At 33.6% G+C, this 57,671-nt stretch carries 37 protein-coding genes and 15 pseudogenes (1 of these 52 running past the window's edge); 24 read left to right on the top strand and 28 right to left on the bottom strand.

The features are described from left to right. From ACQ9BO_RS01130 to uvrC, 11 genes and pseudogenes are all read right to left on the bottom strand, one after another. Positions 1 to 194: the 5' portion of a hypothetical protein gene (locus ACQ9BO_RS01130; RefSeq protein ID WP_431243320.1), read on the bottom strand. 13 nt of this gene lie to the left of the window's left edge; 194 of the gene's 207 nt are visible here — the first part of the coding sequence; it begins with the start codon at positions 192 to 194; its stop codon lies beyond the left edge, outside the window. A 41-nt stretch (positions 195 to 235) separates the two neighbouring features. After that, positions 236 to 643: a hypothetical protein gene (locus ACQ9BO_RS01125; protein ID WP_431243319.1), complete on the bottom strand. Its 408-nt coding sequence runs from the start codon at positions 641 to 643 to the stop codon at positions 236 to 238. Positions 644 to 1,122: 479 nt separating this feature from the next. After that, positions 1,123 to 1,743 (bottom strand): hypothetical protein, encoded by a 621-nt coding sequence (locus ACQ9BO_RS01120; protein WP_431243318.1) that lies wholly within the window; start codon positions 1,741 to 1,743, stop codon positions 1,123 to 1,125. Positions 1,744 to 1,780: 37 nt separating this feature from the next. Then, a pseudogene (locus ACQ9BO_RS01115) lies at positions 1,781 to 3,001 on the bottom strand (peptidoglycan DD-metalloendopeptidase family protein). 34 nt (positions 3,002 to 3,035) lie between these two features. Further along, positions 3,036 to 3,967 (bottom strand): annotated as a pseudogene (locus ACQ9BO_RS01110) (tryptophan 2,3-dioxygenase family protein). Continuing rightward, on the bottom strand, positions 3,967 to 4,737 hold the full coding sequence (locus tag ACQ9BO_RS01105; protein ID WP_431243317.1) for a DUF3108 domain-containing protein: 771 nt from the start codon (positions 4,735 to 4,737) through the stop codon (positions 3,967 to 3,969). The pseudogene ACQ9BO_RS01110 and the gene ACQ9BO_RS01105 overlap by 1 nt, the downstream one beginning before the upstream one ends. A 293-nt stretch (positions 4,738 to 5,030) precedes the next feature. Further along, positions 5,031 to 6,191: a 4-hydroxyphenylpyruvate dioxygenase gene (gene hppD, locus ACQ9BO_RS01100; RefSeq protein WP_431243316.1), complete on the bottom strand. Its 1,161-nt coding sequence runs from the start codon at positions 6,189 to 6,191 to the stop codon at positions 5,031 to 5,033. 93 nt (positions 6,192 to 6,284) lie between these two features. Continuing rightward, positions 6,285 to 6,644, bottom strand: a complete 360-nt coding sequence (locus tag ACQ9BO_RS01095) for a four helix bundle protein (protein ID WP_431243315.1) — start codon at positions 6,642 to 6,644, stop codon at positions 6,285 to 6,287. Positions 6,645 to 6,793: 149 nt separating this feature from the next. Then, positions 6,794 to 7,952, bottom strand: a pseudogene (locus tag ACQ9BO_RS01090) (homogentisate 1,2-dioxygenase). A 316-nt stretch (positions 7,953 to 8,268) separates the two neighbouring features. Beyond that, positions 8,269 to 10,479 (bottom strand): patatin-like phospholipase family protein, encoded by a 2,211-nt coding sequence (locus tag ACQ9BO_RS01085; RefSeq protein ID WP_431243314.1) that lies wholly within the window; start codon positions 10,477 to 10,479, stop codon positions 8,269 to 8,271. Between the two features lie 81 nt (positions 10,480 to 10,560). Beyond that, positions 10,561 to 12,353: pseudogene (uvrC, locus tag ACQ9BO_RS01080) on the bottom strand (excinuclease ABC subunit UvrC). Positions 12,354 to 12,487: 134 nt separating this feature from the next. On the opposite strand from uvrC, the gene ACQ9BO_RS01075 reads away from it, so the two are divergent. Then, entirely contained in the window at positions 12,488 to 13,468 is a 981-nt protein-coding gene (locus ACQ9BO_RS01075; RefSeq protein ID WP_431243313.1) for a succinylglutamate desuccinylase/aspartoacylase family protein, read from the top strand. Further along, a pseudogene (locus tag ACQ9BO_RS01070) lies at positions 13,455 to 14,023 on the top strand (5-formyltetrahydrofolate cyclo-ligase). Before ACQ9BO_RS01075 ends, ACQ9BO_RS01070 begins: the two are co-directional and overlap by 14 nt. Positions 14,024 to 14,361: 338 nt before the next feature. Here the strand turns inward: ACQ9BO_RS01070 and ACQ9BO_RS01065 are convergent. The 9 genes and pseudogenes from ACQ9BO_RS01065 to ACQ9BO_RS01025 form a co-directional block, all read right to left on the bottom strand. Further along, on the bottom strand, positions 14,362 to 15,018 hold the full coding sequence (locus ACQ9BO_RS01065) for a tetratricopeptide repeat protein (RefSeq protein ID WP_431243312.1): 657 nt from the start codon (positions 15,016 to 15,018) through the stop codon (positions 14,362 to 14,364). Positions 15,019 to 15,057: 39 nt separating this feature from the next. After that, a pseudogene (locus tag ACQ9BO_RS01060) lies at positions 15,058 to 16,811 on the bottom strand (BatD family protein). A 126-nt stretch (positions 16,812 to 16,937) separates the two neighbouring features. Then, positions 16,938 to 17,710: pseudogene (locus ACQ9BO_RS01055) on the bottom strand (tetratricopeptide repeat protein). Positions 17,711 to 17,851: 141 nt separating this feature from the next. Next, positions 17,852 to 18,885: pseudogene (locus ACQ9BO_RS01050) on the bottom strand (vWA domain-containing protein). A gap of 51 nt (positions 18,886 to 18,936) precedes the next feature. Further along, entirely contained in the window at positions 18,937 to 19,938 is a 1,002-nt protein-coding gene (locus tag ACQ9BO_RS01045; RefSeq protein WP_431243311.1) for a vWA domain-containing protein, read from the bottom strand. Then, a pseudogene (locus ACQ9BO_RS01040) lies at positions 19,938 to 21,567 on the bottom strand (hypothetical protein). Before ACQ9BO_RS01040 ends, ACQ9BO_RS01045 begins: the two are co-directional and overlap by 1 nt. An 84-nt stretch (positions 21,568 to 21,651) precedes the next feature. Then, positions 21,652 to 22,008, bottom strand: a complete 357-nt coding sequence (locus ACQ9BO_RS01035) for a four helix bundle protein (RefSeq protein ID WP_431243310.1) — start codon at positions 22,006 to 22,008, stop codon at positions 21,652 to 21,654. Between the two features lie 65 nt (positions 22,009 to 22,073). Further along, a pseudogene (locus ACQ9BO_RS01030) lies at positions 22,074 to 22,936 on the bottom strand (DUF58 domain-containing protein). 93 nt (positions 22,937 to 23,029) lie between these two features. After that, positions 23,030 to 24,034, bottom strand: a complete 1,005-nt coding sequence (locus ACQ9BO_RS01025; RefSeq protein WP_431243309.1) for an AAA family ATPase — start codon at positions 24,032 to 24,034, stop codon at positions 23,030 to 23,032. A gap of 224 nt (positions 24,035 to 24,258) precedes the next feature. Here ACQ9BO_RS01025 and ACQ9BO_RS01020 point away from each other — a divergent pair, with 224 nt between their 5' ends. The 3 genes from ACQ9BO_RS01020 (at position 24,259) to ACQ9BO_RS01010 (ending at position 27,295) form a co-directional block, all read left to right on the top strand. Beyond that, positions 24,259 to 25,134 carry an aldo/keto reductase gene (locus ACQ9BO_RS01020; RefSeq protein ID WP_431243308.1) on the top strand — a complete coding sequence of 292 codons (876 nt, stop codon included), beginning with the start codon at positions 24,259 to 24,261 and terminating at the stop codon, positions 25,132 to 25,134. Positions 25,135 to 25,261: 127 nt separating this feature from the next. Next, on the top strand, positions 25,262 to 26,017 hold the full coding sequence (locus tag ACQ9BO_RS01015) for an SDR family NAD(P)-dependent oxidoreductase (RefSeq protein ID WP_431243307.1): 756 nt from the start codon (positions 25,262 to 25,264) through the stop codon (positions 26,015 to 26,017). Positions 26,018 to 26,149: 132 nt separating this feature from the next. Continuing rightward, complete coding sequence (locus ACQ9BO_RS01010) at positions 26,150 to 27,295, top strand: ATP-binding protein (RefSeq protein ID WP_431243306.1); 1,146 nt, start codon at positions 26,150 to 26,152, stop codon at positions 27,293 to 27,295. A gap of 119 nt (positions 27,296 to 27,414) precedes the next feature. Here the strand turns inward: ACQ9BO_RS01010 and ACQ9BO_RS01005 are convergent, their stop codons facing one another. Together ACQ9BO_RS01005 and ACQ9BO_RS01000 are read right to left on the bottom strand one after the other, a co-directional pair. Next, a complete protein-coding gene (locus ACQ9BO_RS01005; protein WP_431245047.1) occupies positions 27,415 to 27,594 on the bottom strand; it encodes an RsiV family protein in 180 nt (59 codons plus the stop codon). Next, the gene (locus ACQ9BO_RS01000) at positions 27,576 to 27,947 is read right to left on the bottom strand and encodes a hypothetical protein (protein ID WP_431245046.1); all 372 of its coding nucleotides are present in this window, start codon (positions 27,945 to 27,947) and stop codon (positions 27,576 to 27,578) included. Before ACQ9BO_RS01000 ends, ACQ9BO_RS01005 begins: the two co-directional genes overlap by 19 nt. A gap of 412 nt (positions 27,948 to 28,359) precedes the next feature. On the opposite strand from ACQ9BO_RS01000, the pseudogene ACQ9BO_RS00995 reads away from it, so the two are divergent. After that, positions 28,360 to 29,503, top strand: a pseudogene (locus ACQ9BO_RS00995) (cystathionine gamma-synthase). Between the two features lie 82 nt (positions 29,504 to 29,585). Here the strand turns inward: ACQ9BO_RS00995 and ACQ9BO_RS00990 are convergent. Then, positions 29,586 to 30,377: a THC0290_0291 family protein gene (locus tag ACQ9BO_RS00990; protein ID WP_431243305.1), complete on the bottom strand. Its 792-nt coding sequence runs from the start codon at positions 30,375 to 30,377 to the stop codon at positions 29,586 to 29,588. A 325-nt stretch (positions 30,378 to 30,702) separates the two neighbouring features. On the opposite strand from ACQ9BO_RS00990, the pseudogene gdhA reads away from it, so the two are divergent. The 6 genes and pseudogenes from gdhA (at position 30,703) to ACQ9BO_RS00960 (ending at position 39,172) form a co-directional block, all read left to right on the top strand. Continuing rightward, positions 30,703 to 32,047 (top strand): annotated as a pseudogene (gene gdhA / locus ACQ9BO_RS00985) (NADP-specific glutamate dehydrogenase). Positions 32,048 to 32,243: 196 nt separating this feature from the next. Then, a complete protein-coding gene (locus ACQ9BO_RS00980; RefSeq protein ID WP_431243304.1) occupies positions 32,244 to 33,458 on the top strand; it encodes a hypothetical protein in 1,215 nt (404 codons plus the stop codon). Beyond that, positions 33,401 to 34,459: a T9SS type A sorting domain-containing protein gene (locus ACQ9BO_RS00975; RefSeq protein ID WP_431243303.1), complete on the top strand. Its 1,059-nt coding sequence runs from the start codon at positions 33,401 to 33,403 to the stop codon at positions 34,457 to 34,459. The genes ACQ9BO_RS00980 and ACQ9BO_RS00975 overlap by 58 nt, the downstream gene beginning before the upstream one ends. A gap of 76 nt (positions 34,460 to 34,535) precedes the next feature. Beyond that, positions 34,536 to 35,249 carry a DNA repair protein RecO gene (gene recO / locus ACQ9BO_RS00970; protein ID WP_431243302.1) on the top strand — a complete coding sequence of 238 codons (714 nt, stop codon included), beginning with the start codon at positions 34,536 to 34,538 and terminating at the stop codon, positions 35,247 to 35,249. Between the two features lie 130 nt (positions 35,250 to 35,379). Further along, the gene (gene ileS / locus ACQ9BO_RS00965; protein WP_431243301.1) at positions 35,380 to 38,781 is read left to right on the top strand and encodes an isoleucine--tRNA ligase; all 3,402 of its coding nucleotides are present in this window, start codon (positions 35,380 to 35,382) and stop codon (positions 38,779 to 38,781) included. Positions 38,782 to 38,791: 10 nt separating this feature from the next. Further along, a complete protein-coding gene (locus tag ACQ9BO_RS00960) occupies positions 38,792 to 39,172 on the top strand; it encodes a TraR/DksA family transcriptional regulator (protein ID WP_012022792.1) in 381 nt (126 codons plus the stop codon). Between the two features lie 249 nt (positions 39,173 to 39,421). On the opposite strand, the pseudogene ACQ9BO_RS00955 reads toward ACQ9BO_RS00960, so the two are convergent. Together ACQ9BO_RS00955 and ACQ9BO_RS00950 are read right to left on the bottom strand one after the other, a co-directional pair. Further along, positions 39,422 to 39,801: pseudogene (locus ACQ9BO_RS00955) on the bottom strand (hypothetical protein). Between the two features lie 34 nt (positions 39,802 to 39,835). Further along, positions 39,836 to 40,192, bottom strand: a complete 357-nt coding sequence (locus tag ACQ9BO_RS00950; protein ID WP_431243300.1) for a roadblock/LC7 domain-containing protein — start codon at positions 40,190 to 40,192, stop codon at positions 39,836 to 39,838. A 178-nt stretch (positions 40,193 to 40,370) separates the two neighbouring features. On the opposite strand from ACQ9BO_RS00950, the gene ACQ9BO_RS00945 reads away from it, so the two are divergent. From ACQ9BO_RS00945 to ACQ9BO_RS00915, 7 genes are all read left to right on the top strand, one after another. Continuing rightward, a complete protein-coding gene (locus ACQ9BO_RS00945) occupies positions 40,371 to 40,538 on the top strand; it encodes a hypothetical protein (RefSeq protein WP_431243299.1) in 168 nt (55 codons plus the stop codon). 153 nt (positions 40,539 to 40,691) lie between these two features. Continuing rightward, a complete protein-coding gene (locus tag ACQ9BO_RS00940; protein WP_431243298.1) occupies positions 40,692 to 41,291 on the top strand; it encodes a lipoprotein signal peptidase in 600 nt (199 codons plus the stop codon). 139 nt (positions 41,292 to 41,430) lie between these two features. Beyond that, entirely contained in the window at positions 41,431 to 44,589 is a 3,159-nt protein-coding gene (locus ACQ9BO_RS00935; RefSeq protein ID WP_431243297.1) for a UvrD-helicase domain-containing protein, read from the top strand. Between the two features lie 79 nt (positions 44,590 to 44,668). Next, on the top strand, positions 44,669 to 45,862 hold the full coding sequence (kbl, locus tag ACQ9BO_RS00930) for a glycine C-acetyltransferase (RefSeq protein ID WP_431243296.1): 1,194 nt from the start codon (positions 44,669 to 44,671) through the stop codon (positions 45,860 to 45,862). A 112-nt stretch (positions 45,863 to 45,974) separates the two neighbouring features. Further along, on the top strand, positions 45,975 to 47,438 hold the full coding sequence (locus ACQ9BO_RS00925; RefSeq protein WP_431243295.1) for an OmpA family protein: 1,464 nt from the start codon (positions 45,975 to 45,977) through the stop codon (positions 47,436 to 47,438). A gap of 63 nt (positions 47,439 to 47,501) precedes the next feature. Continuing rightward, positions 47,502 to 50,267: a PD-(D/E)XK nuclease family protein gene (locus ACQ9BO_RS00920; RefSeq protein WP_431243294.1), complete on the top strand. Its 2,766-nt coding sequence runs from the start codon at positions 47,502 to 47,504 to the stop codon at positions 50,265 to 50,267. Between the two features lie 292 nt (positions 50,268 to 50,559). After that, positions 50,560 to 51,234, top strand: a complete 675-nt coding sequence (locus tag ACQ9BO_RS00915; RefSeq protein WP_431243293.1) for an ATP-binding cassette domain-containing protein — start codon at positions 50,560 to 50,562, stop codon at positions 51,232 to 51,234. Positions 51,235 to 51,792: 558 nt separating this feature from the next. Here the strand turns inward: ACQ9BO_RS00915 and ACQ9BO_RS00910 are convergent. Both ACQ9BO_RS00910 and ACQ9BO_RS00905 read right to left on the bottom strand, forming a co-directional pair. Then, positions 51,793 to 52,567 (bottom strand): annotated as a pseudogene (locus ACQ9BO_RS00910) (alpha/beta fold hydrolase). 168 nt (positions 52,568 to 52,735) lie between these two features. Then, positions 52,736 to 53,538: pseudogene (locus ACQ9BO_RS00905) on the bottom strand (TIGR00266 family protein). A gap of 194 nt (positions 53,539 to 53,732) precedes the next feature. On the opposite strand from ACQ9BO_RS00905, the gene ACQ9BO_RS00900 reads away from it, so the two are divergent. Next, the gene (locus ACQ9BO_RS00900; protein ID WP_431243292.1) at positions 53,733 to 54,071 is read left to right on the top strand and encodes a hypothetical protein; all 339 of its coding nucleotides are present in this window, start codon (positions 53,733 to 53,735) and stop codon (positions 54,069 to 54,071) included. An 89-nt stretch (positions 54,072 to 54,160) separates the two neighbouring features. After that, positions 54,161 to 54,679 (top strand): ferritin, encoded by a 519-nt coding sequence (locus tag ACQ9BO_RS00895; protein ID WP_431243291.1) that lies wholly within the window; start codon positions 54,161 to 54,163, stop codon positions 54,677 to 54,679. 71 nt (positions 54,680 to 54,750) lie between these two features. On the opposite strand, the gene ACQ9BO_RS00890 is transcribed toward ACQ9BO_RS00895, so the two are convergent. After that, positions 54,751 to 56,043, bottom strand: coding sequence for an aminopeptidase P family protein (locus ACQ9BO_RS00890; RefSeq protein WP_431243290.1), 1,293 nt, complete (start codon positions 56,041 to 56,043; stop codon positions 54,751 to 54,753). A 477-nt stretch (positions 56,044 to 56,520) separates the two neighbouring features. On the opposite strand from ACQ9BO_RS00890, the gene ACQ9BO_RS00885 reads away from it, so the two are divergent. The 3 genes from ACQ9BO_RS00885 to ACQ9BO_RS00875 are packed head-to-tail and all read left to right on the top strand — an operon-like array spanning position 56,521 to position 57,625. After that, positions 56,521 to 56,973 (top strand): hypothetical protein, encoded by a 453-nt coding sequence (locus tag ACQ9BO_RS00885; RefSeq protein ID WP_431243289.1) that lies wholly within the window; start codon positions 56,521 to 56,523, stop codon positions 56,971 to 56,973. Continuing rightward, complete coding sequence (locus ACQ9BO_RS00880) at positions 56,970 to 57,149, top strand: hypothetical protein (protein WP_431243288.1); 180 nt, start codon at positions 56,970 to 56,972, stop codon at positions 57,147 to 57,149. The genes ACQ9BO_RS00885 and ACQ9BO_RS00880 overlap by 4 nt, the downstream gene beginning before the upstream one ends. A gap of 26 nt (positions 57,150 to 57,175) precedes the next feature. Continuing rightward, positions 57,176 to 57,625, top strand: a complete 450-nt coding sequence (locus ACQ9BO_RS00875) for a GNAT family N-acetyltransferase (protein ID WP_431243287.1) — start codon at positions 57,176 to 57,178, stop codon at positions 57,623 to 57,625. Positions 57,626 to 57,671: the final 46 nt, after the last annotated feature.

Genomic DNA, 57,671 nt, shown 5'->3' with positions numbered 1-57,671 from the left:
AGAATTTTAATTAAAAGGACTAATGGAAAAATTATTGTTCCAAGAATAAAAATAGTTTTGCCATGTTTTCGGTCCGCTTCATTATAGGAATAAACACGTTCGCCGTTTGGTAACGTTTTTTTAGAAGTCCAAAGTGAATAACCAATAACCATTCCGATTCCACCGCCCAAAAGTGAAAATAAATATCCGGCCATTATCCAAGGTTTTTGATTCTCTTCTGGCTTTGCTAAAATTTTCAGACGTTCTTTTTTAAAGAAGTCAGAATGTCGGGATCTATATTTTTGCCTCGCTCTGTTAAAAGTTTTTGAGCCAGTTTATAATCAAAAACATTCCATTCGTCTGATTTTAAAAGAACATCGTAAAGTTCATCATCTGAAAAACTTAAAAGATAGTAATCTTTGTCAACTTGGTTTAGAAGGTTTTCGGTGTCTTTTTCTAAAATTTCTTGAGCTTTAGCAAAATCAGCTGGATCAATTTTTATTTCGTATTGATTTTGTAAAGTGTTTCCTGAAAATGTAATGTCAACGGGAGCAATATTATCAGCTAAAACTGTTTTGATGTTGTTATTATTTAATAATATTTCAACTTCTTTAGCTTGGATCCGAGTTGGGAAATTCTTAAAAGCAATAAAATTTTCAGTCATTATTTGGGGTTGGTTTTAATGTTTTATTCTATTCTTAAAAGTTTAATTTTCACAGAAACAAAAAATTTTATGTGTAGATTTCTTTCTTGCAATGTCATACCTATCGGTTTTTATAATTTCAAAATCGGTGTTATTGATTTCATTGTAATTTGGGAACCAATTTGGTTTTAGGTCGTCGTATTTTTTTATTTTTTGTTGAAATGAAAATAGAGGAACTTTTATACTGTTCAAGAATAAGGAATCGTAACTCTTATTATTAGAGTACTTGAATTTTACAAAATTGCAAGAGCCAAGGTGAGAACCGCTTATTAGATTGTAAGAATCCGATTTGATGATATTTGGAAACCAAAGCTTTAATCTCAAATTAGTTTCTGTTTTATAATCATTATATGTGTCAAAACTAGTTTCAAACAGTTTGTTTTGACATGAAACAAAAGCAATTAGGAGAAAATATTTTAGAAGTTTTTTCATAAGTCAGATCACCAAATCTTCCACCATGGCTTTTTATTGATTTCTATAATTTTCTTTGTGATATCAACATCAATTCTTTTTGGGGATTCGGTTTTGATTTTAGAATCATCAAAAAATAGTTCGCCATTGACATTCATTCCTAAAGGAGATTTAGTTCTTTCTTTCCATTCTTCGGTTTGTAATTCAGGAATCAATTCGGAATCAATTTTAGAACTGAATTTTCTTCTCGCCTTTTCTGTAATTTCTTCTTCCAGATTTGAAGATGAATTTTTAAAAAGAGTAAGCGAATTGTCTGGAATGTTTAATAGAAAAACCTGAGTTTTACCTCCAATTTTGTAAATGTCCAAAACTTTAAAATAAGCAATTGTATCCAAAAGAAAATGTCCAATTTTTGCCGAATCAGGATTGAATTTCGATAAATCCTTGGGATGAGCGCTTGCAATCAAATATCTGAAATTTCCAGAAAGGCCTCCGCCAATAGAAGTCATATCGGTAAATCCTTTTTCTTGAATGATCTGTCCGATTTTATAATTTGAAATTAAATTCTCCGATAAATTGGTGTCTCTATAAAATAGTTTTAAATCTGAAAAAGTTTCATTGTAAATCGCTTTAAGCCGAGCGTTTTTCATGTTTTCTATTTTTTAGAAAGTGATTTTTTTTGAATTTTTACAAATTCCCAATGCTGTCCAATTCTCTTTTCAAAGGTTCGATTTGTTTTGCAAAACGAGTTTTGTCATTTCCTGTCAAAGATTCTCCGGTAGGTAAATTCAATCGAAGTGCATCAACCTGAACGCCGTTTTTCCAGAAACGATAGCAAACGTGAGGACCAGACGCCAAACCAGTGCTTCCTACTAAGCCAATTGTCTGACCTTGTGTAACGCGCTGTCCACGACGAACCAAGATTTTTGACATGTGTAAATATTGTGTAGAGTAGGTTCCGTTGTGTTTTACTTTTACAAAGTTTCCGTTTCCTGCTGTATATCCAGTTGCTTCAACAACTCCTGATGCGGTTGTAGAAATTGGAGTTCCGGTTGGAGCAAAGATAATCTGTTCCTTTGTGTGCTTTCCAAGTATGTTGCACGGGATGGAAACGATTCATAGTAAATCGTGAAGTAATTCTACTGAATTTTATCGGAGTTTTTAGGAAAAAGTTTTTAAGGGTTCTTCCTTGATCGTCATAATATTCGATTTTTCCTGAAAGCGTGTCTTTTTCAAAAGGAAAAGCATAAACGATTTTTCCTTTATATTCAAAAATGCGGCTTCAAGTTCCTCAACACCATCATATGTTTTTCCGTTGATGAATCTTTCAGTGAAAATTAATCCGTAGCGATCGCCTTTTTTAAGTTTGAAGAAGTCAATTGACCAAGAAAATACTTTTGTGATTCGGCTTGCCAAAGCTGTTTCGACACTTTCGTTTCCTAAAGTTTCAGATAAAGAGCTTTTTAAAACGCCACCAATAATTTTTCTTTTTAAAGTTACAGGTTTTATTTTTTTATATGCTTTTGCAATGCTGTCTCTCAAATCGACAACGTAATAGGTCAGCGCGTCAGGCTGATAAATGAAAACTTCGAGATTGTTGGTTTTGTTTTTTGCGCGAAGCAATGTAAAAGGTTTGCCGTAACGAATGGTTCTAACATTAAAAGAATCTTTGACTTGTTCAACTATGTCGAATACTTTTTTGTCGCCAATATTTTGACTCTGAACAATTGATCCAAAAGAATCTCCTTTTGAAATAGTATCATTTATAACATTAAAGTCTGCGTAATTAAATCCGAATTCTACTTTTTTGGTTTTAGGTTTGGTAATTTTGTTTTCAGCTATTTCCTCTTTTTTATTACATGAGAAAACAGAAAACAAGACTATTAAAATTACGACTACTTTTTTCAAACTTTTTAATTTTTTCTAGGGAACTAAATTTGGTTTATTCATTTCCCCAATTGGACAATTCTTCTTCGGTCCACAATTTAGGAAAAAAGATGCGTCTTTGGTATTTTGGATGCATATATTTTTGCCAATCGCTTCCTCCGGTCGCTTCTCCGTTGCCTTTTCCACTTTCTAGAATGTATTTTCTTGCAGTATTTAGGTGTTGCATTACCCAGGTAATATTTACCGTTTTGTCATAATGGCGCATTGCGGCAATTATATCTGTATTTTGCTGATCTTCAATAGGAAGCTGTGTGAATTTTTGCCAAATATTTTTCGTTTTAAACGATGACATTTGCCTTAAAAACTGCTCTTTGTATTTTTTTCAAATTCGTTTAGCAAGTATGATTTCTCTCCAGTTTGATAATCTTTTCCTGCGACTTGCCAATATAAATGCTCGAAACTGGTTTCCAAATCGGTGTTTTCATCAAAGTTTGCTTTGTATCTTCTGTCAGTTAAATTGATAACATCGGTCGAAGCAAATTCGATCATCCTATATTGTGCGCTTTGAAAGCCGCTTGCGGGAGTCAGCGTATTTCTGAATTTCATATATTGGTCAACATCCATTCCGTTTTCCATAATGCTGAAAGAATTGGTCAACATGTCAAAATAGCGCGTGATTCTTGAAAGTCTTTCGCTAAAAAAATCAACTTGAATATTTTGAGTTTCTGCGATTTGATCAATTTCCCACAAGATCATTTTAAAAATTAATTCGTTGACTTGATGGTACATAATAAATACCATTTCGTCAGGAAGCGTGGTGCGTTGTATTTGTAGGTTTAAAAGTGCATCAGTTTGAATGTAATCCCAGTATGTAATTGGTTTAGACCAAAGTAATCCTTCTAACTGAACTTCAGTTTTTTGATTTATAGCTTGGAATTTTTGATCAATTTCGTTTAAAATTGATTCTGAATGATCAGTAAGGTTCATTATTTTTTTGCTTTAAATGGATTTTTTAATCCTTTATATTCATCAAGATCTGCTTTGAGTGATCCCACGGCAAGATCTGCTTTAATTCTAATAGGAACTTTGTTGTCGTCGTCTGTAATCCAGAGTGTTAAGCTTTCTTCTTCTTTAAAAACTCTTCCTTTCTGTACAGATGGCCTAAAAACCATCGTAGAAACGGTGCCAAATTTAGTCGTAATATCTTGACGGCCTATATATTTTAACTTAAATTTTGTGATTTCATCATCAAAAAACATGTCGATTGTAATGGCCTCTCCTGATTTTAATTTATCAATATTCGGGTGATTTCTTAAGTAGTAAAATGAAGAGACAATATCTTGCACATTATCAGTAGTTATGATCGTTTTTTCAGATTTTCGTTTGTAATCTTTCACCAAAACTCTGTTTTCTGCCTGATTAAAAAAACCTTCCTGATTTTTGGTATAACCACCTTCATCAATTTTTCTCACATAACGATATGGGTTTCCGTTTTCTTTGTCAAAATAACTTTCGTATAAATCTTCGACTTTGAAGAAAAATTTTGACATTCCGGTTGTGTAACCTTTACCCACCGCATGAAATACTTTTTTATTGTTAATTGTTGCGTCTTTGATTTCTAGTGTTGCATATCCGGCGTTTATGATTCCGTAGTGAATTCTGAATTTAAAGAACTCTCCGGTATCGAAAGCATCTTCTTTTTGTGAATCAAAACTAAAGGCTGTGAGGATGAATATAGTGAGGATGAATTTTTTCATAGTGCTGTTTTACAAATATTTATGAGGATAATTGCAAATTCTATTCCAAATGTACCAAAACAAAAAAACTCAGTCAAGGAATGACTGAGTTTTTATGCTATTAACTAACCAAAAAACTATAAATTATGAAATTTATATCAATCCAAAAGGAAACCACCCCTTTTGTTTTGCGAGTGCAAAGATAGATAGAAAGTTCAAAAAAGAAATAGCAAAAGGCAAGTTTAACATAACATTTGCATAAAAATCAACGTTTTACAGAGAATTTTTCTGCATAATGTAAAAATTCAGCGTTTTTATAATGTACCTCTCAATTCTTGCTCTCTTTCAATCGACTCAAAAAGAGCTTTAAAGTTCCCTGCACCGAACCCTTTTGCACCCATTCTTTGAATAATTTCGAAGAAAAGGGTAGGTCTATCTTGAACTGGCTTGGTAAATATTTGTAATAGATAACCATCTTCATCGGCATCAACCATGATGGCTAACTTTTCAATTTCATTAATGTCTTCTTTCATCATATCCATATGAACGCCCAATCTTTCTGGGATTGCTTCATAATATGTATGAGGTGGAGATGACAAAAATTCAACACCACGAGCTCTTAGTTGTGATACTGTTTTGATAATGTCATCTGTGGCAATAGCAATGTGCTGAATTCCAGGTCCTCCGTAGAAATCTAAATATTCTTCAATTTGTGATTTTTTCTTACCTTCAGCTGGTTCGTTGATTGGAAATTTGATTCTTCCATTTCCGTTTGACATTACTTTACTCATCAAAGCGGAATATTCTGTAGTGATTTGTTTGTCATCAAAAGATAAGAAATTCACAAATCCCATAACGTCTTCGTAGAATTTTACCCAAGTATTCATTTCGTTCCAGCCTACATTTCCAACCATGTGATCAATATATTTTAATCCCGTTGGTTCTGGATTGTAGTCTGATTTCCATTCTTTGTAACCTGGAAGGAAAACTCCGTTGTAGTTTTTTCTTTCTACGAAAATGTGAACCGTTTCTCCGTAAGTGTAAATTCCTGAACGAACAACTTGACCGAATTCATCTTCCTCAACAGTTGGTTCCATGAACGAACGTGCACCACGTTTCATAGTTTCTTCGTATGATTTTGTAGCATCTTCAACCCAAAGCGCCGCGACTTTTACTCCGTCGCCGTGTTTTTTCAAATGTTCATTGATTGGAGAATCGGCTGTTAAAGGCGTTGTCAAAACAATTCTGATTTTGTCTTGTTTCAAAACATATGATGCTCTGTCTTTTACTCCAGTTTCTAATCCGGCATAAGCCAATGACTGATATCCGAAAGCAGTTTTATAATAATGTGCAGATTGTTTTGCATTTCCTACATAGAATTCTACATAATCTGTTCCTAATAATGGAAGGAAATCTTGTGCTCCTTCAAATATTTTTTCTAATCCGTATTCTACTGATTTTACTTCTTTTGACATGATATTTTTAATTAGAAAATGAGTCAATTAGAAAATTAGAAAATGTGCGTTGTGATAAAAATTATCTCATTGACACATTGACAAATTATCTAATTATTTCATTTTTGATGTTGATATTATTTTGTTTAAAATTTTTAAAATTTCTGAAAGATCATTTATTAAACGCTTGCAATTTGGATATTCTCTATGAGCATCGCATAAAAACAACCAATATTCTGTTTCGTCTGCTTCTTTAATTGCAATTTTTAATTTATGAATAAAATCTCCTTTACTTTCTGCGTTTTGTGACTCTTTTGAATTTGCTCCAATTGATGTTCCGCTTTTTAATAACTGATTTGCAATTACGAATTTCTTTTGATCTTGAAGTTCGGTTGTATAATCAATTATATTTAGTGCAAAATTGAATGTTTTAATTAAAAGAGCGTTGTCTTTGTATTTTTCGTTGAAAGTCATTTTTTTAATTTGATAATTAGAGAATGGGATAATTAGACAATTAATTTGTAGGTTTAAAGTTACAACTTATATTGAATTATCTAATTTTCAAATTGACACATTTTCTAATTATAGAAATTATCTAATTATCAAATTGGCACATTGACTAATTATTCACACCAAGATTTATAGTACTGACCATCATCCAATCCCATAGCTTCTTCAGTAACCATTAAAGGTCTGAATGTATCAACCATTACGGCTAATTCCTGAGTTTCTTTGTGACCAATACTGCGCTCCATTGCGCCTGGCGCTGGGCCATGCGGAATTCCTTTTGGGTGTAAAGTGATATGACCTTGCTCAATATTATTACGGCTCATAAAATCACCATCAACATAATATAGGACTTCGTCAGAATCTATATTGCTGTGATTGTAAGGTGCCGGAATTGCTTTTGGGTGATAATCGTAAAGTCTTGGGCAGAATGAACAAACGACAAAAGTTGCCGTTTCAAAAGTTTGGTGTACAGGAGGCGGTTGGTGAACACGTCCCGTTATAGGTTCGAAATTGTGAATTGAAAATCCGTATGGGAAATTGTAGCCATCCCAACCCACAACGTCAAAAGGATGTGTCGCATAAACCACTTCGTGCATCATGCCTTCTTTTTTGATTTTAATTAAAAAATCACCTTTTTCGTCGTGTGTTTCCAATTCGTTTGGCAAAATAAAATCACGCTCGCAAAATGGAGAATGTTCTAAATGCTGACCTGATTGATTTTTATAACGTTTTGGAGTATAAAACGGAGAATACGATTCTACATAAAATAGACGATTATCTTCTGTTTCAAAATCAATTTGATAAATGATGCTCGCGCGGAATGATTAAATAATCACCATATTCAAATGGGATATTTCCCAACATGGTTCTTAACTTTCCTTTTCCTCTATGAATGAAAAGCATTTCGTCGGCATCGGCATTTTTGTAGAAATAATTTCGAAGCGATTCTTTCGGCGCGACCAAACCAATAATGCAGTCTTTATTGACTAACATGGCTTTTCGGCTGTCTAAAAAGTCGTTTTCAGGTTTTAATTCAAAGCCTTTAAAAAGTAATGATTTTATATTTTTTCCGATTGCGATTTTTGGCTCAACCGAATAAGAGTTTAAAATTTCTTTAATCTGCGTTGGTCTGTGAACATGGTATGACAAAGACGAATGTCCGTGAAAACCTTCGGTTCCAAATAATTGTTCGTAATAAAAACCGCCGTTAGGTTTTTCGAATTGGGTGTGTCTCTTTTGAGGAAAATCTCCGAGTTTGTGATATAATGGCATGGCCTTTTCAATTAGATAATTTGTAAATTAGATAATTAGAAAATGTGAATTGCAGAGTTAATAATTAGTTCAATCTTTTAATTGACTAATTATTTCAATTCGATAGAGCCATTATTCAGGATTTCTCTTGATTAGGAATTGAAGATACTCTAATAAACCTGTCCAATTTGTTTTCATTATAACAAATGTCGTAATTTTTGCCGAGTAAAATTATAAATTATATTATTTATAACACTAATTATTTTAATTTTTTTGATATAAATTTTTGATAGCAAAAAAATACCGCCATTTTATTGAGAAATTCTTTGCTGAAATGCTAAAATAAAAATCCTATACTAAACCAAGTAAAGCTTTTTGACATTTCTGGCGACCATGATTGTTTGACTTCGATTGGGCCAATGATGGTTTCTAATCCATAACCTACAGCATAACCTGTATATTTTGGCATTGAAATCCAATCTACAGTTGTGAAAATGTCATCGCCTAGATTAGCAAAGTTGGCAGAAAAGTTCACGTGGTTTTTCTTGAAAATCTCGTAATCTAACGTGATGTCGGTTTTGATGTAGCTGTTTCCCGAAATGCTTAGAAAGTCATAACCGTAAAAATAATTGAAATTGTTGATTTTATTATAGCCATAACCTCCTAAAATATAATCGAAAAACGGTACGCTGTCGCTTCCAATATTAAATCCGGCATCGGCGCCAATTTTAAAAGTTGCGCGTCTGAATAATGTTTTGGCAAAAGCAATTTCGGCTTTAGCCATCGAAAACGGTTTGAAAGCATTCGTATAATCAGATGATGCTAAATAAGTTTGCACATCACCGGAGAAATACAATCCTGAACGCGGAAAAGTTTTCTTGTCTAAGGAATCGTATTTCAAATACCCAAAAACGCTGAAGTAATTACTTTTGTCAATTATATTGCCTTCGTTTGCTAGTGTTGGTGTGTCTATTTTTAAATATTTATACTCCAAACCTCCTCCCATGAGGAATTTTTGGACAAATATGGTTTGAAAATAAGCTTGATTGGTGAGATCAAAAAAATCAACATTGATAAGATTGACATCGGGATTTGATTGTTCGAGTCTGCTTATACTCGTCGTTACATTTCGATTAAACTGATTTAGTCTTGAACGGAAACCAAAGCTGATATTGAATCCGTTTTCGATATAATAATTAAAATCGTATCTGAAATTATCTCCTAAAATAATATCTAAGGAGGTAACGTCATTTTTCATGAAGGTCTTTTTGTGCGTTAAGTTTAATAAGATTGCACTTTTATAAAGTCCATCATAATGAAGGCCAAGTTTTAAGTAGGTCTGCGTTGGGTTTTCTTTCAGCACTAGATCTAAATTGTCTTTGTTTTCATCTCCCGGTTGCAGGCAATATGAAATTGTGCTAAAGTTTTGGGTCGCATCCAAATTATTTATTCCAGTTCTTAAATCATCATATGTAATGGTGCTTTCTGGTTTAAAACGCAATTTTCCGTTAATATATTCTTTGGTGTAGTTGTCTAATTTATCAACATTGATTTTTTGAATTTCTAGAGTATCAGTGCTGACTTTTAGTTTTGGTTTTTTATAAAAAGTATCTTCTGTTACTAATGTTTTGATTTTTTCATAAACTGCAAAAGTTGCTTCTTCACCTTTTCTGATGATTTCTTCACCTCGGTCAAATGAAATTACGCCAAAATCTCGAATATCCGGTTTGATATAAATATCGGTTTCTTTCCTTTTGCTTTTCATTTTCTCGATCGATTGCAGATTTGTGATCTGAACCAAAATTCGAGTCGCATTTTTCAAGCCTTTTCTGTTCTGTAAATCATCCTGTACATCGACTCCAATGATAATGTCGGCGCCAAGATTGCGTACTTCTTGAATTGGATAATTGTTTACCACGCCACCGTCAACCAGTAGTTTTCCATCAATTTCAACAGGTGTAAATAATGAAGGAAATGCGGCGCTGGCCATCATGGCTTGAACCAAATTTCCTTTATTGAGCAAGACTTCTTCACCAGTCTCAATATTTGTTGCAATACATAAAAATGGAGTTGGTAAATTATTGAAATCTCGAACATGACGAACATTTCTAGTCAAACTGCTTAAAAGATTGTAATTGTACATTCCTTTTGAAAGCGCTTCAGGAATTCCGATTCTGAAATTACTGAAAGGCAATGTAACCGCGTATAATTCGTCATTTTTTTTGCCATAAAAGTTTTTTGATGAACGCGGAATATAGTCGTTTATCAATTCGTCAAAATTAGTTTTTTTGAAAATGGAATCAATTTGCGTGGCATTATAACCAGTAGCATAAAGTCCGCCAATGACTGCTCCCATGCTAGTTCCTCCAATATAATCGATTTTGATTCCAGCTTCTTCCAAAACTTTCAAAACGCCAATATGTGCAAAACCTTTTGCGCCACCACCACTTAAGACCAAACCGATTTTTGGTCTTTTTATACTGTCTTGTTTTATGTCTTGGGAAAAAGATTTTTCAGGCAGAAGAACCAGCGCAAAAAGTACGACCACTGTGTTCCAGATAAATTTGGAAAGAAATTCTTTTGACCGAACATTTGAAATGAACACTTTTTTAAAGTACATAAAAAACAGCTAGTTGGTTTTGTAAAAGTCGACAATTTTTTTGGCTTTTGAAACTCCAATAACATCCGAAATTTCTTTTTCTGTTGCTAATTTCAATCTTTTAACACTTTTAAAATGTTGAATCAATGTCAGCATTGTTTTTTCGCCAATTCCAGGAATGCTTTCGACAGATGAATTAAGTGCCGCTTTACTTCGTTTGTCACGATGAAATGTAATTCCAAAGCGATGCGCTTCGTTACGCAATTGCTGAATTACCTTTAAAGTTTCAGACTTTTTGTCCAAATATAACGGAATGGAATCGCCTGGATAAAAAAGTTCTTCAAGGCGTTTTGCAATTCCGATGATGGCAATTTTGCCTCTCAAACCAAGTTCGTCAATACTTTTCAATGCCGCCGAAAGTTGTCCTTTTCCACCGTCAATAATGATTAATTGTGGCAAAGGTTCGTTTTCTTCCAATAATCTTTTATAACGTCGGCCCACGATTTCGGTCATCGAAGCAAAATCATCAGGACCTTCAACGGTTTTTACATTAAAATGGCGATAATCTTTTTTGCTTGGTTTTCCGTCTTTAAAAACCACACAAGCCGCCACCGGATTTGTTCCTTGAATATTCGAGTTATCAAAACATTCGATGTGGCGCGGTTCAACAGGCAAACGCAAATCTTTTTGCATTTGTGCCATAATTCGGTTTGTATGCCTGTCCGGATCTACGATTTGCAATTGTTTTAATTGTTCAATTCGGTAAAATTTAGCATTTCGAATTGATAAATCCAAAATCTGTTTTTTGTCTCCAAGTCGCGGAACAGTTGTTTTGATGTTTTCGCCCAAATCAATTTCAAACGGAACAATGATTTCTTTTGATAATAATTCAAAACGTTCACGAAGTTCAATAATAGCAAGTTCCAATAATTCTTCGTCACTTTCGTCCAGCTTTTTCTTCATTTCCAAAGTATGCGAACGAATAATTGATCCGTGAGAAATTTGCAGGAAGTTTACATAAGCGGCGCTTTCGTCGGAAACAATTGAAAAAACATCAACATTGGTAATTTTAGGATTGATGATGGTCGATTTGGATTGATAGTTTTCCAAAACTTCAATCTTTTCTTTGATTTTTTGCGCCTCTTCAAATTGTAGATTCTGCGCATAATTATTCATTATCTTTTTGAAATCCTTTAAACTTTCTTTGAAGTTTCCTTTCAGTATTTCGCGAATCGCATTGACTTGTCTTTGATATTCTTCCAACGGTTCCAAACCTTCGCATGGACCTTTGCAATTGCCAATATGATATTCCAAGCAAACTTTAAATTTGCCAGAATCAATATTGGATTTGCTCAAATCAAAATTGCAAGTGCGAAGCGGATATAATTCTTTAATCAATTCTAAAATCGTGTGAACCGTTTTGAAATTTGTATAAGGGCCAAAATACTCTGACCCATCTTTAACCATTCTTCGTGTTGAAAATATTCTCGAAAAAGGTTCTTTTTTAATACAAATCCAAGGATAGCTTTTGTCATCGCGCAACAATACATTATAACGCGGCTGTAAAGTTTTGATTAGATTGTTTTCCAATAAAAGCGCATCGGTTTCAGTTGGAACGACAATGTGTTTTATCGTTACGATTTTTTTGACCAAAACATTCGTTTTGGCGGTATCGTGAATTTTATTGAAATAGGAGGAAACCCTTTTTTTAAATTTTTGGCTTTCCCAACGTATAAGATCTTACCGTCTTTATCATAATATTGGTATACGCCCGGATTATCAGGCAAAGTAAGAATTTGAAGATCTAAGGACGGTTTTTGCATTCTGTTTTATTTCTGAAGATTGTGAAAAAGCGCTCAAAAATCATTTTAATTTTTGAAAAAAGCTTAACACCGATTTAGAATCAAATTTACGAAATCAAAAGAATAATTTCTATATTTAGCTTTTATAATTCTGCATGAAAAATAGTAAGCCCTTAGTTATTTTCGACGAAGCAATTTTGCCGGGAGAAAGTAGAACAATTAACGTTGAAATTGCAAGATTGCATACCACAACAAAACTTAATATTCCGGTAATTGTGCGCCGTTCAAAAATTGAAGGCCCAGTTGTTTTATTCTCAGCTGGAATTCATGGCGACGAAATAAACGGAGTAGAAATCGTAAGGCAAATTATCAGTAAAAAAATAAACAAACCAGCGAAGGGAACCATTATTTGTATTCCCATTATCAATATGTATGGTTTTGTAAACAAATCACGCGAGTTTCCTGACGGACGTGATTTAAATCGAGTTTTTCCAGGTAGCAAAAAAGGTTCACTCGCAAGCCGTTTTGCTTATCATATTGTCGAAGAAATTTTGCCAATTCTGGATTATGCAGTTGATTTTCATGCCGGAGGCGCCAGCAGATTCAACGCGCCACAAATTAGAATTACTGAGAATAATCCCGAATTAAAAGTTTTGGCTGATGTTTTTAATGCGCCTTTCACTTTGTATTCTAAAAATATAAGTGGCTCTTTTAGGAAAACTTCTGAAAGTGCCAATGTAAAAATGTCGCTTTTTGAAGGTGGAAAATCTTTGGACATCAATAATGATATTGCTAATGAAGGTGTTTTAGGAGTAAAACGACTATTGCATTATTTGGAAATGCTCGACTCAAAACAGCTTGTCGAAGCCGCGCCAATGCCTTCTATTTATATAAAATATTCGTTCTGGCTAAGAGCGAAATGTTCCGGTTTGTCGCATGATTTTAATTTAGTTGGGAAATTTGTGACTAAAGGTACTATCTTGGCCATTATTACTGATCCGTTTGGGAAATTTGAACAAAAAGTAAAAGCGCCTCACGATGGATTTGTAATCAATGCTAATCATTCCCCTATTGTATATGAGGGCGACGCAATTTATCATTTATCTAAAAATAGCCCTATAGATGGCGACGAATAAAAAAGAACTAAGACTACATTATAAAAATCTTCGTAAAACGCTTTCTGAAGAGGAAATTGAAGAAAAAGTTTGGCTATAGCCAATAATTTAATTCAGCTCCCAATCTGGGATAAAACGTATTTCCATGTTTTTCTTCCAATTGTCGAACACAAAGAAGTCGATACCGAATTTATTTTGCATCTGCTTTCTGGAAAAGACAAGGAAATTGTGATTTCGAAAAGTGATTTTGAAACTCGCCAAATGACTCATTTTCTTTTGACCGATAATACTAAAATCAAAAAGAATGAATATAATATTCCAGAACCTGTAAACGGACTTCAAGTTCAGAGTTCAAATATTGATGTGGTTTTTGTGCCGCTTTTGGCTTTTGATAAATATGGAAATCGCGTGGGTTACGGAAAGGGTTTTTATGATAAATTTCTATCCGAATGCCGACCAGAAACTATAAAAATCGGACTTTCATTTTTTGAGGCTGAAAATCAGATTGAAGATGTTTTTGAATCGGATATAAAATTGGATTATTGCGTGACGCCTGAGAAAATATATACATTTTAATTTTACGGAATGTTCTGTTTTAATGCGTCTAACACAATCTTTGTCGACATACTATATGTAGACGCATTGAAATGCGTCTCTACAATACCCGTTGGGAATAATTTTGGTATAAATAAATATTGTAACAGAATATAATTTTAAATTAAATTTTCTTATGTCACTTATGTGGTTTAAAACAAAAAAACAAAAATCCCAAACTTCAATTTTAGAATTGGAATTTGGGGTTTTTTATTTTGAGATTTTAAAAATCTATTTCACTTCTTTGATTGTCGAACCATCAATCCAACCTTCGGTTCCATCAGTTAATTCGATTTTTTTCCATTGGCCCAAAACTTCGGTTACATAAACTTTTGCACCTTCATGTAATAAGAAAATTGCGAAGCACCGCCTTTTTGCGGTTCGCTTCGAACTTCGCTTAATTCGGCAAAAACAATTGCTGGGCGATCATTGTCAAAATGACTTTTTTCAGACATTCCAGCCGAAATGCTTAATCCCAAAACGAGCAAAAGAACAAACATTCCAATGAAATAAATTCTTTTTGTAATCGTAATTTGTGAAAAATAATACCCGATAAAACTCAAAAGAAAAAGAAATGCAATTCCAACAGAGATTTTGGCCCAAGTATTATAATCAAAAATGCCAGTAAAATTCTGAATCAATTTTGCAAAACCAACTTTTGGCACTTCTTTGATTTCGTCTATAGTCAGTTTTTTTGCAAATTTTAAATTGTTAAGCGTTTCAGGATCATGAGGTTTTAAAACCAAAGCTTTTTCATAATTGTAAATTGCTGGCGCCACTTTGTTCAGCTTATAATAACTGTTTGCCAAATTAAAATACAATTCAGCCGATTCTTGTTTGTTTTCTTTTATAACAGCTTCATACGCCTGAATAGCTTCTTGATAATTGCCTCTTTGATACATAGCGTTTCCTTTTTCAAAGCTTTGAGCAAAGAAAACCTGTGTAATTAATAAAAAGAGATATACTATGTTTTTCATTTTGTTTTTTTAAAACCTGTTAGGTTTGTTTTAATAGGTTTAAACAATCTGTTTTTCTAATTCTGAAATGATCAAAACAGCTTTATCAAAATCTTGCTGAATCGAAGCGCTTGATGCTGGAGCATATCTTGCAAATTCGCAGTTTTCAGTCAAATGAATAAAGTTTTGAACTGATTCTGGATTTGCATTTCGAGATAATAATAATTCGCGAATATTGTCTTTGCTCATTTCTGAGGTTTCAATATGCAATTTTGCCTTAAGGAAATTATGCATCGCTTTTTCTAGTGCAATATAAAATGCTTCTTTGTTATTAAGCTGTTTTTTAGCTTCCGATAAATATTTCTTAGCGAGCTTATTGTTCATCTTGATTCGGTTTCCTGCTACATCGCCATCAATTGCTTCTTTTTCTTCTTAGCAATAATGATAATTGGCAAAATGATGAAAGGCGCAAACAATAATGCATAATACAAATCAGAACCATAAAAATCATCTTTAGCAACCGAGACCAAAGTCGTTTTTGATTTGATATACTTAAATTGATCTGTTTTAGAAATTACATTTTTCGCCGCATTTGCGGTACTGTTCGCTTCAGCTTGCATTGGTCCGTCTAAAACATCAATTGCAATTTCTTGCGAAGTGATGGTTTTGTATGAACCTGTGCTTAAATCGAAATAAGAAAACTGCATTGGTTTAATGATGTATTTTCCTTTGTACTGCGGAATAATAGTGTATTTGTCAGATATTCTTCCAGACATTCCAGTTAGCGAAGTCGTAACTTTTTCGTCATGAACAGGATCGTACATTTCTAACGCATTCGGCACAACTGGTTTTGGCAACGTAAACAATTTCATGTTTCCAGTTCCGGAAGCGCTCACAACTAAATCTAAGCCTTCACCACTTTTTACACTTGTTTTAGACGGCGTAACAATAAAATTGAATTTTCCAACTGCTCCGCTGAAATCTGCTGGTTTTCCAGCTTCAGGAAGTGGTCGTACATTTATTGTTTTAGCTCCAGCCGAAACTACTTTATTATCCATTGTTGTGATCATCTGACCAAACATATTTCGGCGATCTGTAGGCAATTCCACCTCAATGTCTAATGAAAGCGGTTCGATTGTTAATTTGCCAGATTTTTGAGGATATAGAATTGTCTTTTTTAGGATCACATAATAGCATCTTTGACCTTGGAAACTTCCTTCTTCGATTGCCAATTGTTTGATTTCGATATTCTGATTCCAGAAATCATTATATTTTGGTTTTGCCAATTCTTTGAATCCATTAACGCCAATATTGTTGAAATACAATTTGTAAACCACTGTAATTGGCTCGTTCAAATATGGGTTTGTTTTTGAAATTTCGGCAACGAGATTTAATGTTTCGCTTCCTTGGCCTCCTTGTTGTTGTCTTTCGCTTGGATCTCTTTCTTGAGCAACAGCATTTGTAACCACAACTTTTATTGGAGATGTTTTGTAAATCTGTCCATTAAACTCGATTGCGGCTTGCTTAATGACAACGTTTCCTTTTTGAGTTGGCTGTAAAATATAAGAATAGATTTTTTGAAAAGAACTACGTCCGTTTATCCAAGATTGGCTTATTTGCTGACTTGGTCCTGCTACAACTTTAAATCCATCAAAATTAGGCTGTTCAAAGTTGTCTCCATCAACATTCATGATGAAGTCAATTCGAATTCGCTCATTAAGCCCGAGCGTATTTTTGCTGACTCTGGCTTCAAATTGAACTTGAGCCAAAAGTCCTTGAAAAGTGAATAGAAATAAAATTAAAAATCTTTTCATTTATTCGTTTAATCGGTTTTTTGTTTGATTGTTTATTTGTTTAACTGTTTAATCGTTTAATCGGCTTTTTGTCTAAAGGATGCTTTCCAAATAAACAAATTAACAATTAAACGATTAAACTTTTATCTACCAGTCTTTTTCTGCTTTTTCGGACTTCCTTTTACTTTTTGCGCGTTTACTTTGTCTTGAATTTTCTTTTCTTCGTTATTAACGGCATCTAATAAATTTTGAACACGTTCTTTTGATATTCCGCCAGGCTGTGGTTTTGGCTGTCCGTTATTGTCAGATTTGTCATCTTTTTTAGGATCGTTTTTACCATCTTTTTTATCCTTGTCTGGATCGCCTTTATCGTCTTTTTTATCTTTGTCTTTGTCCTTGTCCTTATTTTTATCCTTGTCTTTGTCCTTATCTTTATTTTTATCCTTGTCCTTGTCTTTGTCTTTATTTTTGTCTTTGTTGTCGTTTTTAGGAGGATTTTCTTTTAGCTTTTGTTTGGCCAAAGCATAATTGTATCGTGTTTCATCATCGGTTGGATCATTTCGTAATGCTTGTTTGTAGGCTTCTACAGCTTGCGTATAATCTTTCTCTTTCATGAAAACATTCCCTAAATTATGATAAGCTTTATGTTTTTCAGGTCTTGTTTTTGCGTTTTTTATCGCTTTCGCGAAAGCAAATTTGGCTTCTGCAATTTGGTTTTGTCTGTAAATTGTATTTCCTAAATTGTATGAAGCGGTCGCTTTGTTTGGAAATTTTGATTGCGAAATTCTATAGTTCGCTTCAGCATCAACAAATTTATTCTGTTTATATTCTTCATTCCCATCTGGCAATGTTTTGTCTTTTTCTTGAGCAGAGACTGCCAAAGAAAACGTTAGTAAAATATAAAGAAGTAAATTTTTCATTCTAAATTTTTATTTTTTTGGTTGCCACGAATTTCACCAATTATCACTAATTAATCGTTTGCATATTTTTGAATTTCACAAAACAGATTAATTTAAAGTGATTGTTTTCATGTAAATTCGTGTAATTAGTGGCGAACTTTATTATTTCTTTTCGTTAAATAAATTCAACTCTTTTATCCAATTTGTTTTTCTTTCCAAAAGGAAAATATCTAAGAATAGTAATAGAAATGCAAACCCTAGGAACCATTGAAATTGCGATTGAAATTCTGCCATTTGCGTCGCTTCAAATTCTGTTTTCTGAATATTGTTCAGGGCATTTTTGATGTAATCTAAAACTTCTTTTGTGTTGCCGCCGTAAACATAACCTCCTTTTGTCGCTTTTGCAATAGTTTTTAGACCTTCTTGATTCAGTTTTGTGATAACAATTTCTCCGTTTTGATCTCTTTGGTGGTTTCTAACAATACCGTTTTCTTTTAATGGAATTGTGCCTCCTTTTTCAGTTCCGATACCAATTGTGATGATTTTCATTCCAATTTTGTTTGCTTCTTCGGCGTAGCCGGTTGCGCCTTCAGAATGATCTTCTCCATCAGAAATCAAGATAAGCAATTTGCTTGTTTTGCTTTTCTCATCAAAATAAGTCGATGATAAACGGATGGCTTCATCAAGCGAAGTTCCCTGAGATGAAACCATATCCGGGCTCATGCTTTGCAAGAACATTTTTGCAACGCTGTAATCAGAAGTAATTGGTAAAACAGGGAAAGCGCTTCCTGCGTAGGCAACAATTCCAATTCGGTCGCTTCCTAACTGATTTATGATTTGCGAAACAATTTGCTTGCTTTTCTCCAGACGGCTTGGTGCAACATCTTCGGCAAGCATACTTTTAGAAACATCGACCGCAAAAACAATATCAATACCTTCACGTTTTACAGTTTCCATTTTTGTTCCAATCTTCGGATTTACGAGTCCGATGATCAAACAAGTAAGCGCTAAAAGTATAATTGATAATTTTAGAATTGGTTTAAAAACAGAACTTTCAGGGCTCAGTTTTTTGACCATTTCTAAATCACCAAATTCGCGTTGCTTTTTTCTTTTCCAATACACATTGAAAAGAAAAATACATACCACGATTGGCAGTAAAAATAAAAGGTATAAATATTTTTTTCGTCTAATTCCATTTTAAATTTTAGATTTCTGAATTTAGATTTTAGATTTTTTTAAATCTAAAATTAAATGAAGCTTCTGTAAACTGTATTTCTTAAACCAACTTCCAGCAATAATAAAAAGACTGCCAATGCAACGAACATTCTGTATTTTTCGTCATAATCGTAGAATTTTAATTCTTGGATTTCTGTTGTTTCTAATTTATTGATCGAATTGTAAATCTGAGCTAATCGATCATTGCTTGTTGCTCTAAAATATGTTCCATCCGTTTTGCGGGCAATACTTTTCATTAATTGCTCGTCGATTTCTACTTTTTGCATTTTGAATAAGAAACCGCCATTTGGCCCATATGCATAAGGCGACTCAGCCATTCCGTTTGTTCCTAAACCAATTGTGTACACTTTGATTCCGTATTGTTTTGCAATATCGGCCGCAGTTTCAGGCTCAATAAATCCGGCATTGTTTACACCATCTGTCAATAAAATAATAACGCGGCTTTTTGCTTTACTGTCTTTTAGTCGGTTTACGGCAGTTGCCAATCCCATTCCAATTCCAGTTCCATCTTGTAAAGCAGTATCATATTTGATTTCTTTTATTGCTTCTAAAATAATGGCTTTATCGCTCGTAACAGGCGTTTTAGTATAAGCTTCTGATGCATATAAAACTAAACCGATCCTGTCGTTTGGTCTTTCTCCAACAAAATCTGCGACAACTCTTTTTAAAGCTTCCATACGGTTTGGCTTTAAATCTTTTGCCAGCATACTTCCAGAAACGTCAATTGCCATTACAATATCAATTCCTTTTGTTGTTTTGGTCTGATTGCTAATGTCAACTGTTCTTGGTCTTGCCAAAGCAATAATCAAAGAACATAATGCTATAATTCTAAAAACGTATAAACAAGGCTTTAATTTCACCAACAGCGATTCACTGTTTTTGAAACCTTGTGTCGAACTCATTTTTAAAGTCGCCGACTGCTGGTTGCGTTTCCAAAAATACCAAGCAATTACGACTGGAATCAGAAGAAAAAGCCAAAAGAATTCTGGATTTAAAAAAGTGATTTTTCCCATTAGTTGCTTGCTTTTTTAAGTTCAACAGAATTTAAAATTCGGTCAGTAATAGTATTTCCGTAGCTGTCGCCTTCTTCGTGCGAAATAATAATTTGTTGCAATCCTTGTTCTTGTTTGAACAAAAGAATTTCATAATATACTTTTGTACTGCTTTTAGTAAGAGGGTTTATAACCGTCATTGTTCCGTATCCTTTTAAGCCTTGAACACCTTCGTTTGTTTGGTAATCTTCTTGTTTTACAATAATGTTTTGACCACCTTGAGCTTCAATAATTTTTAATGAACCTTCTAAAGTTTTTGCCAAATCAATTTCTGTTGGAGTTTTGAATTTGCTTGTTGAAACTGCAATGTAAAAATTGTCTGTCATGCCTCCATAAACAAAAAGTTGCATTTCCTTAATCACAGCCATAGCATCTTTAGGAAGAAATTTTAGCGGATCTACTCGTTTTAAAACTTGTGGTGTTTCGATTAAAACTCCCGGATTTCCGTATTCACTTTTTACCCATTCGCTTTCTAAAAGTCGTTTAGTTGGGTTCATTAAAACGGTATCTTTTACATTTTTAAAACCTTTTACGGCAATTAAAACGACTGTTGTCAAAATCAATAAAGCAAAAACAGATCCTATAGCAATAGTAATTCGTCTGTTTCTTTGTTTCTTCAGTTGAAGTTTGATTTGTTTTTGTCTTTGCGCTTCGTTCAGTAACTCATCTTCTTCAGATGGAATTTCTGTCGGAATTGCATTATCCAGCGTTAAAATTACTTTCTGAATTTTGTTTCTGTCTTCGGTGATTTCAAAATCAAGAGGTTTTGATTTGGCAAATTTTACCAAATCCGCTTGACGGAGAACACGTTCTAGATTTTCAACTGTTTCTGGCGTCAAAGTCATTTTTTCTTTGTCGATGCAGTTTTGATTGTCGCGATCAACTCAGATGTCGTGCTTTCCATTGCAGGAATATGAATCGCCTCTTCGATATAATTTCTGGCAATATCAGTCAATTCACTGTAGTATTCTTTGATTTCGCCTTTTTGAATAAGCTCTTTTGACTCTAGACTATTAAGCAAACTAGTTGCTTTTTCAATCGGTGTTTTGTAAACTTCTTCTTCGATTTTTTCTTCTGACGCTTTTTAGTGTCCCAATAAACGTAAGCGCCGATTCCAAGAATAAGTACAAGTAATATTATATATAGCCACCAATTTCCAAAACTACTATCTGCTGTAGAAATGTCTTTGATGTCGTACATTTTTTGCTGTAATGTATCAACTTTTACTCCAGCAACTTCAACTTTGATGGAATCTGATAAATAAGGTTTTTTATCAATTAAAATTTGAACTGGTGAAATGGTATATTTTCCTGAATCAAATTGCGTTAAGCCATATTTCTTAATCAATTCATACGTGTCGTTTTTCTTAACGGTATCAATTGGATAAGATTGAATAACCTCTAATGAACCAATAGTTTTTGGCTGAGGAAAAACAACTTTTGATTTTGAGCTTACGACTGTTTTAAGTGTAAGTTTAAACTCGGCACCAATTTTGTTTTTTGTGGTATCAATACTTGTTTCTACCTGCTTTTGCTGTGCAAAAACCGCCGATGTAAGCAAAAATAGAAATATGTAAAATTTTAATTTCATTTGATTAACGATTGAAGATTAACGATTTTTGATTTTTGATTTTCCCTAAGATTGTCAATTACTTTGAAGGTTAATCTTTAAATTTTATGAATTATTTTTTGATGTTTTAATACTTGATACAAAAATTGAGATTAATTGATTAGCTTCTTCTTTTGCTTTTGTTAGACTCTCTAAATCTGCTGTTAGGTTTGCTTTTTCTATTATTTTTAAACAAACAAATGTTTCTCTTAATTCTTTCAAGCAAACTCCCATTTTATGAATAAAATCTTTTTTGCTTTCTGCACTTTGCGCTTCACCATAATTTAAAGCTGGAGATGTACTAGAACGGGTTATTTGTCCTAATAAATGATTTCCAGCGTAGTTTTTTTCAAATTTAATAGTTAGTCTTATTATGCTTGCAACAAAATCAATCAATCTATTTTCTAATTGTTGTTTATTCATTTTTAAATCTTAAACCTCTAACATCCATCAAAAATCAAAAATCGTTAATCAAAAATCAAAAATCTTTATCTCGACTTAAAATATCCCAACAGTTTAGTTACATAATTTTCATCGACTCTGGTATTTACCACGCCGGCACCCGATTTGCTGAAAGTTTCTTTGAAATAATTTACTCTCTCGTGATAATGTTTTTCGTAATTCATTCGGACAGCTTTAGAACCGGTATCGACCAAAATTGTTCTTCCAGTTTCAGCATCAAGCATATTTACCATTCCCAGATTCGGAATTTTTTCTTCGCGAATATCATACACGCGAACTCCTGTTAAATCATGTTTTTTTGAAGCAATTTTTAATGTTTGCTCATAATTTTCAGACATGAAATCTGAAATCATAAAAACAATGGCTTTCTTTTTTGAGTTCCCGATAAAAATTTCAAAGCTTCAGAAATATCGGTTTTATGGCTTTTTGGTTCAAATTCGATCAATTCACGAATGATTCTCAAAACGTGCGAACGGCCTTTTTTTGGTGGAATGTATAATTCGACATTATCAGAAAATAAAATCAATCCGATTTTGTCATTATTTTGTGTAGCCGAAAAAGCCATCGTTGCCGCAATTTCGGTTACGATGTCTTTCTTAAATTGGCTTTTTGATCCAAAACCTTCTGAACCCGAAATGTCAACCATTAAAACCATGGTTAGTTCGCGTTCTTCTTCAAATACTTTAACGTGAGCTTCGTTGTAGCGTGCGGTTACGTTCCAATCGATGTTACGAATATCATCTCCGTATTGGTATTGACGCACCTCGCTAAACGTCATTCCTCGTCCTTTAAATGAAGAGTGGTATTCTCCCGAAAAGATATGATTGCTCAGTCTTTTCGTTTTGATTTCTATTTTCCGTACTTTTTTTAAAAGCTCTTTTGTATCCATTTTTTTGGATTGCAGATTTTAGATATTAGATTTTAGATTATTTTTAGATTGCAGTTTTAAATCTAAAATCTGCAATCTAAAATCTAAAATTTATTAAGGTACTTCAATCTCGTTAACGATTTTGTTGATAATGTCTACAGAAGTGATGTTTTCAGCTTCGGCCTCATAAGTAATCCCAACTCTGTGGCGCAAAACATCGTGAACAACTGCACGAACGTCTTCTGGAATTACATAACCACGACGTTTGATGAAAGCGTAGCATTTTGCCGCATTAGCCAAGTTGATACTTCCACGAGGAGAAGCTCCAAAACTGATAAGCGGTTTTAAATCGGCTAATTTGTATTTCTCTGGGTAACGAGTAGCAAAAATGATATCTAAGATGTATTTTTCGATTTTTTCGTCCATGTAAACTTCACGAACCGCTTCCTGTGCGCGCAAGATTTGATCTACAGAAACTACAGGATTTACTTTTTCGTAAGTTCCTTTTAAGTTTTGACGAATTACAAAACGCTCTTCATCAATTTTTGGATAATCAATTACAGTTTTTAGCATGAAACGGTCAACTTGCGCTTCAGGCAATTGATAAGTTCCTTCTTGTTCAACTGGATTTTGTGTTGCTAATACTAAAAACGGACGATCTAATTTAAAAGTAGTATCGCCAATAGTTACTTGTTTTTCTTGCATCGCCTCCAAAAGTGCAGATTGTACTTTTGCAGGAGCACGGTTGATCTCATCGGCAAGTACGAAATTAGCAAAGATTGGTCCTTTTTTAATTGAGAATTCGTTTGCTTTAATATTGTAAATCATCGTTCCGATAACATCGGCTGGCAATAAGTCGGGTGTAAACTGAATACGGCTGAAAGAACCTTGAACCGCTTGAGAAAGCGTGTTGATTGCTAAAGTTTTGGCTAAACCAGGAACTCCTTCAAGCAAAATATGTCCTTGTCCTAATAAACCAATTAATAAACGTTCGACCATATTTTTCTGGCCCACAATAACTTTGTTCATTTCCATTGTAAGAAGGTCTATAAAAGCACTTTCTCTTTCAATTTTTTCATTGATCGCTCTAATGTCTAAAGTCGTTGTATTTTCTTCCATATAAATGTTTTTAAAAGCTTTTTTAAACTCTTGATTTTTACGCCCGGTTTTTGAGAGTGCAAATTGAATATTTTTTGAGAAGTAAGATGTTAAAGAATGGTTAAAACTTCGACCAATCACCTAATTTTAAGGACGAATTGTGAATCTATTTTTATATTTTTAAGAACTTTGATGTGTATGTTTTTAAAAAGCATATTTATTACCAAAAATAACGCAATATAACCATGAGCAAAACAACATTATCGCCTATTATTTCGGGCACTATGAATTGGGGAGTATGGGACAAAAACCTTTCGACTAAAGAAATGGAAAACATGATACAAATTAGTATCGAAAACAAAATTACAACTTTTGATCATGCCGATATTTACGGCGATTATACCACCGAAGCTGATTTTGGAAAAGCCTTTAAGGCTAGTAAAATTTCCCGCGAAAAAGTACAATTAATCACGAAGTGCGGTATTCAGATGATTGCTGAAAAACGTCCTCAAAACAAAATCAAACATTACGATTATTCTAAAGAATACATTATTTGGTCTGCAGAGGAATCTCTTAAAAATTTAAAAACAGATTTTATTGACGTTTTTTTATTACACAGACCAAGTCCGTTAATGCAAGCAGATGAAATTGCAGAAGCGGTTGAAAAACTGAAATCAGATGGAAAAATTATTGATTTCGGACTTTCGAATTTTACGAGTTCTCAAACCGAATTGATCCGTCAAAAAACAGAAGTAAGCTATAATCAAGTGCAATTTTCCGCAACGCATTACGAACCAATGTTGGACGGAAGTTTAGATTATATGCAGACTCACGGAATTCGTCCGTTGTCATGGAATCCTCTTGGAACTGTTTTTAGAGAAGATACGAAGAAAACACGCCGTTTGAAAAAACTGTTTTCAACATTATTAGAGAAATATCATCTTGGTGCAGATACACTTTTACTTGCTTGGATTTTGAAACATCCTGCTGGAGTTATTCCGATTGCCGGAACGGTGAACATTGCCAGAATTCAGGCATTGCTAAAAGCAGTAGAATTGGATCTGGACAAAGAAGACTGGTTCGCGATCTGGACAGAAAGTATGGGCGATGATGTGCCTTAAATTTTAAGTGTTCAGATTTTAGCTAAATGCCAAACAAAAAAATGTTAGCCACAGATTAAAGGATTTTCACAGATTTAAAAATCCTTTTTAATCCCTTAATCTGTGGAAAAAGAAATAAAAAAATAAAATGAAAAAAACAGCCCTAATAACTGGAGCAACAAGCGGCATTGGTAAAGCAACCGCACAAATACTGGCAAAAAACAATTATAAAGTGATTCTTTGTGGAAGACGCAAAGACCGACTGGAAGAATTAGAAAAAGAGCTTTCTGCTTTTACCGAAGTTTATTCGCTTTCTTTTGATGTTCGAGATAAGGATGCCGTTTTTACAGAAATCAATTCATTGCCAGCAGATTTTTCGACTATTGATGTTTTAATCAATAATGCTGGAAATGCACACGGTTTGGATCCGATTCAAAATGGAGATATTGAAGATTGGGACGCCATGATTGATATTAATGTAAAAGGGCTTTTGTATGTATCCAAAGCTATAATTCCACAGATGATCGAGAGAAAATCAGGACATATTATTAATATTGGTTCCATTGCAGGAAAAGAAGTTTATCCAAACGGGAATGTGTATTGTGCTTCAAAACATGCTGTCGATGCGATCAATAACGGAATGCGAATGGATTTGAATCCGTACGGAATTCGAGTTGGAGCAATTCATCCAGGAATGGTTGAAACCGAATTCAGTGAAGTTCGTTTTAAAGGCGATGCTGACAGAGCTTCAAATGTGTATAAAGGTTTAGATGCACTTCAAGCAGAAGATATTGCAGATATTATTCATTTTGTAGTTTCAAGAAAGTATCACGTAAATATTGCTGATTTGATTGTTTATCCGACTGCGCAGGCCTCGGCAACAATTGTCAAGAAAAATATTTAAAAGAAATTTTATTGTAGAGACGCACTGCTGTGCGTCTTTTTTACGTTTTAAGATTATGAATTGGAATTAAAATGATTTGCGGGTTTTTAATTAGTGTAAATTAGTGCAATTAGTGGCAGAAAAAAATAGACTATGATCAACAAACGCCTTTTGATAAAGAATCTCCTCGCTCATAATGATGAGAGCAGTTTTTATGATAAAAAGAGGCAGTTGAATCTTCATTCACGAGAAGGGAAAGGAAAGTTCTTAAAACACATTTGCGCATTATCCAATTCTAACCCAAATAATAATTCTTATATCGTTGTGGGTGTCGAAGATCAGGATAACGAAATTGTTGGAGATGATTTTTTTGATGACAGCCGAATTCAGAATCTGGTCAATGCCTTTTTAGAAAATCCTCCCAAAATCCAATACGAAAACGTTCCTTTTCCAAATCTTCCAAAAGATAAAGTAATAGGTTTGGTTACTATAAAACCTAAAAGCAAAATCTCTTACTTTAAAAAAGGAATTCATACGATTCTTGCTAATAGTGTCTTTGTAAGGCGAGGCAGTAATTCTACTCCTTTAGAAGAGCACGAGGAAGTCGAGAAAAATTATCAAAATACCGAAACGGTAATCGGAATTGAAAACAGTTCTCGAAACAGCATTCAATATACTTTAGACGGCGTTATTGATTTTATGAATTTTAGGCACAAAGATATGTCGCCAAAATATCGAGTCTTTAAAGAATTGTTTGTGATTTGCTGGGCTGGAGTTGGAAAAAAATCTCGAGATAAAACATTTCTTTCCAGAGTAGATATCGAATTGATTAATGAACAGATTAAACTATTTTATTCTGCGCTAGATGTAGTTACTATCGAATATAATGATGATACTTTTACCATTACAGAATATGTTCCGCTAGGATTAAACGATAAAACAAGTTTTTATCCTTTAGAAAAACAGACCATACATTTTTTTGATAATGGATATTATAAAATTGACCGTGAAATGCTTTTTCAACCTCCGGAATTCAATAGAAAAATGCTCTATCATATTTACAATTCAAATATAGCATTGCTTCAAAAATTGCACAAAGGATTTGCTCTGTCGTCGCGAGAACTAGCAGATCTTGAAAATCTTCCTTCAACTTTTATGATTTGTTATTTGAATGGTTTTGATGAAGCCAAGCAAAAACTAATCGATTCAAAATTATTGCTAAAGCCGTTTCCAGCTGTTTATTTGTCTTTTAAAGAAGCGCTCCGAGTTTTGAGAAAGATGAAATATGATGTGCAGTAAATAAAGGCGCTAAGGTTCTAAGTTTTTTTACTAAAACTTAAAAGTTTATTGCACCGCAGTGCATTTCTACAGAAACCTCAGAATCTTAGTGTCTCAGCATCTTAGAGCCTTAGAATCTTTTAATGGTATTTTAAATATTGGTTTATTTCATCATACGGAAATAAAATTTCTTTAGGACCATCAGCATAAGATGCGGCTTCGTAGGAGTTGTAATATAAAAGCAAACCTTCTTCAGTATAAAAAATATTCTGGGGCAAGTGAAATTTGTCGTTTTCAAACATTAAGCCAGTCGCATTGATATTGGCTTTTGCTGGAATTTTATATTTCTCGCGGAATTTTTTTCGGCGAAAGCCATAAATTCTTTTTCATTATTAAACAATTGATCCGTAAAAATTGTTTTCCCGGTTTTTGGATTGAATAATAACGATTTAAAACCTTGATATCCGTGGGCGCCTCCGGTAAAAGTATAATGGTCAATTTTTATATTTAAAATTTCATCAGAGTGAAATTCTACATTTCCAATGATTTTTCCTTCCCAACCAAAAGTCTCGTTTGGAAATTTTTTATGCATTTCTTCATATGAATCAATAAAAGATTGCGCTAGTATTTTATAATCGGTTGCCTTTGTGGGATCTTCACCAAAATAAACAATCTCTTTTACGACCGAAAAAACTTTTTTATTGATGCTGTCTGCGGCATGGTTTTTGCATTTTTGGCAATTGGAACTTCAATTGTAATTTTTGGACAATCGCTTTTGCAAGGTATAGTAGATTCTTTTTCAAATGTTTCATTGTCAAATGAAAGCTCTTTGTTACAACTTGTGAATATCAAAAACAAAAAGACTAAAAAAGTATAATGTTTCATATATGTGAAAGTTATTTGTTAATGGTCATGCATTGGATCACAATTTATTTGTGAAGTTTTGCTTTTGCAAAGTTCTAGCTAGTAGTGTTTTCAGCTTAAAAAAGTGTTAATTATATACAAAGGTAAGAAGTTGTGTCAGGATTAGAATAAATTAAACGGTAAATTTGTACAAGATTTAAGGATTTAAAATTTGTAACTATATGAAATTCAATACAAAAGTAATACATGGTGGTCAGCATCATGATCCAAGTACGGGAGCTGTGATGCCTCCGGTGTATCAAACTTCAACCTTTATTCAAACAAGTCCAGGTAAGCCTTTGGCAGATTATGAGTACAGTCGTGCGTCGAATCCAACTCGTACAGCTTTAGAAAACGCTTTGGCAAGTATTGAAAATGGTACTCGCGGATTGGCTTTTTCTTCTGGATTAGCGGCGACCGATTGTATTTTAAGATCTTTTAAAGCCGGTGACGAAATCATCGCAATGGATGATTTATATGGAGGAACTTATAGAATGTTCTCTCGAATTTATAAAGATTCAGGAATTAAGTTTCATTTTGTTGATATGACTGATATCGAAAAATTGAAATCACTAATCAATGAAAATACAAAATTGGTTTGGGTGGAAACACCAACAAATCCGTTGATGAAATTGGCGGATATTGAAGAAGTAGCCAAAATCACCAAAGCAAACAATATTTTATTTGCTGTAGATAATACTTTTGCAACGCCATATTTGCAGAAGCCTTTGGATTTAGGAGCAGATATCGTGATGCACTCGGCAACAAAATATTTAGGAGGACATTCTGATGTTATTGCAGGTGCTCTGATTGTTAAAGATGAAGCGTTAGGTGATCAATTGCATTTTCAGCAATTTGCAACTGGTGCGACATTAGGGCCAATGGATAGTTTTTTAGTTTTAAGAGGAATTAAAACACTTGCACTGCGTGTTCAGAGACATTGCGAAAATGGAGAAAAAGTGGTGGAGTTTTTGAGCAATCATCCAAAAATCGATACGGTTTATTACCCAGGTTTGAAAAATCATCCTTTTCATGAAATTGCTAAAAAGCAAATGAAGGCTTTTGGTGGAATGGTTTCGTTTACTTTCAAATCAGGTAAAAAAGAAGATTCTATTGCATTTTTAGAGAAATTGAAAGTATTTACTTTGGCAGAATCTTTAGGTGGAGTAGAGTCTTTGGCAAATCATCCAGCTTTGATGACGCATGCTTCTATTCCTGCTGATAAAAGAGCTGAAGTTGGTATTACTGATGATTTGGTAAGACTAAGTGTTGGTATCGAAGATGCAAGCAGATTTAATAGCCGATTTAGAACAGGCATTAGCTTAAGATATAAGCAAAATAAAAATCCCAAATTCCAATTTTAATCATTTTGGAATTTGGGATTTTTTATATTGTAATTATTCTAGATTTAGAATTCTAAATAATAGATATATCCAAAGTTGAACCATACTTGCCAGTCATTCGACTTATTTTCTTTATAAAGATCTTTATTTGGATTTAGACCATCAACCCAGTCATTGCTAAACATTTTAAAACGAGTTTCAAACATTAAATCGCTCATTGTTGTCAGTTTATAATGAACACCAACTCCTCCGGTTGCGGCTACAACAATTCCGTCTTCTGTAGAAAATCCGTGTGCTCTTCCATCTGAGGGCGTTAAATACTTTCCTATGGTTACATTAGGAAGCGTCATGTCGCCTAAATTAGAACCTACTTTTGCAGAATAGTAATCTACTTGAAATCCAAGGCTCAAATACGGACTGAAGCTACCAACTGTGTTTTCGAAATCATGTATTTTGATAAAAGAAAACTCTAATTGAGATCCTATCCCTACTGTAGTTGAAGTTGCCTTCATGTTTTTAAGCATGTTAACAAATACCGTTTCTGGTTTTTTGTCAACCCATCTTCCAAAATGTTTAAGTTCAGTATGGCTAAATGAAAGCTCTGATCTTACTTTAAAGTGTTCAGTGAAAAAACTTTCATGATTGTTAGCCGCTGAGAAGTTGATAAAGTGCATAACTCCAACACCAAATCCAGTGTTTCCAACATTGGTATCAAAATTGTTTCTTTGTCCAAAATCTGACTGCAGTGTTACGGGACCTGCGAATATTCCTATTTCTTGTGCAAGATCAGATTGAGCATTTGCAACAGTGCTTATGCCAAGAATGGCAAATAGCGTGATAATTACGGGTTTGAGCATAAAATTTGGGCTTAGAAATCTAGGCAAATATATAAAAAACCTAGTCTAAACAAAATATTAAATACGGCTATTAAAAAATTAGTAACAAAACACTTAATTTTCTGACTTTAAGTGTTGTGATTCGATGTAAAATCGGAGGCTTAAAATTGGATTTTAATTTTTGTTTAGAAATAACACAATTCTTCTTTAAAAACGAAAAAAAATAACAATTCATGATTGTTTTACCTTATCTTTGCTTGTTGATACGAAAACGTTTTCTTGAAGCTTTTTTGTACCTAAATTTGATGTTAAGTTAAAAACTATTATTTGAATAATTTATTTAAAAATGGAACAAAAAATAAATGAATTTATGGCTCTAGTGGAGTCAAAAAATCCAAACGAGCCAGAATTTCTTCAAGCTGTTAGAGAATTTGCAGAAACAGTTATTCCGTTTATTGCAGAAAGAAAAAAATATGATGGGAAAAATTTACTTCTTAGGATAGCTGAACCTGAAAGATCGGTAATTTTTAGAGTTCCGTGGGTAGATGATAAAGGAGAAATCATTGTAAACAGAGGGTTTAGAATCCAGATGAACTCTGCAATTGGACCTTATAAAGGAGGAATCAGATTTCATCATACAGTAAACTTATCAGTTTTAAAATTCTTGGCGTTTGAACAAGTTTTTAAAAACAGTTTGACGACGCTTCCAATGGGTGGAGGAAAAGGAGGTTCTGATTTTGACCCAGAAGGAAAATCTGATGGTGAAATTATGCGTTTCTGCCAATCATTTATGACGGAATTATGTCGTCATATTGGTCCAGATCTTGACGTTCCAGCAGGAGATATCGGTGTAGGTGCAAGAGAAATTGGTTATTTGTTTGGACAATACAAAAGAATCAGAAATGAATTTACTGGAGTTTTAACTGGAAAAGGTTTGGCTTACGGAGGTTCATTAATCAGACCAGAAGCTACAGGATATGGAGTAGTTTATTTTACAGATCAAATGCTTCGTACAATTGGTCATGAAATTAAAGGTAAAAAAGTTGCAATTTCTGGATTCGGAAATGTGGCTTGGGGAGTTGCTCTAAAAGTAAATGAACTTGGAGGAAAAGTAGTTACGATTTCTGGACCTGACGGATATATTTATGATGAAGAAGGAATCTCTGGAGAAAAAATCGACCACATGCTTGAAATGAGAGCTACTGGTGATAATAGAGCAGAAAGATATTTAGAGAAATATCCAAACGCTGTTTTCCATAAAGGAAAAAGCCCTTGGGAAGTAAAAGTTGATATCGCAATTCCATGTGCTACTCAAAACGAATTAAATGGTGACGATGCTAAGAAATTAATTGACAATGGCGTTTTGTGTGTAACTGAAGCCGCGAATATGCCTTCTACATTAGATGCCATTAAACTTTTCTTAGATAATAAAGTTCTTTTTGCTCCTGGAAAAGCGGCTAATGCTGGTGGTGTTGCTCGCTTCTGGATTAGAAATGACGCAAAACTCTATCCGTTTGAACTGGACGAGTGAAGAGGTTGATTTAAGGTTAAAAGACATTATGGTTGGAATTCATAACCAATGTAAAAAATATGGCGCTGAAGAAGATGGCTATGTAAACTACGTAAAAGGAGCTAACATTGCTGGATTTGTTAAGGTTGCCGATGCTATGCTTGCTCAAGGTGTAGTGTAATTTTTAGTTATAGTTTTTTTGAAATGTCTTCATTTGTCATTGACAATTGAAGGCATTTTTTTATTTATAAAAAGAACAAAAAGCAAATACTTCCGTTTGTAGTATATTTGCTATCTGAATACGTAAAATAATGAGAGGAAGGTTTCTGTATATTTTGTTTCTAATCCTGTTTCAATTTAGCTTTTCGCAGAATAAATTGTCATGGCAGGGTTATTTTTCGTTTAACGAAATAAAAGATATTTCAGAATCTTCAACAGCTGTTTATGCGGCTTCAGAGAATGCTTTGTTTTCTAAAAATGCTTCGTCAAATACGGTCAAAACAACTACTACAATTGATGGTCTTTCTGGACAAACAATTTCATCGGTTTATTATAGTGAGGCATTCAAAAAAACAATTATTGGCTACGAAAACGGTTTGATGATCGTAGTAAATGAAGCTGATGGAAGTATGCTAAAAGTAGTTGATATCATCAATAAGCAATTGGCCCCAAATCTTAAAAAAATCAATCATTTTATGGAACATAATGGGTTGGTTTATGTTTCCTGCGATTTCGGGATTGTTCAATTTAATTTAACGACTTCACAATTTGGAGACACTTATTTTATTGGCGATAATGGTGCCGAAATTAGTGTCAAGCAAACAGCCTTTTTTAACGGATTTATTTATGCCGCAACTTCCAGCGGAATAAGAAGAGCAGATATCACAAATCCAAATTTAAATGATTTTAAGCAGTGGACTGTTGTGAATACAGGAAACTGGTACGGCATAGAAACGCTAGATACAGAGCTGATTGCTGTAAATAATTCGGGCTATGTGCATCGATTCAATTCAAGTGTATTTGTAGGCTTTTCGCAATTGCCACAAACTACCGTTGATATCAGGGCGAAAAATCATAATTTGTTTATTACGACTGCAAATACAGTTTATGTTTACAATAATCAAATGGTTCTGATTCGACAAATTGCAAATACACAGGTTTTAGATAATACAATTAATTTTACTTCTGCAACTGCTGTCGGAAGTTCAATTTATATCGGAACAAAAGAAAAAGGTTTGTTTTCGTCATCGCTTTCAAATAGTGTCGCTTTTCTTAATGATACGCCTTTTGGTCCAGCTCGAAATAATATTTTTTCAATGGATATTACTCCAAATGTGCTTTGGGCGGTTTATGGAGATTATGACACCTATTATAATCCGTATGATTTAGATAGTTATGGTGTTAGCAAATACAATACATCTGGCTGGCTGAATATTCCTTATTCTGATGTTTATAATGCAAAGTCGATGACAAGAGTCATTGTTAATCCAAAGAATGAAAAGCAAGTTTATGCGAGTTCTTTTTTTCTGGATTATTGCGGATCGAAGATAATATTCCAAATTTTTTATATAATGAAAAAAACAGCGGTTTAGAATCGATTACTACCGAAGGTCCAAATTATATTGATGTTCGTATCAATGCTACAGCTTTTGATAAAACTGGAAATTTATGGGTAACAAATAGCCGAATTAAAAATGGCTTAAAAGTTTTAAAAACAAATGGGCAATGGGGAAGTTATGCCATGACGTCAATTTTAGATGATGCTCAAGCGAGTAGTTATGGTGCAATTCTCGTAGATCGAAACAATGTAAAATGGATTGCGACAAATCGTGACGGTGTTGTTGGTTTTAATGAAACAAATAATACATTCAAAAAAATGACTTTTGGTGCCGATGCTGGAAATCTCCCAATTGCCGATGTTAGGTCATTGGCAATTGACACTAAAAATCAGCTTTGGATTGGAACAACAAAAGGATTACGTGTTTTATCCAATGTTGGAAATTTTCAGAATGACAGCCAGCTAAAAGCAAATCCAATAATTATTATGGAAGATAATTTAGCTCAGGAACTTCTTTACGAGCAATTTATAACCACAATTGCGGTTGATGGAGCCAATAATAAATGGATTGGAACAAGCGATTCTGGAGTTTTTATGGTTTCGCCAAACGGTCAGGAAACAAAATATCATTTTACAAATAGTAATTCGCCTTTGCCAAGCAATGCCATAAATGATATTAAAATCAATAGCACAACGGGTGAAGTTTTTATAGCAACCAATAAAGGAATGATTTCTTTTGGCGGAATTGCCACTGAAGCCAACGAAGATTTGAATAACGTTTATGTTTATCCAAATCCAGTTCGCCCAACTTATTCTGGAACGGTAAAAGTTGCCGGATTATTGGATAAAGCCAATATTAAAATCACGGATATTGAAGGAAATTTAGTTTACGAAGCCACTTCTGAAGGCGGAACAATTGAATGGGACACAACTGCTTTTGGAAAATACAAAGTTTCTTCAGGTGTTTATATGATTTTTATTTCGGCTCAGGATGGAAGCGAGACAAAAGTCAAAAAAGTGATGGTTATTCGTTAGTATTCAGTCGCAGTCTCAGTTTTCAGTTTGGATTTCTTCAATCTAAAATCAACAATCTAAAATCTAAAATTATCTCGTGCTCGTCAAAACCAAAGCCATAGTAATCTCGTCTTTAAAATTTCAGGAAAAAAGCTTGATCGTAAAATGTTTTACGCTTTCAAGCGGACTGAAATCGTATTTTGTGCGCGATGCTTTTTCGAGTCGGAAAGCAAGCCAGAAGATTGCTTATTTTCAGCCGTTTTCGATTTTAGAAATTGAAGCCGTTCATAAAAATAAAGGAACGCTAGAGAATTTCAAAGAAATAAAAAGTGCCGTTCCGTTTCAGAGCATTCATACTGATATTGTAAAAAGTACGATGGTAATGTTTCTTTCTGAAATGTTGCATTATTCCATTCAGGAAGAAGAAAAAAATGAACAGCTTTTCCTCTTTTTAGAAACCGCTCTGACTTGGCTGGATCATCATGAAGAAATTTCCAATTTTCATTTGATTTTGCTTTTAGAAATCACCAAATATTTAGGTTTTTATCCAGATATTTCAGAAATAAATTTGCCTCATTTTGAAATGAATGAAGGTGTTTTTACACTTTTTCAAGGAGCAAGTGTTTTATCGGAACACGAAACCAATTTGCTTAAAAAACTAGTCGAATTAAAATTCGATAATGATCAAAAAATCTTTCATGTTTTAGAAAGACAAATGTCGCTTAAAATCTTAATTGATTATTACAGTTTGCATTTAGAAGGATTCAAAAAACCGAAATCTTTAGAGATTTTAAAAGAAGTTTTCTCTTAAGTTGGCCAAAACAGCAATATTTATTGCGGAATCTACCTGAAATTTCCTGAAATCGGTCTTTTTTCCTTTATCTTTTATCTATTTTCCTCAAAATTCCTTACTTTCGCACCTCGTTTAAGAAAAGGATAAAATGAGTACAAAATTTACTGAATACAAAGGACTTGACTTGCCAACTGTAGCTTCTGAAGTTCTTGATTTTTGGAAGAAAGAAAATATATTTGAAAAGAGTGTAACAACTCGCGAAGGTGCTGAGCCTTACGTATTTTTTGAAGGTCCGCCTTCAGCAAACGGATTACCAGGAATTCACCACGTAATGGCGCGTGCGATTAAAGATATTTTTTGCAGATATAAAACTCAAAAAGGTTTTCAAGTAAAAAGAAAAGCTGGATGGGATACTCACGGTTTGCCTGTTGAATTAGGTACCGAAAAAGAATTAGGAATTACAAAAGAAGATATTGGCAAGACCATTTCTATCGAAGAATATAACGAAGCGTGTAAAAGAACCGTTATGCGTTATACGGACGTATGGAATGATTTGACCGAAAAAATGGGGTATTGGGTAGATATGGAAGATCCATATGTAACTTATAAACCAAAATATATGGAATCGGTTTGGTGGCTTTTGAAACAAATCTACGATAAAGGTTTGTTGTACAAAGGATACACAATTCAGCCATATTCTCCAAAAGCAGGGACAGGTTTATCTTCTCACGAGGTAAATCAGCCTGGAGCTTATCGTGACGTTACAGATACTACAATTGTGGCGCAGTTTAAAACTTTGCCAGAAACGCTTCCGGGCTTTTTACAAGGTTTTGGAGATATTCACATTTTAGCTTGGACGACAACTCCTTGGACATTGCCATCGAATACAGCTTTGACAGTTGGTCCAAAAATCGATTATGTTTTAGTAAAAACATTCAATCAGTATACTTTTGAGCCAATCAATGTTGTTTTGGCTAAAAACTTAGTTGGAAAACAATTCGGAAAAGGATTTTTCTTAAGCGAAGACGATGCTGATTTTGACAATGTGAAAAACGGAGATAAAAAACTTCCGTACAAAATTTTAGCAGAAGCAAAAGGAGCTGATTTAGTAGAAATTCGCTATGAACAATTATTGCCTTACGTATTGCCGTACCAAAATGCTGAAAATGCATTTAGAGTAATCGCAGGGGATTTCGTTACTACAGAAGACGGAACGGGAGTTGTGCATACAGCGCCGACTTTTGGTGCAGATGATGCTAAAGTTGCAAAAGAAGCAAAACCAGAAGTTCCGCCAATGTTGGTTTTAGATGAAGAAGGAAATGCGGTACCGTTAGTTGATTTACAAGGAAAATTTACTTCTCATTTAGGAGATTTAGCTGGAAAATACGTTAAAAACGAATATTACGATGCAGGACAAGCGCCAGAGAAATCTGTAGATGTTGAAATCGCTATTCGTCTTAAAGAAGAAAATAAAGCATTTAAAGTTGAAAAATACGTGCACAGTTATCCACATAGCTGGAGAACAGACGAGCCGTTATTATATTATCCTCTAGATTCATGGTTCATCAAAGTAACCGATGTAAAAGATAGAATGTTCGACCTGAACGAAACTATCAATTGGAAACCTAAATCTACTGGTGAAGGACGTTTTGGAAATTGGCTGAAAAATGCTAATGATTGGAACTTATCTCGTTCTAGATATTGGGGAATTCCGTTGCCAATTTGGAGAACTGAAGATAAAAAAGAAGAAGTTCTTATTGGTTCTGTTGAAGAATTGTACAATGCGATCGAAAAATCTATCGATGCAGGTTTTCAAAAAGAAAACCCGTTTAAAGGTTTTGAAATCGGAAATATGTCTGAATCAAATTATGATTTAATCGATTTGCACAAAAATGTTGTTGATGCTATCACTTTAGTTTCAGCTTCTGGAAAACCTATGAAGCGCGAAAGTGATCTAATAGACGTTTGGTTCGATTCTGGAGCAATGCCTTATGCACAATGGCATTATCCTTTTGAAAACAAAGACAAAATTGATGGAAACAAAGATTTTCCAGCGAATTTCATTGCTGAAGGAGTAGATCAGACTCGTGGATGGTTTTATACCTTACACGCTATCGGAACTTTGGTTTTTGATAAAATTGCATACAAAAATGTAGTTTCAAATGGTCTTGTTTTGGATAAAAATGGAATTAAAATGTCTAAGAGTAAAGGAAATACGATAGACCCATTTAAAACCATTGCAGAAAACGGCCCAGATGCTACACGTTGGTATATGATTATGAATGCAAATCCGTGGGATAACTTAAAGTTTGACCTTGAAGGAATTGCTGAAGTTAAACGTAAATTCTTTGGAACTTTATACAACACATATTCTTTCTTTTCGTTATATGCTAACATCGACGGATTTAAATATGCTGAAGCAGAAATTCCGTTAAACGAAAGACCAGAAATCGATCAGTGGATTATTTCTGAATTACATTCGTTAATCAAATTCGTTGACGAATGTTACGAAGATTATGAGCCAACGAAAGCTACAAGAGCAATTTCAGACTTCGTTCAGGAAAACTTAAGTAACTGGTACGTTCGTTTATGCCGTCGTCGTTTCTGGAAAGGAGAATATGCAAAAGACAAAATTGCGACTTACCAAACGCTTTATACTTGTTTGTTAACTATAAGCAAATTGAGCGCTCCAGTAGCTCCATTTTTTATGGATAAATTATATAGAGATTTGACAACATATACGGGAACCGAGGATTTTGCTAGTGTTCACTTGGCTGAATTCCCGAAATTTGTCGAAAACTTTGTTAATAAAACGTTAGAGAGCAAAATGCAGAAGGCGCAAACAATCTCTTCTTTGGTTTTATCACTTAGAAAAAAGGAAATGATCAAAGTACGTCAACCTTTGCAAAAGGTAATGATTCCGGTACTTGACGAGAATCAGAGAGCTGAAATTGAAGCGATTTCTGACCTTGTAAAAGCCGAAGTAAACGTGAAAGAAATCGAACTTTTAGACGATGCTTCTGGTATTTTGGTTAAACAGATTAAACCTAATTTTAAGGCTCTTGGACCACGTTTTGGTAAAGATATGGGCTTGATTTCCAAAGAAATACAAGCTTTTACGGCGGATCAGATCAACCAGTTAGACAAGCAAGGGACGCTAGATATTGTTATTTCTGGAAATAATGTAACTTTATCATTAGAAGACGTCGAAATAACATCTCAGGATATTGAAGGATGGCTGGTTGCAAATTCAAACGGAATTACTGTTGCGCTTGACATTACAATTTCTGAGGAATTAAAAAATGAAGGTATCGCGAGAGAATTGGTAAACAGAATCCAGAATATCCGTAAAGATTCAGGATTTGAAGTTACTGATAAGATTAAGGTGCAGATAAAGAGAGACGGCATTTTAGAAGATGCGGTTTTGAAAAACTTAGACTATATTAAGTCTGAGACATTAACAGATGATTTGGTTTTTGTGGATGCTTTAGAAAACGGCACAGAAATTGAGTTTGATGATATTAGAACAATGATATTAATTTCAAAATAAGTATAATACCATGATAGATGAAATTACAAGATACTCAGACGCTGACTTAGCGGAGTTCAAAGAAATAATCCAAGCAAAAATTAAAAAAGCACAAGAAGATCTTGATTTGATCAAAAGTGCCTATATGAACGATTTGAATAACGGAACTGACGATACTTCTCCAACTTTTAAAGCTTTTGAAGAAGGAAGTGAGACCATGTCTAAAGAAGCGAACTCTCAGTTGGCTATCAGACAAGAGAAATTCATTCGTGATTTAAAAAATGCTTTATTCCGTGTAGAAAATAAAACTTACGGTATCTGCAAAGTAACAGGTAAATTAATTAGCAAAGAAAGGCTTAAAATCGTTCCTCATGCAACAATGAGTATCGAAGCTAAAAACTTGCAGAGATAATATTTTAAAATATTAAATTTCGTAAAAAAGCCCCTAATTTTAGGGGCTTTTTTGTTTAATGTTTGATTGTGCAAAAATTAACCATATAATGGGGTTTTATGAGAGAAATTATTTATAATTTAATGAAATCAGTTGGTTGAAAGGTTTGCTTTTTTTGTAAGAATAAAACAAGTAGAATTTTCTAAGATTTTTTAGAATAATTTCATAAAAAAACCGCCTTAGTCAAAGGCGGTTTTTTTAAGTAAAATTTTATGCAAGATTTTTTTCAACATCAGCTTTGTGTTTTCTTAAAATGGCTCTTGTCATTCCAAGATTTGCTTTAGATGAATCTGCCGCAAGGTAAATCATGAATTTTTTGTTTGGAGAAATGTCGATAATGTGAATTTGATTTGTAAGTGTAATCAAAATATCTTCGATATTCTGATCTAGACCTAAGGCTTTTACAGCATTCAATTTAGCTTTTACAACTTCAAGGTTGTAAGCGTGACCAATTCTGGATCGAAATCAGAATCAATTGTTAAATTGCCAAAACTTAATCCAGATTCAATTTCGGTTACTGCTACAGCGATAAAGCCGTTTACGTTGGTTTTCATTTCATTCAAAAACACGTTTAAAAAGTCGTTGCTCATAATTTAATGGGTTTGTTGGGTTAATAGATTTATGTTATTTCAATAGTGAATTTTTGCTCAGCTCAGCTGATAATTCCTCTGTTGAACGCATTAATAAAGCTAGATTGCTTCCCTCTTTTGAAAAAGCAACTACGAAATTGGTACCACTGATTTTGTTTCCAACTACAACTCCATCTGAAGTTTTTAGAAGAAGCTGTTTTAAAGCGCCTTTGTCTAAGTCGGTCAAGAACTTTTCACTCATTGATAAAATAGCGGCGCTCATCGTCGCTACGCTGTCGCTGTAATCAACATGCAGTGAAGTAATCATTTTTCCTTTTCCGTTTAAAATTAATGCAGAGGTAGATTTGGTATTAACTAAAAAATCGTTTAAAGTAGAAGTTATTTCATTCATGTTTTGTAGGATTTAGAAGTTTCTGTTTAATTATTTTGGGACTGATAGCTATTTAGGTGCTTTAATTGTGTTTTTAGGTGAACAATTGTTAAATCTTATTAACAAATATAGATTAAATTATGTATCATTGTAGTATCAATCTGTTAATTATTTTATTTTAATATAAAAAACTTATATTATGGCTAAAATATTGAAGTTCAAAGATGTGAATTCTGATGTCGAACGTAGAATGAAGGATTTTGAAAAAATGAGTTTAAAATTGAAGGCAGATAAAAAGTCAAGTGTAGGAAAAGATAGCAGTGGTTTGCTGAAATCTATTTCTGGCCTTTTTACTGATGCTTCATAGGCTTCTGTAAACGTCTGCGGTAAGAAATAAGCTTTTTTGCGGCTTAGAATATATGTTTGAGCTGTAATTGCTATTATTGTAAAAGAATTAACGCTCTATAGGGAGCGTTTTTTTTGATTTAATTGTTATTTTTGCCCATCAAAAATTTATAAAATGTCATTACGAAAAGCGTATTTCCTTATATTCTTAGTTTTAATTGTTGATCAGTGGTCGAAAATCTATGTAAAAACAAATTTTATTCTTGGAGAAGAATTTCCTGTTTTTGATTGGTTTAATATTCATTTTATTGAAAATGAAGGAATGGCTTGGGGAACAAAAATTCCTGGGGAATATGGAAAACTGATTTTGACGGTTTTTAGAATTTTTGCAGTTTTCGGAATTGGATGGTGGCTTGCAGATGCAGTTAAAAAACGCCATTCTACTTATTTGATAGTTGCGATTGCATTAATTTTTGCGGGAGCGGCGGGTAATATTATAGATTCAGTTTTTTACGGAGTCATATTTGACGGGAGCGAGCATAACATTGCAACACTTTTTTCTCCTAATCCATATGGAACTTGGTTTCACGGTTTGGTAGTCGACATGTTTTATTTTCCAATTTGGGAAGGAAATCTTCCAACTTGGCTACCGTTATTTGGAGGAAAACATTTTGCATTTTTTAATGCTATTTTCAATGTTGCCGATGTGGCGATTTCTACAGGAGTTGGTATTTTATTAGTTTTCAATAAAAGAGCTTTTCCAAAGCACGGATAAATTCAAAAATCCCAAAAATTTCAAAATTCCAAATTCCAATATTTGAGGCATTCGCAAGAAAAAGATATTGGAATTTGGAATTTTTCATTATTGAGGGTTAAATATTTTGTGTTATTTTTACGAGACAAAAAAACTAACTATGCAAAGTCCGTCTTTCTCTATTTATGATGCTTCTGCAGGATCTGGAAAGACCTATACTTTGGTTAAAGAATATCTTAAAATCATTCTTTCTTCGCCAAAAAATGATGCTTATCGAAATATTTTGGCGATAACCTTTACCAATAAAGCGGTTCATGAAATGAAAAGCCGTATTGTTGGAAGTTTATCTGAATTTGCAAAAGATGAACCTTCAGAAAAATCAGTTGCTTTGATGGAGGATTTGTCTCGAGAAACGGGACTTTCGATTATTAAAATCAAAACAAAATCTCAAAATATTATAAAGCATCTTATTCATAATTATGCCGCTTTTGATATTTCTACCATTGATAAATTCACGCATAAAGTTATACGCGCTTTTGCCCATGATTTAAATCTTCCAATGACTTTTGAAGTTACATTGGACACGGAAAATCTATTGGTTGAAGCAGTTGATGCAATTATTGCCCAAGCCGGTCAAGATGAAACTTTGACAAGATTGCTAATCGATTTTACAATGGAAAAGACCGATGACGACAAAAGTTGGGATGTCTCTCGTGAAATTTTGGAAACCGGAAGGTTGGTTTTGAACGAAAATAATCGGAACGAGATTTTACATTTTCATGATAAGTCGATCGAAGAGTTTATTGAGATTAAAAAGAAAATGCTTGCGCTTTGCAAAGATTTAGAATCAGAGAATGAAAATTGGGCGAAAGAAGCGCTTGATTTAATTGATAAAAACGGAATTGATTTAAAATCTTTTTCTCGCGGTACTTTTCCAAATCATTTAGAAAGTATTCGTGACGGAAAATTCAATCCAAGAAACAAGACTTTTCACGAGTTCGATGATATTGCGATTAATAAAACGGCAAAAGACAGGGCTTTAATTGAAAATATTATTCCAGAACTGCTCCAGATTTTAACCAAGATTTATAAGAATTTTGAAAAAAGAGATTTTTACAAAGCCTTTCTTAAAAATATAACGCCACTTTCATTGCTAAATACGGTAAGTAATGAGTTGGCAAAAATTCAATCGGAACAAAATATTTTATCGATTTCAGAATTCAATGCGATTATCCATCGCGAAATTCAAAATCAGCCGGCACCTTTTATTTACGAGCGTTTGGGTGAGCGTTATCGTCATTTTTTTATTGATGAATTTCAGGATACTTCTGAAATGCAATGGCAAAATTTAATACCGCTGATTGACAATTCGCTTTCTGGTTTAGATGATTTAGGGAATAAAGGAACACTAATGATTGTTGGTGATCCAAAACAATCTATTTATCGCTGGCGCAGCGGAAAAGCAGAACAGTTTATTGAACTTAGCAAAGACACAAATCCATTTAATAATCCAGATAAGCAAATTCGGCATTTAAATACTAACTATAGAAGTTATAGTGAAGTCATTGATTTCAATAATAAATTTTTCAAGCTTATCGCTTCGGAATTTTCAAATGAAGATTATAAAGATTTGTATGAAAATCATAGTTTTCAGAATACAAATTCAAAAGAAGGCGGTTATGTAAATATTTCATTTCTACCCATTATTGAAAAAACAGATTCAGATGATGAAGACGAAGCGCTTGAAAAATCAGATTTATATGTTTTAGCAACTTTAAATACGATTTTGAAAGTTGTTCGAGAAGGATTTCAATATAGAGATATCGTTGTGCTGACCCGAAAAAGAGATCAAGGAATTGCGATCGCAAATTATCTGACAGAACAAAATATTCCACTTTTGTCTTCGGAAACTCTGATGATCCAAAATGCGACAGAAGTCCGATTAATTATTCATCTTTTAAAATATTTGAACAATAGCGCCGATTTAGAATCGAAAGCAAATTTCCTTCATTTTTTGGCTTCAAATGTAAATTCTGAAATGCCAATTCATGATTTTATTGCTCAAGGAATGGCAAATAAATCTGAAGCTGATTTTGAAAAATGGCTTTTGACTTTTGATGTTTCATTGTCTTTTGAAGATGTTCGGAAAAAGTCACTATACGAAGCTGTAGAAATCATTATTTCTAAATTTATTTTGCCTTCTGAAGGAAATGCGTATGTCCAGTTTTTTATGGATATAGTTTTGGAAAGAGATATAAGAAATCAAGCTGGAGTTGCTGATTTTTTGGTTTACTGGGAAAAAAATGCAGAGAAATTCAGTATTCCCTCGCCAGAAGGAAATAACGCTGTCCGAATTATGACGATTCATAAATCGAAAGGTTTAGAGTTTCCAGTTGTGATAATGCCTTTTGCCGAAGAAGATTATAATCGAAAGCCGAAAGATAAATTATGGCTTGATACCGAAGATGCAGATTTAGACGTTCCCAAAGCTTTGATTGACAACAGTAGTGCGGTCGAAGGTTTTGGCGAAAGTGCTTCGGCAGTTTTTAATTTGAAAAAACAAGAAGAACTTCTGGACAATATCAATGTTTTATATGTGGCTTTGACGCGTGCAGAAGAGCAGTTGTATGTTATTTCGCAATCTTTGAAAGAGAGGAAAGATGGTGAATTCCCTAATAATATGGCTTCTTTTTTTATTAAATTTTTGATTCATCAGAATATTTACGATTCAGAAAAATTAGAGTATGAATTTGGGAATCCAATGAAATTGTCTGCTTCGGTTGAAGTAGTTGATTCTGTAAAAGAAATTCCAATTGTAAAAGAAGTTTTAGACCCAAAAAACATAAAAATTGCACAGCGCGAGGCATTAATGTGGGGGACACATCAGCAAGAAGCTATATCTTATGGAAATATTATTCATGAGATTTTGGCTTTTATCAAAGATAAATCTGATGTTGAATTGGCGATTACGAAAGCAATTGAAGAAGGTTTGATAAGGCTTGATCAGAAAGATCAGGTTTTTAAAACACTACAAGAAATTGTAAATCATTCTGAATTAAGTGTTTGTTTTGAAGGAAGTAATAAAATTTTGAACGAACAGACGATAGTTCAAAAAGAAGGAAAAATTCTTAAACCGGATAGGGTTGTCCTGACTGCTGACAAAAATGCTTATTTATTGGATTATAAAACGGGCGCAATAAATCCGAAATACAAGCAACAAATTCAAGAATATCAGGATGCTATTGAAGATTTAGGGTATAAAGTGTTAAAAAAGGCTTTGGTGTATATAGGAACCGAAATCGATGTAGTAAATTTGTGAAAAAATTAATCAGAAGTTAAAGAATTAATGGCTTTTTTATGGTTAAGTTGTTAATTTTTAACGTTTTAAATATAAGGAAATGTACGGTAAAATTAAAGAGCATCTGCAAAATGAATTGCAGACTATTGAAGAAAATGGAATTTTCAAAAAGGAGCGTATCATAACTTCGGCTCAGGGAGCTGAAATTAAAATCTCAACAGGAGAGACTGTTTTGAATTTTTGTGCGAACAATTATTTAGGGCTCTCTTCTCATCCAGAAGTTGTTCAGGGCCGCAAAAGACGCGATGGATACTCATGGATTTGGAATGTCTTCTGTTCGTTTTATTTGCGGAACACAAAATATTCACAAGACTTTAGAAAAAAGATTGCCGATTTTTATGGAACAGAAGATACTATATTGTATGCGCTGACTTTTGATGCAAATGGCGGTGTTTTTGAGCCATTATTAGGAGAAAACGATGCAATTATTTCTGATAGTTTAAATCATGCTTCAATTATAGACGGAGTTCGTTTGTGTAAAGCGGCTCGTTATCGCTATGAAAACAGCAATATGGAAGATTTAGAGCAACAATTAATAAAAGCAACAGAAGCGGGATCTCGTTTCAAGTTGATCGTCACTGATGGTGTTTTCTCCATGGATGGTTTAGTTGCTCCGCTGGATAAAATTTGTGACTTAGCGGATAAATATGATGCAATGGTCATGGTTGACGAATGTCATGTCGCTGGATTTATTGGTGCAACAGGCAAAGGAACTCTTGAAGCGAAAGGCGTAATGGGACGTGTTGACATTATAACAGGTACATTAGGTAAAGCTTTAGGAGGCGCGATGGGAGGTTATACAACAGCGAAAAAAGAAATTATTGAGATCTTGCGTCAGCGTTCAAGACCATATTTGTTTTCAAATTCATTGGCTCCGGCGATTGTTGGTGCTTCTATTAAAGTTTTTGAATTATTAGAAAAAGATACTACCCTAAGGGATAAATTGGAATGGAATACCAACTATTTTAAGGAAGGCATGAAAAAAGCTGGTTTTGATATTATTGACGGTGATTCTGCCATTGTTCCTGTTATGTTATACGATGCAAAATTGTCGCAAACTATGGCAAATGAATTGCTAAAAGAAGGAATTTACGTAATCGGATTCTTTTTTCCTGTAGTTCCAAAAGATAAGGCAAGAATACGAGTACAACTTTCTGCCGCACATACTAAAGAGCACTTAGACAAGGCGATAGAAGCATTTACATTAACAGGCAAAATGTTAAAAGTTATATAATTACCATATTCTGTAAATTTTTGTAGGTTTTTTTAACATTTCATTTTGTATTTAAAAAATTTGGTGTTACTTTTGCTTGTAATTAACTAAATTGTAATTAAAAAAATTAAGTATGAAACATCTTAACAAACTTTTAGTTGCTGTGATGATGGTGATGGGTTTAAGTTCTCACGCACAAGACAGCAACAATCCATGGGCGATCTCTTTTGGGGTTAATGCAGTGGATACTAGAACAAGTTCAGGGGCTGGTCACGGTTGGTTTGATCAACACTTTTCTCAGCCTTTCGCTGTAAAAGACAACTGGAATATTTTACCATCTTTATCTTACATTGGAGTGTCTAGATATGTTGGTAGCGGTTTTTCTGTTGGCTTAACAGGGTCTGTAAACAAAATTGATAAATTCGTTATTTTCGATCCAACTGCTCCAGGGCATGATGGAAGAGGAAATGTGGTTGTAAATCCTGGTGATTTAATGTACTACGGAATTGATGCTACTATCAAATACAGCTTCCAAGAATTAATCAAATCTAAAGTGATTGATCCTTCGTTATCTGTTGGTGGTGGATATACTTTCTTCGGAGATAGCAGTTATGGAACTGTTAACCCAGGTGCTGGATTAACTTTCTGGTTTACTGATGCTATTGGTCTTGAGTTATCTACAAGATACAAATGGGCTGTTAGTGGTGACAGACAGGATGCTTCTGGAACTCCAGATGCTGTTTCTCACTTCCAACATATGGCTGGTTTAGTTTTCAAATTCGGAGGTAAAGATACTGACGGAGACGGAATCTACGATAAAGATGATGCTTGTCCAGATGTTGCTGGTTTAAAACAATTCAATGGATGTCCTGATACTGACGGAGACGGAATCGTTGATGCTTCTGACGCTTGTCCAGATGTATTTGGTTTAGCCGCATTAAACGGATGTCCTGATACAGACGGAGACGGAATTGCTGATAAAGATGATGCTTGTCCAGATGTTGCTGGTTTAGTCGCTTTAAAAGGTTGTCCTGATACTGACGGTGACGGAATCGCTGATAAAGATGACAAATGTCCTACAGTTGCTGGTCCAAAAGAAAACGGTGGTTGTCCTTTCTTAGACGCTGATAAAGATGGTGTTGCTGATAAAGATGATGATTGTCCTACAGTATACGGTCCTGCTAGTAACAGAGGTTGTCCAGAAGTAACTTCTGAGGCTTTAGAAGATCTTAAAGTTCAAGCAAGAGCGGTTTACTTCAACTCAGGTAAAGCTACTTTCAAAACTGGTGACAAAGAAACTCCAGCTAGATTAGATGCTATTAAAGAAATCCTTAAAAACTATCCAAACGCGAAATTCTCTATCGAAGGACACACAGATAGTACAGGTTCTGCTAAAATCAACCAAAAACTTTCTGAAGACAGAGCTAAAGCTGTTATGGATGCATTAATCGAAAGAGGTGTTAACCCAGAAAACTTAGAGTCTAAAGGATTTGGTTCTAGCCAACCAGTTGCAAGTAACAAAACTGCCGCAGGTAAAGCACAAAACAGAAGAACTGAAATTAGACACATTGGTTCTAAATACCAAGGTAAACTATAATTTACTTTGTAAATAATACTTAAAAGCCATTCTTAATTGAATGGCTTTTTTTATTTTTATAAAATGATAAATAATTCTTTTTTAGATAAAATTGTCGCAATAGTTGTTCAGGATTATGGAAGAAAGCTTGATGAAACAACGATTATCCTGCCTAATAAAAGAGCTAAAGTATTTTTAATCGAAGCTTTAAAAAAACAGACAGAAAAAACAATTCTTTCGCCAGAGATAATTAGTATTGAGGATTTTGTACAAGATGTAGCCTCAATTCGTTCAGTAGATTCAATAGAGCTTTTATTTGAGTTTTACGAAGTGTATTTGTCTGTTACTGAAAAACAACATCAGCAATCTTTTGAATTATTTGCTAATTGGGCAAAAACACTTTTACAGGATTTTAATGAAATAGATCGATATCTTCTTGATCCGATTCATGTTTTGTCCTATTTAAAAGATATTGAGGATATAAAAAAATGGGGCATAGAGGTTGAGAATAAAACAAAGCTTCTGGAAAATTATATCGACTTTTGGAAATTGTTGCCTTTGTATTATGATGCATTGTATAATCATTTACTGCATAAAGGAATTGGGTACCAAGGTTTGATTTACCGAGAGGCAGTTAATAATCTAAATCATTTTTCAAATTCGGTTGCTAATCGGTCTTTTATTTTTGCAGGTTTTAATGCTTTGAATGCGGCGGAGGAAAAAATCGTGCAACATTTATTAGCATTAGATCAAGCAAAAATATATTGGGATGCAGATCAGACCTTTTTGAATGATCCGTATCACGATGCCGGTCTTTTTTTAAGACGATTCAAAGACAGTTGGAAGCATTATAAATTTCATCCTTTTGAATGGATTGTGGATGATTTTTCACAATCTAAAAACATTCAAGTGATTGGATCTCCAAAAACTATTGGTCAGGCAAAAATTGCAGGAAGTATTATAGAAAAACTTATCGATGAAAATCCTCTGGGATCACTTGACAAAGTTGCTGTTGTTTTGGGAGAAGAAAATTTGCTGATTCCGGTTTTGTATTCGTCGCCTTCTTCAGTGGGTGCATTGAATATTACCATGGGATATTCGGGGAAAAATAATCCTTCTCAAATCTTGATTGCAAAATTGTTTAAAATGCATACCAATGCACTTTCGCGAAAGGGAGAAAGTTATGTGTTTTATTACAAGGATGTTTTGGATATTTTGACGCATCCTCTTGTGGCGCCTTATGCAAATGCCAGCCATTTAGTGAAAATTATCAAAGAGAATAACTATACTTTTATTACTCAAAACAGGATTGTTGAGCTATATGGAAAGTCTTCTGACTTATTTGATATGCTTTTCAATAAATGGGAAAATGGTTCAGTAACGGTTCTTGAAAATATTTCAGAGCTTCTGCTTTTGATCAAGAAGAATTTTGACAATGATAATGAAGCAGAAAAAATAGCAAAATCTTTTGTTTATGCTGTTTTTAAGGTAATAAACAAACTGATTAATTATTATTCAAATCATAATCACATTGATAATATTGATACGCTTCATGCTATTTATAAACAAATTATTGATGTTGCTGAAGTTTCGTTTGAGGGAGAGCCTTTGCGTGGTCTCCAGATAATGGGAGTTCTTGAAAGCCGTGTATTGGATTTTGATACGGTAATTATCACGTCAATGAATGAAGGTAAATTTCCGGCAGGAAAGTCTCAAAATTCATTTATTCCCTATGATGTGAAAAAGGAATTGGGCTTGCCGACTTTTAAAGAAAAAGATGCTATTTATACCTATCATTTTTATCATTTACTACAAAGAGCAAAAAATATTTATCTGATTTACAATACGGAAAATGATGGGCTAGATGCTGGAGAAAGAAGCCGATTTATTACACAGCTGGAAGTTGAAAAACAGATCAAGCATAATTTGACTTTTGATATTTACAATCCCGTTTTGCCTTCAACAGCTTATCTTCCTATGGTGATTCCGAAATCAGAAGAAGTTATGATTCGTTTGAAAGAGATTGCCACGACAGGTTTTTCTCCATCAGCATTGACAAGTTATATTCGGAATCCAATTGATTTTTATTTTCAAAAAATACTACGAATTCGTGAAGTTGAAGAAGTAGAGGAGAATATTGCTTTAAATACACTCGGAACTATTATTCACGAAACTCTAAAAGGACTTTACGAGCCTTTTATCGGGAGGTTTATATCAGAAGAAGATATTGCAAAATGTTTTACGCTTCTTGATGATGAGGTTTTAAAGCAGTTTAAAGTAGTTTATAAAGAAGGCGAAATTAAAAAAGGACGAAACCTTTTGGCTTTTGAAGTGGCAAAGCGAAATGTTTTTAATTTTCTAAAAATGGAATTGGAGGCAATTAAAAATGGAGATGGAATTAAGATCATTGCTTTGGAGCAGACTTATCAACGTGAATTAATACATCCAAGTTTACCATTTCCGGTTCTCATAAAGGGAAATGTCGACCGCATCGAACAACGAAACGGGAAAATAAGAATTATTGATTATAAGACCGGAAAAGTTGAAAAGAACAATGTTGTGTTGAAAACATGGAATGGGTTGACTAAAGAGCTTAAAAATGATAAAATTATTCAAGTTTTGGCTTATGCATTTATGTTTGAAAAAGAAGCTGGAGAAATGCCAATAGAAGTTGGGATTATTTCTTTTAAAAATTTAAAGTCGGGATTTTTGCCTTTTGCTTTCAAAGAAGATAAAGATTTGGATATGATTGTCTCTTATCAAATTCTGAATTCTTATTTAGAAGAAATCGTTTTGCTTTTAAATGAAATTTTTGATGTTGCAATTCCTTTTGAAGAAAAAACAAATTAGTAATGAGGAAGTTTTTAAATGTATTGGAGTTTTTTAAAACCACTTTGTGGGTGAATTTGCTAGTTTGCTTTGGTGCTGTTTTTTTAGGCGGTTTTGACTATTTCTTTATATATTTTCTAAGTTTTGGTTTTATTGCTAGCGTGGTTTACAAGGAATATTATCGAAAGAATGATTATTTGTTTTATTTCAATAATGGAGTTTCTAAAATGCAACTTTTGATTTTCAGTTATATTTTGACTTTTTTCACGGCGGTTTTATTTGGTTTGATCATCTTTTTGAAAAATAAATTATTTTGAATAAACATATTTTAGAAATCAGTGGAATTCAGAAGAGATTTGGCGAAAGATCAATTCTTTCAGATATTTATTTGAAGTGCGAGACTTCTGAAATTGTTGGATTATTAGGGCGAAATGGCTCTGGAAAATCAACTTTGCTGAAAATTGTTGCAGGACTTGAATCGGCTCCAGATAGGTGTGTAAGGATAAATTCAGATTCATTGAATGCTAAAAATGTATTGATGAATATGGTTAGTTATTTAGGGCAAGACCAGTTTTTGCCAAATCACTTGTCTGTTCAAAAAGTCATTTCGTTATCAATTGATAAAAAGGACAGAACAAGTTTTTGTGAAGATCAATTTATTAAAGGCTTGCTCGGGAAAAAAATCAAATATTTATCGACTGGTGAATTACGTTATCTCGAAGTAAAGCTTGTGCTTTCTAATCCTTCCTTGTTTGTTTTGCTAGATGAACCCTATAGTGGCCTTTCTCCTTTGATGATTGAAAAGATTACCGAAATGATTAATGCCAACTTAAACAAAAAAGGGATTATTGTTACGGATCACAACTATGAGAATATAATCAAAATTGCAGACAAGCTTGTTTTAATTAAAGAAGGGAAGACATATCAAATAAAAGAAAAAAGCGAACTTGTAACGAAAGGATATCTTTCTGACTCAGTTTTTATTTAAAAACTGTAATTTAATATTTTTAAAGAAGTCTTTCTTTTTGTGTCTTTTGCATTTACTGTTTGTCTTTTTATTTTCAGCTTAAACTTCTTCCGTTTTAATTCAAAATCGACGTTCGTCTGACGTTTTTATTTTGTCTTTTTTTGGAAAAATTGCTTTTAAAAAGTTCATTTCGTGTTTATTACGTGAAAATGTGAATTTTTTAAATGAATTTAATGAAAGAAAATGTTACGTTTTTAAACAAATCTCTTTTTCTTGTTGGATTTTTTTATACATCTTCTTTTAATAAATGCGAATTATTATACTATAAATAAAAGTGATTTAAAGAGCGTTTTTAGATGAATTTTTAACAAGTGTTTATCGCACAATAATGTTAATTAAAATATCTTTGACGCTTCTTAAAAAGAAAACCAATATTGAATTAACAACAGCAATTTTGCCAAAATTTTAGAAGACATGATTGCTTTATTATAATTTTTTGCCCCCACAAAAGAAGAAAAGGCTGTTTCGATGTTTATTCGAAATGGCCTTTTCTGATTTTTAAAGATTCGTTTAGTTTTTTTAATTAAAAAAATCGGATAGAATATTTTTGAGTTCTTCTTTGTTTTCAATGTGGCTCATATGACCATCTTCAAAAGAAACCAATTCGACAGTTGTGTCTTCAATTTGCGAAAGACTGTCTTCATAACTTAGAACCGGATCTTTTTTCCTAAAATAAGCAAAACGGGAAAACGGTTTTCGTGTAAAAGGCTTTCTCTGTCTTTTCTGATTTTCATTCCTTCCAGAGAGGCAATAATTCCTTGTAAAGGCGTTTTTAAGGCTTCTTCTTTTACTTTTTCAATTTCGTTAGCAAGACGAATTCTGTTGTTTTCGCTGAATAAATTTGCAATAGCTAAGCTCACAAAACCTATGTAGTTTTGTTTTACCGCTTTTATTGCGCGAGTTCGGTTTAGTTTTTTCTCGGCGGTGTCTTCTTTTGAAGTAGAATTCAGCAAAACCAATTTTTTGATTTTGTTTGGAAATAATTCGGCGAAAGCCAAACCAACATAACCGCCCATTGAATGACCTAGAATAATGGCTTTTTCAATTTTTAAATGTTCCAAGATTTCATTGACAACATTGGCGTTATCTTCCATTTCGTGGACATAACCCAAACATTCAGTTTCGCCGTGACCTAATAAATCAATTGTAATAATTCGATTGTTTTTTGAGAAAAGATCGACATATTCTGTCCACATTTTTTGTTTTCCAAAAAGCCGTGAAGCAAAACAATTGCATTTCCTTCGCCTGAATCTGAGTACGATATTTTGGTGTTTTTATATAGAAGCGTTTTCAAAATGAACTTTTTTTGTTGTGAAGGACAAAGTTAAGAAAGCTGAAATGAAATATCGAAATGTCTTGATTTAATTGGGAGATCTTTAGAATAGGAATAAATTTATTTATAACAGAGTGTTATTTGTGATCTAATAAAAAATGGCTTTCAGAAACGAAAGCCATTCTTAAATTAAAAACGATTATCTCCATCCAAAAGATTTCCTAATCCGCCTAATAAGCTTCCTTCTTCGCGGCTGTTTCCGCCAGATCTTGGTGCCGATGCTATTATTCTGTCTGCTAATCTTGAGAATGGCAACGATTGTATGTAAACTGTTCCGGGGCCTTTTAAAGTGGCATAAAATAATCCTTCGCCACCAAAAATTGAATTTTTGATACCGCCAATAAATTCAATATCATAATCTACATCTTTGGTAAAACCTATAATACATCCCGTATCTACTTTTAGAACTTCTCCGTGACCTAATATTTTTTTGCCATTGTTCCGCCAGAATGTACAAATGCCATTCCGTCTCCTTCGATTTTCTGCATAATAAAGCCTTCACCGCCAAATAAACCGCGTCCTAGTTTTTGAGAAAATTCGATTCCAACTGAAACGCCTTTGGCGACGCATAAAAAAGAGCTTTTTTGACAGATGAATTTACCTTGAAATTCGGTTAAATCTATTGGAAGGATTTTTCCTGGATAAGGCGATGCAAAAGAAACCTTGCTTTTGGTATTGCCTTGGTTTAAAAATGCGGTCATAAATAAGCTTTCGCCTGTAAGAACTCTTTTTCCAGCATTTAAAAGTTTGCCAAACAAACCTGATCCTTGTTGCTGAGAACCGTCTCCAAATATGGTTTCCATCTGGATGTTGTTTTCCATCATCATAAAACTGCCAGCTTCGGCAATTACTATTTCTTGCGGATCAAGTTCGATCTCAACATATTGCATTTCTTCTCCAAAAATCTGATAATCTATTTCGTGTGCTTGCATGATTTCTAAGTTATTTGTTTTTAAAATTAGACTCAGGATGCTTTAGAATGTTACAGTTTGTAATACATTTCAGCTGTTTTTAAAAACATTAACAGATTTTGTTATTTTAAATTAGTCTTAATTACGTGTTTAATTGATTGAAATTATATATTTTTGCGTCGTTATTATATTTTATTAGAATGCTAGTTAGTGATTTGACCGCCAAAGTATTATTTGAAACAGAAAAAGGATACAGTTATCAATGTGATTTGACCAATAGTATAATTATCAATTTTGTTGATACTGTGTCAAGTTATAAAATTCAAGATTTTTTGATTTTTCAAAGAAAGGTTAATAGCGTTGACATTCTTAATATGCTTTATGACTTGTCTGATCAGTCAGATGCACAGTTGATAGAAACTACCAAAAGAAATTTTTCCAGAAATCTTACTATCTGCGAAATAGTTCAGTTAAGAGATTTATTAAACGGAACAAAATTCACCCTCAATTTACATTCTTTGCTTTGCAATACGGTAAACGTAGAGCTTATTTAGATTCTTACTTAGATTAAATCCAAATTTTCAGGCAGTTAGAGATGCCTTCTTTAATTTTTGTAATTTTACACGTATAAAAATTAAAGGCCATGAAAGATTTACTAAGAACACGTACTTCATTAGTTGAAGGAATCGAAAATATATTGAACTTACAAGCAAAATTAGAAAGCGATGCTTCTAACAAATATTTAGCTATGGTCGCATGGTTAGACAGAAATGGTTATGCTAATACAGCATCTTATTTGTACAAGCAAGCCGAAGAAGAAAGAGAGCACTTTCTAAAAGTTTTCAAATATATTACAGATATGGGAGGGATTGCTATTACGCCATCTATTCCTGAAGTGCGGCAAGAATTTGCTTCTTTAAGAGAAGTATTCGAAATTGCTTTGCAAAATGAAATTGCAGTTACACAAGCAGTGAATAAAGTAATCGCAAAATGTAGAGCTGAAAACGACTATGCTACAGAAGATTTTATGATGTGGTATGTTGCTGAGCAGAGAGAAGAAGAGAAAAACGCAAGAAGAGCTTTAGAACTTTTTGATTTGATCGATGAAAACGAAGCCGCAGGTAAATTCCAATTAGATGTACAGATCGCAAAAATCGGATAATTAACCGATTATAAAATTAAAAAAGCCCTTAATAATTTATTAAGGGCTTTTATTAAGGGCTTTCTTTTTATCTATTCATTCATCAATGTTTCAATTTCGTCAACTTCAACAGGAATATTTCTCATTAAATTGAATGGTTCTCCTTTTTCCTGAACCACAACGTTATCTTCTAAACGGATTCCGAATTTTTCTGCTGGAATATAAATTCCTGGTTCAACCGTGAACACCATATTTGCTTTCATTGGTTCGTGAAGCAATCCGTAATCGTGCGTGTCAAGTCCCATGTGGTGAGAAGTTCCGTGCATGAAATATTTTTTGTATGCTGGCCATTCTGGATTTTCGTTTTGAACATCGGCTTTGTCTATTAAACCTAAACCTAATAATTCAGAAGTCATAATTTTACCAACTTCAACATGATATTGTTTCCAAAGCGTTCCTGGCGTAAGCATTTTTGTAGCCTCGTTTTTAACTCTCAAAACAGCATTGTAAACCGCTTTCTGACGATCTGTAAAACGTCCAGAAACTGGAATTGTTCTTGTCATATCGCTTGAATAATTTGCGTATTCAGCCGCAACGTCTAATAATAACAAATCGCCTTCTTTGCATTGCTGATTGTTTTCGATATAATGCAAAACATTCGCATTGTTTCCAGAAGCGATAATTGGCGTGTAAGCAAAACCTTTAGAACGGTTTCTTATGAATTCATGCGCTAATTCGGCTTCCACTTCATATTCTGTAACATTTGGTTTTACGAATCCTAATAATCTGCGGAAACCTTTTTCTGTAATATCACAAGCATGCTGAATCAAATCGATTTCTTCGCTTTCTTTTACAGAACGAAGCCTTTGTAAAATTGGGTTGCTTTTTGCCACATTATGTGCTGGATAACGCTCTTTCCACCATTTTACAAAACGAGCTTCGCGTGTTTCTGTTTCTACAGTTGCGCGGTAATGTTCGTTTGTGTTGATGTACATCGTATCAGCAAACGTCATCATTTCGTTCAAAATTTTATGAAAATCCTGTAGCCAATAAACAGTTCTAATTCCAGAAACCTGAAAAGCACGTTCTTTTGTCAATTTCTCACCTTCCCAAACGGCGATATGATCGTTGGTTTCTCTCAAGAAAAGAATTTCTCTTTGGCTTTCATAAGGCGCATCCGGAAACAAAAGCAAAACACTTTCTTCCTGATCTACACCGCTCAGATAAAAAATGTCTCTGTGTTGTGCAAACGGCAAAGTACTGTCGGCGCTAATTGGGTAAATGTCATTTGAGTTGAATACAGCAACAGAGTTAGGTTTCATTTCTGCCATGAACTTTCTGCGGTTTTTTACAAAAAGAGCGCTGTTTATTTGATGATATTTCATAATAATATTGTTTTTGAACTTCGAATTTCAAAATTAATGATTTTTGGATAAGTGGCGTGCAGTTGATTTCTTAAAGTTTTATTATTTGTTTTGGTTCTAATTTTTTGTTCGTGGTTTAACCGCAAAGGGCGCTAAGGTTTGCGCAAAGCACGCAATAGATTTGCTCGCGAAGACGCAAAGTTTTTTATCGATCATTTTGCACAATCTTGTCATTTCGAGGAACGAGAAATCTCCGCAAGTAACTCGACAAAGATTGAAAAATCTTAGCATCTTAGAACCTTAGCCTCTTAGAGTCTCAATAATGGCGTGCCCCTTCGGGTCGGGCTTTCGGCTATATCTTTTATTCCGCTCCGCTTCATAAAAGGATACCGCCTCAATCCCTCACGCAAACACGGTTTTATAGTTTGCTTTTCTATAAAAATAAAAATCCAGTTTTTTAATTTACTATATTGTGATGATTTTATAGATCTGAAGAAAATGCAGGAAGTGTTAATAGAAAGTAAAGGAATAAAAACCGATCAATATTTTATACCGCCTTTTGAGTTGAGAAAAGGAGATTTAGTTATTATATATTTAGAAGGTGGATTTCATTTTGATGATCTGAAAGCGCAGTTGGTTGCTATTTTTACCGGAGAGGTACAACACGAAAATGTAAAAATAAATAAAGCCTTGACTTTTGTAAAACCTTTTAAAGAATCATTTTTTAAAACTATATTCAATCCTGTTAGAGTAGGGCGTTATTTAAAAAATAACGCAGATGTTAATAACTTGGCAGTGTCCAAAATTTTTGAAACAGAGAATTTTACTAAAAATGATAAAGTGAAAAATCTTGGAATAAGTGAGCAAAAAAGACTTTCTTTGGCGACTGTTTTTTCAAAAACAAAAAATGTGGTTTTCGATTTGAGAGGAGAAAGCGCTTCTCATTTTTGAAAACATATGATTTTGTTAAATATGGAATCAAAAATCAAGGTGCGGCTGTTTTAATTGACTGGTCATCTGAATTGAAAGATGATTGTTCTAAATTTATAGCTATTGAATGGCTTGTAGATATTGATGAAAGAATGAAAATTGTCAATAGAAGTATAAGCCTTTCCAAAATGTATTGATAATTGCATTTTTTTAATCGGAAATTATGGAGCCGGAAATCAGAATAAGAAAAATAAAAATAAAAATAAAAAACCAAGACCTAAACTTCATCTACAAATCAATCTGCGAACTCGAAAAAGAAATTTTAGATTTCGAAGTTTTCGAAACAATATTCAATGAAAACATTTCAAACCCAAAAAATCTTTATCTCATTGCCGAAAACGAAAATGAAGGTGTAGGATTTATTAGTTTTCACACGCAAAACCTTTTGCATCATTGCGGATTGGTTGGTGAAATTCAAGAGTTTTTTGTTCATCAAAATTATCGAGGTCAAGGTGTTGGAAGATTATTAATAAATGAGATTTTAAATTTTGCTGAGCAGAATAATTTAAAAAGTATTGAAGTAACTACAAATAAAAAGCGAGTAGAAAATGTCGCGATTTATAAGAATCTTGGTTTTGCTTTGAGTCATAATAAGTTTACGATTTATAGGTAGCGTTTGTCATTCTGAGGAACGAAGAATCACACTCGGCTCGACAAAG

The organism is Flavobacterium sp. P21, assembly GCF_050632225.1.
Classification (GTDB): domain Bacteria; phylum Bacteroidota; class Bacteroidia; order Flavobacteriales; family Flavobacteriaceae; genus Flavobacterium.
The sequence above is the reverse complement of the archived record's forward strand: the minus strand, read 5'-3'. Positions and strand labels throughout refer to the sequence as shown.

Bases quoted from the DNA above. Each gene is read 5' to 3' on its own strand.
- ACQ9BO_RS01025 (WP_431243309.1), bottom strand. From the start codon at position 24,034: ATGGAAGAAAATACAACGACTTTAGACATTAGAGCGATCAATGAAAAA.
- ACQ9BO_RS00950 (WP_431243300.1), bottom strand. From the start codon at position 40,192: ATGAATGAAATAACTTCTACTTTAAACGATTTTTTAGTTAATACCAAA.
- ACQ9BO_RS01065 (WP_431243312.1), bottom strand. From the start codon at position 15,018: ATGAAAAACATAGTATATCTCTTTTTATTAATTACACAGGTTTTCTTT.
- ACQ9BO_RS00890 (WP_431243290.1), bottom strand. From the start codon at position 56,043: ATGAAATATCATCAAATAAACAGCGCTCTTTTTGTAAAAAACCGCAGA.
- ACQ9BO_RS00990 (WP_431243305.1), bottom strand. From the start codon at position 30,377: ATGCTCAAACCCGTAATTATCACGCTATTTGCCATTCTTGGCATAAGC.
- ACQ9BO_RS00945 (WP_431243299.1), top strand. From the start codon at position 40,371: ATGGCTAAAATATTGAAGTTCAAAGATGTGAATTCTGATGTCGAACGT.
- ACQ9BO_RS01010 (WP_431243306.1), top strand. From the start codon at position 26,150: ATGATCAACAAACGCCTTTTGATAAAGAATCTCCTCGCTCATAATGAT.
- ACQ9BO_RS00895 (WP_431243291.1), top strand. From the start codon at position 54,161: ATGAAAGATTTACTAAGAACACGTACTTCATTAGTTGAAGGAATCGAA.
- ACQ9BO_RS00920 (WP_431243294.1), top strand. From the start codon at position 47,502: ATGATAAATAATTCTTTTTTAGATAAAATTGTCGCAATAGTTGTTCAG.
- hppD (WP_431243316.1), bottom strand. From the start codon at position 6,191: ATGTCAAAAGAAGTAAAATCAGTAGAATACGGATTAGAAAAAATATTT.
- ACQ9BO_RS01105 (WP_431243317.1), bottom strand. From the start codon at position 4,737: ATGAAAAAATTCATCCTCACTATATTCATCCTCACAGCCTTTAGTTTT.
- ACQ9BO_RS00925 (WP_431243295.1), top strand. From the start codon at position 45,975: ATGAAACATCTTAACAAACTTTTAGTTGCTGTGATGATGGTGATGGGT.
- ACQ9BO_RS01035 (WP_431243310.1), bottom strand. From the start codon at position 22,008: ATGAATAAACAACAATTAGAAAATAGATTGATTGATTTTGTTGCAAGC.
- ACQ9BO_RS01125 (WP_431243319.1), bottom strand. From the start codon at position 643: ATGACTGAAAATTTTATTGCTTTTAAGAATTTCCCAACTCGGATCCAA.
- ACQ9BO_RS00875 (WP_431243287.1), top strand. From the start codon at position 57,176: ATGGAGCCGGAAATCAGAATAAGAAAAATAAAAATAAAAATAAAAAAC.
- ACQ9BO_RS01020 (WP_431243308.1), top strand. From the start codon at position 24,259: ATGAGCAAAACAACATTATCGCCTATTATTTCGGGCACTATGAATTGG.
- ACQ9BO_RS01045 (WP_431243311.1), bottom strand. From the start codon at position 19,938: ATGGGAAAAATCACTTTTTTAAATCCAGAATTCTTTTGGCTTTTTCTT.
- ACQ9BO_RS01015 (WP_431243307.1), top strand. From the start codon at position 25,262: ATGAAAAAAACAGCCCTAATAACTGGAGCAACAAGCGGCATTGGTAAA.
- kbl (WP_431243296.1), top strand. From the start codon at position 44,669: ATGTACGGTAAAATTAAAGAGCATCTGCAAAATGAATTGCAGACTATT.
- ACQ9BO_RS01120 (WP_431243318.1), bottom strand. From the start codon at position 1,743: ATGAAAAACGCTCGGCTTAAAGCGATTTACAATGAAACTTTTTCAGAT.
- ACQ9BO_RS00940 (WP_431243298.1), top strand. From the start codon at position 40,692: ATGTCATTACGAAAAGCGTATTTCCTTATATTCTTAGTTTTAATTGTT.
- ACQ9BO_RS00960 (WP_012022792.1), top strand. From the start codon at position 38,792: ATGATAGATGAAATTACAAGATACTCAGACGCTGACTTAGCGGAGTTC.
- ACQ9BO_RS01095 (WP_431243315.1), bottom strand. From the start codon at position 6,644: ATGACTTTCAACGAAAAATACAAAGACAACGCTCTTTTAATTAAAACA.
- ACQ9BO_RS00935 (WP_431243297.1), top strand. From the start codon at position 41,431: ATGCAAAGTCCGTCTTTCTCTATTTATGATGCTTCTGCAGGATCTGGA.
- ACQ9BO_RS01075 (WP_431243313.1), top strand. From the start codon at position 12,488: ATGAAAAATAGTAAGCCCTTAGTTATTTTCGACGAAGCAATTTTGCCG.
- ileS (WP_431243301.1), top strand. From the start codon at position 35,380: ATGAGTACAAAATTTACTGAATACAAAGGACTTGACTTGCCAACTGTA.
- ACQ9BO_RS00885 (WP_431243289.1), top strand. From the start codon at position 56,521: ATGCAGGAAGTGTTAATAGAAAGTAAAGGAATAAAAACCGATCAATAT.